The organism is Tenacibaculum sp. SDUM215027, assembly GCF_050566205.1.
Taxonomy (GTDB): domain Bacteria; phylum Bacteroidota; class Bacteroidia; order Flavobacteriales; family Flavobacteriaceae; genus Polaribacter.
Genome location: NZ_JBNXUE010000009.1, coordinates 1 through 57,671 on the forward strand (window position 1 = coordinate 1; position 57,671 = coordinate 57,671).

Here is a 57,671-nt window from a genome sequence, read left to right on the forward strand (position 1 = left end):
AACACTAACATGAATAGATCACCTTATGCGAAATACATTATATATATATTGTATGAAAAATGCTTTTACAATATCTTTGCGATTCAAAATTTCCACTTGTAAGGAAATTATTTATAACAACTATATTATACAATGATAAAAATTACATTACCTGACGGGAGCGTCAAAGAGTTTGAAATGAATAGTACAGCAATGGATGTTGCTAAAAGTATTAGTGAGGGGTTAGCTAGAAATGTTATTTCTGCAAGTTTTAATGGAGCTACCGTTGAAACCTCTACTCCTTTAACCACAGATGGCTCGTTAGTATTATATACATTTAACAATCCTGAAGGAAAAAAAGCTTTCTGGCATTCTTCGGCTCACGTATTAGCTCAAGCTATTTTAGATTTTTATCCTAATGCCAAATTAACTATTGGTCCTGCTATTGAAAACGGGTTTTATTACGATGTTGATTTTGGAGATGAGTCTATTTCAGAAAAAGACTTTGACAAAATAGAAAAGAAGTTTTTAGAACGTGCTCGTGAAAAAGCAGAATTTAAACTACGTTCTATTTCTAAAGCTGATGCTTTAGCTTATTACAAAGCCCAAGACAATCAATATAAGGTAGAGCTTATTGAAGGGTTAGAAGATGGTGACATTACTTTTTGTGACCATAGTGACTTTACTGATTTATGTCGTGGTGGGCACATTCCTAATACAGGAATTATTAAGGCTGTAAAGATTATGAATGTTGCTGGTGCTTATTGGCGTGGTGACGAAAAGAACAATCAGTTAACTCGTGTGTATGGAATCTCTTTTCCTAAACAAAAAGAATTAAAACAATATTTAGAACTACTTGAAGAAGCTAAAAAGCGTGACCATAGAAAACTTGGTAAAGAATTAGAGTTATTTACGTTCTCTCAAAAAGTAGGACAAGGGTTACCTTTATGGTTACCTAAAGGTGCTGCTTTACGTGGACGTTTAGAAGATTTCTTAAAAGCTGCTCAAAAAAAAGCTGGTTACGAAATGGTAATGACACCACATATTGGACAGAAAGAACTATATGTTACTTCTGGACACTATGCTAAGTATGGTGAAGATAGTTTTCAGCCGATTACTACACCAAAAGCTGACGAAGAGTTTTTATTAAAACCGATGAACTGTCCTCATCACTGTGAGGTATATAATCACAAACCTTATTCATACAAAGATTTACCAAAACGTTTTGCTGAATTTGGTACTGTATATAGATATGAGCAAAGTGGTGAACTACACGGTTTAACTCGTGTACGTGGTTTTACTCAAGATGATGCTCATATTTTTTGTACTCCTGGACAATTAGATGAAGAGTTTAAAAATGTAATTGATTTAGTACTATATGTATTTGGATCTTTAGGTTTTGAAAATTTCACTGCACAAGTATCTATTAGAGATATGGATAACCTTGATAAGTATATAGGTTCAGTTGAAAATTGGGAAAAAGCAGAACAAGCAATTATCAATGCAGCAGAAGATAAAGGTTTAGATTATGTGATTGAAGAAGGTGAAGCTGCCTTTTATGGTCCTAAATTAGACTTTATGGTTAAAGATGCTTTAGGTAGAAGTTGGCAATTAGGAACAATTCAAGTAGATTATAACCTACCTGAACGTTTTGAATTACAATACAAAGGTGCTGACAACCAATTACACAGACCAGTAATGATTCACCGTGCACCATTTGGTTCTATGGAGCGTTTTATTGCTGTTTTACTAGAGCACACAGGAGGTAATTTCCCGCTTTGGTTAACCCCTGAGCAAGTTATTGTACTGCCAATCAGTGAGAAATATCAAAAATATACGGAAAAAGTTTTAACTTTGTTAGAAAATTCCGAAATTCGCGCCCTCGTTGATAACCGTAACGAGAAGACAGGAAGAAAGATACGTGATGCCGAAGTTAGCAAAATACCTTTTATGGTTATTGTTGGTGAACAAGAAGAAAAAGATGGCACAGTATCTGTGAGAAAACATGGTGAAGGTGATTTAGGAACATTTACTATTGAAGAGTTCATTTCTCTAATACAGAAAGAAGTTAGTAAAACATTAGTTCCTTTTGGAAGTTAAAAAAAATAGATAGTAATTTAAAATTTATAAGTCATAGCAATTAGAAGAAAAGGCGGTAGAAGACCCGCGAGAGTAATTAAAGAAGATCAACATAGAATTAATGAAAAAATTAGACATGTTGATGAAGTTCGTCTTGTAGGCGATAACCTTGAAGTTGGTGTATATCCATTAGCTAAAGCTAGAGAGATTGCACGAGAGTTAGAATTAGATTTAGTTGAAATTTCACCTAAAGCTGTTCCTCCTGTATGTAAAGTTATTGATTACAAAAAGTTCTTATATGAGCAAAAGAAACGTGAAAAAGCCTTAAAGTCTAAAGCGACTAAAGTTACTGTTAAGGAAATTCGTTTTGGGCCTCAGACTGACGAACATGATTACGAATTTAAAAAGAAGCACGCTATTAAGTTCTTGAAAGACGGAGCTAAATTAAAGGCTTTTGTATTCTTCAAAGGGCGTTCGATTGTATTTAAAGAACAAGGACAGATTTTACTATTAAAATTAGCTCAAGAATTAGAAGAATATGGTAAGGTAGAACAAATGCCTAAACTGGAAGGAAAACGTATGATTATGTTTATTGCCCCTAAAAAGGTTAAATAAACAAATACAACGATAATATAAGCAAGATAAAACTAAGAACAAAGATGCCTAAAATTAAAACAAAGTCTAGTGCCAAAAAACGTTTCAAGTTAACTGGTTCTGGGAAAATCAAAAGAAAGCACGCGTTTAAAAGTCACATTTTAACAAAGAAGTCTAAAAAACGTAAGCTTGCATTAACTCATTCGACTTTAGTACACAAGTCAGATGAAGCTAACATTAAGCAACAATTAGTTTTAAAATAATTGTTAGCACAGGGAATTTAATTATTAACCATGGAGTTAGGCACATGAAGAACTTTTAAATAAGTCGCCTACTACAAAAACACATTTGAATTATGCCAAGATCAGTAAATTCAGTAGCTTCAAGAAATAGAAGAAAAAAAATCTTGAAGCAAGCAAAAGGTTACTTTGGACGTCGTAAAAACGTTTACACAGTAGCAAAGAATGCGGTTGAAAAAGGAATGCTATATGCATACCGTGACCGTAAAAACAATAAGAGAAACTTCCGTTCATTATGGATCCAACGTATTAACGCTGGAGCTCGTCAATTCGGAATGTCTTACTCACAGTTTATGGGAAAAGTTAAAGCTAATAACATTGAGTTAAACCGTAAGGTTTTAGCTGATTTAGCTATGAACAACCCAGAAGCTTTTAAGGCCATTGTAGAAAAAGTAAAATAAGTTTCATAACCTTGCTTATACTAAAAACCCAAACCTTAACGTTTGGGTTTTTTTAAACCACCTATATTCATCAATTGAACTAAAATATCAATCCTATGAAATTTTTAAAAATAGTATTCATCTTTATCTTTACTCAAAGTATTATTGCTCAAGACAGCCCTATTGAACAACCCAATACTGTTGAAAACCAATTTAAAGAGCTTTATAAAAAATCTAACAACTATCAAATTTATAAGGTTGTAAAAAAGAATGAATACTTAAAACTACAGAATAGTATTTTAGATAGTATAAAAGTTATTAAAACAGATGCTGCTGCTAAACAAGTAAAAATAAACGAGCAACAAAAAAGTGTTACAGAACTACAAACTAAAATAGACACATTAAATAAAGACTTGGCCACTTCTATTGACAAAGAAGATGCTATTTCTTTTGTTGGTATTCCGCTAAACAAATCTACCTATAACTCTATTGTATGGGGTATAATCTTCATTTTACTTGCGGGGTTAACTTTCTTTATTTACAGATTTAAGAATAGTAATGTGGTTACTAAAGAAACCCAAAGTCTTTTAGCTGAAACCGAAGAAGAGTTTGAACAGTACAAGAGAAAATCAATTGAAAAAGAGCAAAAATTACGCAGGCAGTTACAAGACGAAATCAATAAACAACGTGGTGTAAGTTAATTCTTTCTTGTTTTACATATAAAAAAAGCAACCTTATTTGGCTACATTTAGTAACAAATAAAGTTGCTTTTTCATTTACACTTAATTGAGTTAATCTTCACTTCTACTTAAATGTTATTTATAAACAACTAATTAAAGGGTTGTTCCTCCATCAACGATGATTTTCTCATTTCTCAATACTAGTGATTTATCTGAAAGTAAAAATTCAACAATAGGCGCAATATCTTTAGGTACTAAAATCCTACCTATTGGAGATGTTGACGAAAAATGTTCGACTAAATTATTAATTGCTTCATCTGTCATTCCTGATTTTTTTTGGATTGGGCTTTCTGTAACTCCTGGACTAACTATATTTACTCTTATTCCTTTATCTTTAAGTTCTATATTTAAAACTTTTGATAAACTTTCTAATGCTGCTTTACTTGCTGTGTAAACACTTGTATTTGTAAATGCTTTAAAAACCACAATCGAAGTATTTAAAACAATACTTGATGGATTTTTTAGGATCGGAACAAATTTTTGAACCGCAAAAAAAGCTCCTTTAAAATTGATATTCATTGTTTCTTCAAATAATTCTTCTGAAGTTTCTTCAAAACTAGACGCTTTAAAAACACCTGCGTTAACAAACAATCCATCAATCTTCCCAAACTGTTTCTTTATTTTCATAACTAAATCATCAATATCACTTAAAGATGAAGTATCAGATAACATCCCAAAAGAATTATTTCCTAGTCTTGAAGTCGCTTCCTCTAAATTTTCTTTAGTTCTGCTAGTTATTATTACTTGATAGTTTAAGCTTACAAGATATTCTGCACAGGCAAAACCAATTCCTGTTGTCCCTCCTGTTATTACTATTATTTTAGTATTCATTTAATTATTTTTTTACAAATTTGACAAATAACTTTACATTTGACAAGTACTTACTTTTTAGTAAGTAACTAACTTATTTGTTGGAAAAATCTATTTTAAAATGAAAGAAGGAGATAAAATAATTGAAAAAAAATATCAACAGGCTAAAGAATGTCCGATAACAATTTTCATGGAACAAATTGGAGGAAAATGGAAACCCGTAATAGTTTGGCTTTTGCTTTTAAACGAAGTAATGCGGTTTAACGAACTAGACAAAGCTATTGATGGGATTAGCCAAAAAATGCTATCACAGCAATTAAAAGATTTGGAGAAATTGAAAATAGTGGATAGGAAATCTTATCCTGTTATTCCGCCCAAGGTTGAATATAGATTAACGGAGAAAGGTAAGTCGTTAAAAAAAGTTCTAACTAAAATAATGGAATGGAGTAATCAAGAATTAAAGTGATTTACTTAGATTGATTACCTAAAAACATACTGCTAAATCAATGAGTGAATTTCATAAAAAATCCCGAGTGATGTTCTCGGGATTTTATTTATGCTATGATTTTCTATGAGGTTACTATGACAATCCTGAAATCACACCGTTGTTATCTATCGTCATATTTTCAGATGCTGGTGTTGCAGGTAACCCAGGCATACGCATCATTTTTCCTAAAATTGGAATGATAAACTGTGCCCCTGCCGCAATCTCTATTTCTCGAACAGTGATCGTAAACCCCTCTGGTCTTCCAATTAATCTATCATCATCGGAAAATGATTTTTGTGTTTTAGCCATACAAATAGCAAAGTCGTTAAACCCTAAACGGTCAATTCTACGCAGGTTCAATTCTGCCTTTTTATCATATGTTACACCATCTGCTCCATAAATTTCTTTAGCAATGGTTTCTATCTTTTCTTTTACAGAACTCTTCCAATCATACAGTGGTTTGTACTGCGTTGCTTTATTTTCAACTACGTCAACTACTGCTTTTGCTAAATCTTTAGTTCCTTTTCCTCCTTTCGCCCATCCTTCTGAAACAACGGCTTGTACTCTTAACTTTTCACAAGCATCAATTACGAACTGTACTTCTTCATCTGAATCAGAAATAAAAGAATTAATCGCTACTACAGGCTCTATATTGAACTTTCTAATATTTTCAATATGCTTTTCTAAGTTTTTAAATCCGTTTTGTACACGCTCTAAACTTGGCGTATTATATTCTTCTTTTGGAGAACCTCCATGGTGACGCAATGCTCTAATAGTAGCAACTAATACCACACATTTTGGATTTAATCCCGCATATTGTGATTTAATATTTAAGAATTTTTCTGCTCCTAAATCTGCTCCGAACCCTGCTTCAGTCACTACATAATTTGATAATGACAACCCCATTTTAGTAGCAATAATTGTATTCGTTCCTTGTGCTATGTTTGCAAAAGGTCCACCATGAATAATCGCAGGATTCTCTTCTAACGTTTGTACCAAGTTTGGTTTTATCGCATCTTTCAGCAAAATAGCCATTGCATCTTGTGCTTTTAAATCACGAGCAAAAACTGGTTTTTTATCAAAAGTAAACCCGATAAAAATATTTCCTAAACGTTCTTTTAAATCGTCAAAACTAGTGGCCATACAAAGAATTGCCATTACTTCAGATGCTGGCGTAATATTAAACCCATCTTCACGAGGTATCCCATTTGCTGTACCTCCTAAACCAATTGTGATTTGACGTAATGCACGATCGTTCATATCAATTACACGTTTCCATAAAATAGTTCGTGGATCAATATTTAAATTATTCGTTTTACTTTGTAAGTTATTGTCTATTAAAGCTGATAATAAATTGTTTGCTTTTTCAATTGCATTAAAGTCTCCTGTAAAATGTAAGTTGATATCTTCCATTGGAACAACTTGTGAATATCCACCTCCAGCAGCTCCTCCTTTGATTCCAAAAACAGGCCCTAACGAAGGTTCTCTTAATACTACAGTAGCTTGCTTTCCTACTTTATTCAATCCTTCTGTTAATCCTATAGAAACAGTAGTTTTACCTTCTCCAGCAGGCGTTGGTGTTAATGCCGTAACCAACACCAAGTTATTTTCTTTTATTTTCTCTTCATCTATTAAGTTTAGAGGTAATTTAGCTTTGTATTTTCCATACATTTCTAAATCATTCTCTCCTATCTGTAACTTACTTGCTATATGCTTAATATGTTGTAATTCTTTTGCTTGAGCAATCTCGATATCGGTTAAATGCGCCATGGCAAATTGTTTAAAATTTTAAGTTATTTGTTTTACTAAAAAAGCAGGTAAATATACGTAATATAATTCCTATAAAAACTGACATTTGTTAGCAAATATTCCCTAATTATTATCTAATCACACAAATATGGTAAAAGAATTGGCTTTTCATTTAATGAAACGCTATATTTGCACGTTTTTAAAATAAAGTCGATTTAAATTATTTACAATGCAAAACAAAGGATTAATTAAATTATTTGCTATACTTTTTGGTTTAGTAAGTATTTATCAAATTTCGTTTACGTTCTTTGCCAATAAGGTAGAAGATAGTGCGAAACAGTATGCTAAGGCTAATGTTAGTGACAACAATGGTAGGGCTTTGGCTAGATATGAAAGAAAATACTTAGATAGCGTAGCTAACAAAGAGGTAGTAAACTTAGGATTTGCAAAGTACTCTTACAATGACATCAGAAACAAGGAAATGAACCTTGGTCTTGATTTAAAAGGAGGTATTAATGCAATTTTACAGGTATCGGTTAAAGATATCTTAATCGGATTATCTAACGATTCTCAAAACACAACTTTTAAGCAAGCGTTAAAAAATGCTGATGAAGCTCAAAAGAACAGTCAAGCGAATTACTTAGATTTATTCTACAACGAGTTCGAAAAATTAAGTAATGGTAGCCTTAAATTAAGCGACCCAAGTATTTTTGGAACAAAAGCCTTACGTGATAAAATAGACTTCAACAAAACAAACGAGCAGGTTAAATCGACTTTACAAGAAGAAATCAACACTTCTATCAACACTGCTTTTGAAGTATTACGTAGCCGTATTGATAAATTCGGGGTTGTTCAACCAAACATTCAACGAATCGGAAACTCTGGTAGAATTCAAGTAGAATTACCAGGAGCAAAAGATATTGATCGTGCTCAAAAATTATTACAAAGTACTGCTGAACTAGAGTTTTGGGAAGTACATACCAATGCAGACGTTCAAAACTTTTTCTTTACTGCAAACGCTAAAGTTGCTGAATTATTAAAAGATGATTCTGCTACTGAACAAGTTAAAGACACCACTAAAACCAACAATGATATTGATGATTTATTAGGTGAGTCTGCTGATTCAACAAACGTTGAAACTCAAAAAAACTTGTTTACTTATTTATACCCTAATGTAGCTCAAAGTCCTCAACAAGTGAGTCCTTTAGTAGCGCAAGCTAGAGTTCAAGATACAGCAAAAGTAAATAGTTTCTTACACAACAAAGAAGTAAGAACTTTGTTACCTAACAACTTAAAATATACTAAGTTTTTATGGGATTATAAAGCACAACCAGGTGCTGATGGCAGCGAAATTATAAATTTATATGCTATCAAGTCTAATAGAAAAGACCAAGCTCCTATTGATGGTGATGTGATTGCAGATGCTAAGCAAGAATATGACCAAATGAGTAAGCCTGTAGTATCTATGCTAATGAATGCTTCAGGAACAAAGCAATGGGCTAAAATGACAAGTGAAAACGTTGGTAAGTTTGTTGCTGTTGTTTTAGATAATTATGTATATACTGCACCTTCTGTAAATCAAGTAATTTCTGGAGGAAGCACTCAAATTTCTGGAGGTTCTATGACCGTTACAGAAGCACAAGATATTGCTACTGTATTAAAAGCTGGTAAATTACCTGCGCCTGCTAGGGCTATTCAAATGGAAGTTGTTGGACCATCATTAGGTAAAGAATCTATTGATGCGAGTATGTGGTCATTCGGATTAGCTATTATTTTAGTATTAGTTTGGATGTTCTTATACTACGGTAGAGCTGGTTTATATGCTAATGTTGCTTTAGTTGTAAATATTTTATTCATTTTCGGAATTTTAGCATCTTTCAGTTCTGTATTAACCTTACCAGGTATCGCAGGTATTATCTTAACCATTGGTATGTCGGTTGATGCAAACGTAATTATTTTCGAAAGAATCAAAGAGGCTTTAAACGGAGGGAAAAACTTGGCTGACTCTGTAGATGAAGGGTTTAGTATCAAAGGTGCATTATCTGCAATTATTGATGCCAACATTACTACCTTATTAACAGGTGTTATCTTATATACTTTTGGTACAGGACCAATTAAAGGTTTCGCTTTAACATTAATGATTGGTATTGCTACTTCTTTATTTACAGCAGTATTTATTACTCGTTTATTTATTGACGGTGCAGTTGCTAAAGGAGCTAGTTTACCTTTCAATACAGGGTTCTCTAAAAACTGGTTTAAAAATATTTCTATCGAGTTTTTACAAAAACGTAAAATCGCTTACATCATTTCAGGATTTTTTATTGTTGTTGGTTTAGTTTCTATATTTACTTTAGGATTAAAACAAGGAGTTGACTTTAAAGGAGGTCGTTCTTACGTAGTTCGTTTTGACGAAGCTATGAAAGGTAACGAAGTTGCTGAACAATTAAAAGACGTATTTGGTACAGCTCCAGAAGTAAAAACTTATGGTTCTGATCACCAATTAAAAATTACTACTGCATTCAAAATTGACGAAGACGGTACTGAAGTTGATGAAGAAGTACAAACAGCTTTATATAACGGGTTAAAACCTCATTTAGGTAATACTTCATACGAAAATTTTAAACCTGGTTTTGAAAAAGCTGGAAACGGAATTATGAGTTATATGAAAGTAGAACCTACAATTGCTGATGATATTAAACAATCAGCATTATGGGCGGTTTTAGGTTCATTAATTGTGGTATTCTTATACATCTTATTACGTTTTAGAAAAATGGCGTATTCTATCGGTGCGGTAATAGCTGTTTTCCATGATGTATTAGTTGTATTAGGTGTGTTCTCTTTATTATACAAATTCATGCCATTTGATATGGAAATTGGTCAATCGTTCATTGCTGCTATCTTAACAGTTGTAGGGTACTCATTAAATGATACCGTGGTAATTTTTGATAGAATTAGAGAATTTACAGAAGGTAAAAATACAGTTACTGCTAGCTTAGTTAATAAAGCATTAAACAGTACATTAGGAAGAACCATCAACACCTCTTTAACAACATTATTAGTAATGTTAGCTATCTTCTTCTTTGGAGGAGACAGTATTAAAGGATTTATGTTCGCATTAATCATAGGTGTAGTAGTAGGTACTTACTCTTCTTTATTTGTTGCAACGCCAATTATGTTTGACGTTTCTAAAAAAGAGGAAAACAAGTAACTCATATAAAAACATGCATAAAACCGTTTTGAATAAACTTCAAAACGGTTTTTTCATTTAATATCAAGCAACTATCTTTGCAATCTGATGAAAATTACAAAACTCCACGATTTATACTTTAAAGAATTTATTTCAGCTGATGAAATTTCTACTACTGTAAGCTCTTTGGCTGAACAGTTAAAAAACGATTTACCTCCGAATGAAGTTCCTATCTTTATAGGTATTTTAAATGGATGCTTTGTTTTTACTGCTGATTTTTTACGTCAGTATAAAGGTAACTGTGAAATTAGTTTTGTTAAGCTGTCTTCTTACCAAGGCACATCTTCAACAGAAAATGTAAAGAGTTTAATTGGTCTTAATGAAGATTTATCTGGTCGTACCGTTGTAATTTTAGAAGATATTATTGATACTGGTACAACCCTTCAAGAGATTTACGAAATCTTTAAAACAAAAAATATAAAAGAATTAAAAATAGTAACACTTTTTTACAAACCTGATGTTTACCGTAAAGAGTTACATATAGACTATATCGGAAAAAGTATTGACGATAAATTTATTGTAGGTTACGGGCTAGATTACAAAGGGTATGGTAGAAATTTACCTGCTATTTATCAATTAACAACACAACCCAATATGAAAAACGTCGTATTATTCGGCCCTCCTGGTGCAGGAAAAGGTACTCAAGCAGAAGTTTTAAAAGAAAAATATAATTTAGTACATATTTCAACTGGAGAGGTTTTCCGATTTAATATCAAAAATGAAACTGAGCTAGGTGTATTAGCAAAAAAATATATTGATGCTGGAGATTTAGTTCCTGATGAAGTTACCATTAACATGTTAAAAGAGGAGGTAAATAAGAATGCTGATGCTGCTGGGTTTATTTTCGACGGATTCCCTCGTACAGAATCACAAGCAAAAGCGTTAGATACTTTTTTAGCTGAAAAAAATGAACGTATTAACGGAATGGTTGCTTTAGAAGTACCAGAAGATTTATTAGTTGAACGTTTGTTAGAAAGAGGAAAAACTAGTGGTCGTTCTGACGATATGGATGAAAGTAAAATTCGTAACCGTTTTAACGAATATAACACTAAAACAGCTATTTTAAAAGAGTATTACAACACACAAGGTAATTACTATGGTGTAAACGGTGTTGGTTCTATTGAAGAGATTACACAGCGTTTATCTGACGTATTTGATACGTTATAAATTACAATACATTATAATTTCCTGTAAAACAAGAAAATCACTGTATTAAAGAATATAATTTTAACAAAATTCCTGCTTTCGTAGGAATAACATTATAGAAAAAATGACTGAAGGAAATTTTGTCGACTATATTAAAATCTACGCATCATCGGGTAAAGGTGGTCGTGGATCTGCACACTTACATCGCGAAAAGTACATCACGAAAGGTGGTCCCGATGGCGGTGATGGTGGTCGTGGTGGTCACATTATATTACGTGGCGATAAAAATATGTGGACGCTTTTCCATTTAAAATTTAAACGTCATTTTAGAGCAGAACACGGTGGCGATGGTAGTAGCAGTAGAAGTACCGGACAAGATGGTTCTGATGTTGTTGTTCCTGTTCCTTTAGGAACTATTATCCGTAATGCAGATACCGATGAAGTTTTACACGAAGTTGTTGAAGACGGACAAGAAATTATCTTATTAGAAGGTGGTAAAGGTGGTCGTGGTAACTGGCACTTTAAGTCGTCAACTAATCAAACACCTCGTTATGCGCAACCAGGTATTGACGGCCAAGAAGGTTGGTATCGTATCGAATTGAAAGTTTTAGCTGACGTTGGTTTAGTAGGTTTCCCGAATGCAGGAAAGTCGACTTTATTATCGGTAATAACTGCTGCAAAACCAAAAATTGCTGATTACGCTTTTACAACCTTAAAACCTAACTTAGGAATTGTAGAATACCGTAACCATCAAAGTTTTGTAATGGCAGATATTCCTGGAATTATTGAAGGTGCTGCAGAAGGAAAAGGATTAGGTCATCACTTTTTACGTCATATCGAACGTAACTCTACCCTACTCTTTTTAATTCCTGCTGATAGCGAGGATATAAAAAAGGAGTATGAAATCTTACTGAATGAACTTCGTAAACACAATCCTGAATTATTGGATAAAGATCGTTTGTTAGCCATTTCAAAATCGGATATGCTTGATGATGAATTAAAAGAAGAAATTAAACAAGATTTACCTGAAGGTATCGAAGTTTTATTCATTTCTTCAGTAGCTCAACAAGGATTAATGGAACTTAAAGATAAGTTGTGGCAAATGTTAAATTAATTCATTTTAACAAGATAAGCTTTATAAAAAAACACCTCATAGAGGTGTTTTTTGTTTTAATCCATATTCCAAATATTTTTAAATATTTCTTGAAAGGATTTATTAGCGCTTTCTTCGTTACTTTTTTCTATATACTCTCTCATTAATCCCACTCTTTCAACTGCACCTGGGTGTGTGAAAATTTCAGGCCCTAAAAGGTTTTGTAACCTTTCAAAATTTGTAGCTAACTTATTTCCTAATTCTACTTCTTGTCTAGTTATTAAATGTACCGCTATTAAATCCGCTAAGCATTCCGCCTTTTTATAAGCGTTTGTTTGAGTTCCAGAAGGTATTTCTGTTCCTAAATTAAACTGTTCTGCCTGTTTTAATGTTACAAGGTGTCCTAACTCATGAGCTAATACAAAAACCTTTATATACTCTTCATCATAATCGACCAATCCTTGGCTTATTTCAATATAGCTCTCTGCAGCTCCAGCATTAATAGAGTTATCTTCTTTGTCTATCCTAAACTCATTAGGTATTTGTATATCAATGTACGAGCTAAACAAATCGTTTTATCTTCTAATTAAGTCTTTTGTTTACAGTAACTTGTTTCATTTAAAAAAATTAAAATAAAAAAAACATTTCTACTGGTTACAATCTTAACCATTGTATCATGTTCTAAAAATGATGAAATAGAACAAGACACTTTAACAAAAAAAGCTATTCATGAATTAATTCTATCTCAGGGATCAAATTACTCTATTAAAAAATCAGAGGCACAAAAAGAAAGTAGCCCGATGATATTCGAGACAATAGATGAATTTAAATCTTTTTTAAAAAAGAAAAAGAAAAAATCTAATAATTATGAGTTCCTAAAAAAGAAATTGAATTCACTCGATTCAAAAGACAAGTCGAACTTAAACAAAAAAATAAGTGAAAGATTTGGTCAACAACTTGTCGTAATAGAATACCCTCAAGCAACTATTAACTTACAAATAGTAAGTAGATGTACAGTTAATTCTGGTGGATCTCAAGGACCTGTTGTTTGAGGTAATCAAACTTCTTATTTTACAGGCTTTACTTTAGGGGTTTCTTACGATCATTTAAACATCAGAGGTTATGCTAGAAATTCTAGAGAAATAGAATTATTTACCAGAGGGTTAATCCACTACAACATTGTAGTTGAAGGAATTGGCACTGTTTACACAGAAGAACATCTCGAATGGAGTGTATATAATTATGAACAACATAGACTTACACATGAAGGTTCAGGAGGGACCTTATTAAATTAAATAAGTTTTTAAACACTTACTTATTATCAATAACTAAAAAAAACTAAAATGAAAAAATTATTTATTACACTGCTTTTTTTAACTATTTCTTTCAATGCTTTCTCAATGCGGATTTTCGTAAAAACTTTGACTGGCAAAACTATCACCCTAGAAGTTACAAGTGCTGACACTATTAAAAATGTTAAACTTAAACTAGAAGACCTAGAAGGAATTCCATCAGATTGTGTTAGACTTATATTTGCAGGAAAGCAACTTGAGAATGGAAGAACCTTGAGTGATTATAATATCGGCAAAGAATCTACATTGCATTTGATTTACCCGCTGGGTTGTTAAAACTCTAAATTATCGCTCTGTACTGCTCTAGTATAGAGCTTTTTTTATTATAAAATTATCTGTTTTCAGAGTTTTCTATTATTTTTATAATTTAAATTCTATATATTCTTCTACTGTTTATTATATAATATTTAACTCTAATCCTATAGACAACTCTTCTAAATGTTTTCCAAAATAAAGTTCACTTAATTTTAGAATTTTATTCCACTAATGAAACTTACTTGAATTTATACCATTGCTTTTTTTTATTACATAATTCATTACTTGTAAGCATATCCTATTTGTTCATTAATATTGATTTAACCAACTAACCCAACATATTTTTCTCTTTGCTAATTTACACAAGCAAATTTTATTGTTTCCTTATTCTTCAGACTTTAATATCTAGTAGCAATCTTTGGTTAAGTATCCCAAACTAAGTCACAACAATTCCTCTAACTTATAGGCATAGCCTTTGTTTCTTTCATGTTTATGTATTTTCCTATCGCTTTATTAAGTAACTCTTCATTATATGGTTTCAACAAGTAGTCTATAGCAAAAAACTGAAAAGACTTGATGGCATACTCATCAAAAGCTGTTGTAAAAATAATAGGAATTGAAATTTTCAACCTTTCAAAAATTTCAAAACTATAACCATCTCCAAGGTGAATATCGCTTAAAATTAAATCGCAAGTGTTTTCTTGAAGCCAAAGAATCGAATCTTCTACACTCTCCAATCACTTTTTTACAGAAATTGGATAAGGACTTTTCTGCAATAAGTTTTCTAAAGAAGTTACTGTTAAATCTTCATCTTCAACAGTAACTATATTCAATGTCTTCATTCAGTTTATAGAGAGGTACTTAATGAATGCTCTAAAAGCATTAAAATACTTTATCTTTAACTAAAGGTTATGTTGGTTTGTAAATTTTAATCAAATATAGACAATAATATATTTAAACTTTATTTCAGGAATAAAAACAGTTCTTCAAAAAATTATAAACAGAAAGCTAAAACCATTACTATTTTGTATATTTCGAATTGGATTTAAAATTTAAAAAAATGAAAAAACTATTTACCACACTACTTTTCTTAACTATTTCTTTTAATGCTTTCTCGATGCAAATTTTCGTCAAAACTTTAACAGGTAAAACTTACACTATAGAAGTTGAACCTAGTGATTCAATTGAGAATGTTAAGTTAAAACTGCAAGACAAAAGTGGAGTCCCTCCTGAATGCATGAGAATTATTTATGCAGGAAAACAACTTGAAGATGGAAGAATGTTAATTGACTATAACATTGTAAAAGAGAGCACTTTACACATGATTCTTAGGAGTGATGACTGTTAAATAGCAGTGATTCCTTTTTAAACAAAAAAGGTTGTTTTTGAAAACAGCCTTTTCCTATTTCTTTGATATGAGTATATAAAACCGTTGTCTTAAATATACTTATTACATCTTTTTCTATAGTAAGATAGAGTTAAAAATATTATAAGTAATTTTCAATTATTGTTACACTACAACACCCTCTTTGCTTTAATAAAAGCTCGTTTCCAATAATTTTCATGTAGTGAAGTTACAATAACCCCCCGTGATGTAGTTGAATGTATAAAACGGATATCTCCATTATCTACAGAAGTTACTAACCCAACATGATTTACTCTACCTCTTTTTCTTGAAGTTTTAAAAAATAGTAAATCTCCTCTTTGAACCTCTCGTAACGAAATGTTTTCTCCTTGTACGTACATTTGGTGTGATGTTCTTGCTATGGGTACATTTCGTTGTTTAAACGATGTAAAAATTAACCCAGAACAATCCATTCCTCTTTTAGTCATTCCACCAAAACGATATGGCGCACCTTTATAAGTTACTGCAGTCCATACAATTTTATCAGCAACGGTTACATCTTCTTTTTTTGTTAATGTTTCACTGGTTTTAATATCCGTAACTTCTACTTTTTTAGGAGTAACTGTTGAAACTCTTTTTTGATAAGTCGTACTAACATTTTTTGATGATCCACAAGAAATCATTAAAAATGACACCAAACATATAAAGAAGACTTTTTTTATCATGCTAATTTTTATTTTTTTAACCCAGCAACAATCAACTTTGCTGTTTTTGCAGAGGCTCCTTTTCCTCCTAATTTTTGTTCCAAATCAAAGTATGACAAAAACAATTGCTGACGATGTTCTGATTCTAAAATACGAGTTAATTCATATTGTAATTTTTCTTTAGTAAAATCGTTTTGTATTAACTCTTTTACCACCTCTCTATCCATTATTAAATTAACTAACGATATATATTTTAATGTTATTATTCGTTTGGCTATTTGATATGAAATGTTGCTTCCTTTATAGCACACTACCTGAGGTACTTTAAACAATGCTGTTTCTAAAGTTGCTGTTCCTGACGCTACCAAAGCAGCATGTGAAATACTCAATAAATCATAAGTTTTATTATTGATGAATTTCACATTTGAATCTCCAATTATTTCTTGATAAAACTCGTAAGATTGACTTGGTGCTCCTGCCACTACAAACTGATATTGTGGAAAATCCTGTACTAATGAGAGCATTACCGATAACATTTTTGTTATTTCTTGTTTTCTACTTCCAGGTAACAGTGCTATAACTTCTTTATGACCTAAATCATGTTCCTTTCTAAACTTTTCGATAGAAACTTGTTCTCTTCCTGCAATTCCATCAATTAAAGGGTGCCCTACAAAATGAACATTATAATCATACTTTTTGTAAAATTCTTTTTCAAATGGAAGAATTACAAACATTTGGTCAATATCTCGTTTAATATCCTTTACCCTACCTGCTCTACTTGCCCAAACTTGTGGTGAAATATAATAATTGGTTCTAAAATCTTGTTTTTTTGCCCATTTAGCAATACGAAGATTAAAACCTGAATTATCAATGAAAATTATTACATCAGGATTGAATTGAGCAATATCTTTTTTACAAAAAGAAATCATTCCTAAAATCTTGCGTAAATTCATCAATACCTCAACAAACCCCATAAAAGCACGCTCTTTATAATGCTTAACAAGTGTACCTCCAACTTCTTGCATTAGGTCTCCTCCCCAAAAACGAATATCTGCTTTCGGATCTTCCTTCAATAAGGCCTTCATTAAATTGGCTCCGTGTAAATCACCCGAAGCTTCACCAACAAGAATGTAATATTTCATGTATTCGAATTAGAAAAACTTTAAAAATGCTGTTAATAAAGCTACTGCAATTGTAGTTATTAACACTCCTCTTGCTCTGTAATCTTGTTTTTTCTTTAAAAACACCCAAAAAACAAATAAGTTAGGTATCGCTGCTAAAGCTATTACTGAACCTAATACCCCACCTTCTCTTATTGTAGTAATAGTTTCTGAAATACTAAGTTCTGAAATATACTGTAAATAGATAAAAAAACCACAAGTCGTTGCTAACAATGAGACTAAAATCCCAATCAATATTTCTTTTTTTATATGTCCCATGTATGTAATTTTTGGATTGCGTGATGCGCTGTCATATCAAACTGAACAGGTACCACAGATATAAATCCATTTTCTAGCGCCCAAATATCAGTGTCTTGCCCTTTATCTCTATTAACAAACTCTCCAGAAAGCCAATAATACTCTTTACCAAATGGACTTTTACGTTTATCAAACGTTTCTTTCCAATAACCATTTGCTTGTCGACATATACGAACCCCTTTAATTTCGTCTTCTTTCAACTTTGGAATGTTTACATTTAAAATTACACCATCTGGTAATCCATTTAATAAAACATTTAACGCTATTTTTTCTATAAACTTACGTGCAGCTCTAAAATCAGCGTGCCAATCAAAATCTAATAGAGAGAAACCTATTGCAGGAATTCCTTCAATACCAGCTTCAACTGCAGCACTCATTGTTCCTGAATAAATTACATTAATCGATGAATTTGCTCCATGGTTTATTCCTGAAACACATAAATCGGGTGTACGATTTAGGATTTCATTCTTCGCCATTTTAACGCAATCTGCCGGTGTACCAGAACAACTATACTCAATTTGTGGACCTTCATCAATAGTAATAGGATTACAATGTAATACATTATTAACCGTAATAGCATGCCCCATACCACTTTGCGGACTATCAGGAGCTACCACTACTACATCCCCTATTTTATTCATAATTTCAATCAACATACGAATTCCTGGAGCGGTAATTCCATCATCATTCGTAACTAAAATCAAAGGTCTATCTTGCATAGTAAGTAAGTTTTACAACAAATGTAACATAAAAAAAGGATTCTATTTTTAACATTTTGTAAAGACAAATTGGCTCTTTTTATCCGTAAAATTGTGGTAATCAAACCCAAGCATTATGGTCCGGATTATTGTTTATGTTACAGTTTTTATTATTTCTTCTTTTTTTTCGATTATTTCTGCACAAAATACCCCCACAATACCATGCAATGAAATAAGCTATACCCAATTTGATTTTTGGGTCGGAAATTGGGATGTTTATAATACACAAGGAAAATTAATTGGTCATAATAACGTTATAAAAATGCCTAATGCTTGTGCTATTCAAGAAAATTGGAGTTCAAAAACGTCTACTAGCAAAGGAACTAGTTATAATTATTACAATAAAAAAGACAATACTTGGAATCAACTTTGGATTAACAACACTGGTTTTTCATTAGTTTTAAAAGGCAGTTTTAAAGGCAATACCATGACTTTAAAAAGTGATTTTGTAGAAAATGACAAAGGTAATTTCTACAACCAAATCACATGGACAAAGAACAAAGATGGTTCTGTAACTCAGGTATGGAATTTTCTTGACGAAAATCACAAAAAAATTAAAGAAGTTTTTAGAGGTACTTATAAAAAACAATAAAATTAAAAAATTGGCATTATTTTAGTAGCTTAGCAACACAACGACTCAACACAAATTAAAAAAGACAGAAGGTTTTATGAAGACGAAGTTTATCATACCATTTTTAGCAATCACTCTCTTATTTTCTAACTCTGTTAGTTCGAATACACTTCCTAATAACGATCCAGAAAAAGACCGTGTAATTATTTACGTTTTAAAAAATATTTTAAGTAGATACCATTATGTTCAAAAAAATTTAAACGACGATTTTTCTGAGCATGTATACACAACTTTTATTGACGGACTTGACCCTAGTAAACGTTATTTTACCCAAGAAGATTTAAAAGAATTTTCTCAATACAAATATCAAATCGACAATCAACTAAAAGAATCTAACATTGATTTTTACAAATTGGTGTATAAGCGCTTTTTAGAAAAAATGGAGTCGGGCAAAAAAAACTATCGCTCTTTATTAAAACAACCTTTTAATTACAAAAAGAAAGAAGTTATTGATATTGATTATGATAAGGTTTCGTATGCTAAAAATGAAACCGAATTGATTAATTATTGGAGAAAACAATTAAAGTTGTCGATTTTAAGCAATATTGAAGATGCCGAGAATCAACAGAACGAGAAAGCCAAAAAGGATAAAGCCTTTAAAAAGAAAAGCTTTAAGGAGTTAGAATCTGAAGCAAGAAAAAAGGTCTTAAAAAATATGGATGACTTGTATATGCGTATTGGTGAGCTTGAAAACTCTGACTGGTATTCTACTTTTTTAAATAGTGTTGTTAGTGGTTTTGACCCACACACAACCTACATGTCTCCTCGTATTAAAACACGTTTCGATCAAGAGATGTCTGGTAAATTAGAAGGTATTGGAGCTCGTTTACAGAAAAAAGGAATTTACACACACATTATTGAGTTAATTTCTGGAGGTCCTGCTTGGAAACAAGGTGAGTTAGAAGCTGACGATATTATTTTAAAAGTTGCACAAGGAAACGAAGAACCTTTAGATATTGTTGGAATGCGTTTAGATGATGCAATTAAATTCATCAAAGGAAAAAAGGGAACAGAAGTTCGTTTAACTGTAAAGAAAAAAATTGACGGATCTATTAAAGTTATTCCAATTATTAGAGATGTAGTTGAGCTTGAAGAAACTTTTGTAAAGTCTAGTATTGTTGAAAAAAACGGAAAAAAATACGGAGTTATCAACCTTCCCAGATTCTATATAGATTTTAATGACTTGAGCCGTAGAGATGCAGCTAAAGACATGGAAAAAGAAATTGAGCGATTAAAAGAAGAAAATGTTCAAGGTTTAATTGTTGATTTACGCGACAATGGTGGTGGATCATTAAAAACAGCTATTGAAATTGGTGGTTTATTCATTAACAAAGGACCAATTGTTCAAGTAAAATATCGTGGTGAAGATCCTTTAGTAAAAGTTGATACCGATCCTAAAATTCAATGGGATGGACCTTTAGTAGTTATGGTTAATGAATTTTCTGCTTCAGCTTCTGAAATTTTTGCTGCTGCAATGCAAGACTATAAACGTGGGGTTATTATTGGTGGTAAACAAACATACGGTAAAGGAACTGTACAAAATGTGTTACCTATAAACCGCTTTTACGAACAGTATCCTAACGATTTGGGGGCTTTAAAAATGACGATTCAAAAGTTTTATAGAATTAATGGTGGTTCTACTCAAATTGAAGGTGTTTATTCTGATGTTTCTTTACCAACTCGATATAGTTATATGGATTTTGGAGAACGTGATTTAGATGGTGCTTTACCTTGGGACAAGGTACAACAGGCAAAATATACTGCTACTAATTCTTATAGTAACTTTGCTGATGTAGTTTACAACAGTAAGCAACGTGTAATGAATAATGAAAAGTTTAACAAAATAAACGACTATGCTAAGTGGTTAAAGAAAAACCAAGATGAAAGAGTATATTCTTTAAACTACGACACCTTTAAAAAAGAAAGTGAAACAAAGACTAAAGAAGGAAAACAATTTAAAGATATTTTTAAATTTGACTCTAACTTAACGTTTGCATCTCCTAAATACGAATTAAACTTGTTTAAAAAGGATACAGTTTTAGAAGAAAAACGAGTTGCATGGCATAAAAATCTTCAGAAAGACATTTACATAAATGAAGCGCTAAACGTACTAAGCGAATTAAAAATGAACAACAATCATGTTGCTGTAAAACATTAAAAAAAGGGTTCTTTCGAACCCTTTTTTCTTTTTTACTACTTTTATGTTAAAAAACACTTTTTTAAACCTGTTAGCTACCTACTCAAACGATAACAGTCTCAACATCTTGTTATGGCAAGAAATAGAGAAAAATCATTCCGGAAAGAAAAGATATTACCACACATTAAAACACCTTGAGAGTTTACTTTTTCAATTAACACCAATAAAAGAAAAAATAAACCATTGGGAAACTATTTTATTTACACTCTTTTATCATGATGTTATCTATAATTCTTTAAAGAATAATAACGAAGAAAAAAGTGCTGAATTAGCCATTGAAAGAATGGAACAACTCTCAGTACCAAAAGAAATTATAGAAAATTGTTATTCTCAAATTTTAGCTACAAAATCTCATAAAATAGCTGAAGATTCAGACACCAACTACTTTACTGATGCTGATTTATCTATCTTAGGTCAAGACTGGGAAATATATGCTCAATATTATAAAAATGTACGAAAAGAATATGCAATTTATCCTAATTTAGTTTATAACTCAGGACGAAAAAAAGCATTACAGCATTTTTTAACAATGGAAAATATATTCAAAACCGAGTATTTTTATCAAAAGCTCGAAGAAACTGCTCGCAAAAATATTCAACGAGAAATTGAGTTATTATAATAATTCGATTTTAACCACCAATCCTTCATTAGAACGGACATTAAACACTGTTTCGTCCTCAAAAATTAAGTATTGCCCCTTAACACCTACCAATTTCCCTGTATATGTTTCTTCTTTTTCTAAATTTAAACTTTTAGGTTTTTTAGGAAATTTTTCAACAGGAAATTGAATATTGGTTTCAGTATTATTGGCTATATAATATTCTTTAGCTTCATCAGGAATAAACTCTTGTAATTTTTCTCGCCACTCAACTAAGTTTTCATCCTTAATATCATTCTTCAGCATGGTTCTCCAATTCGTTTTATCAGCTACATGTTCTTTTAAAGCCACCTCGGTAATTCCTGCTAAATAACGATTAGGTACCTCAACAATTTCAATAGCTTCGTGTGCTCCTTGGTCTATCCAACGAGTCGGTACTTGTTGCTTTCTCGTCACTCCTACCTTCACATTACTAGAGTTTGCTAAATACACAATATGTGGCTGTAGCTGTACCTTTTTTTCATATTCTAAATCTCTATCTTCCTCCCCTAAATGCGCTTTACTTAATTCAGGGCGCATTATCCAATCGCCTGCTGTTGGAATTTCAAAAAAACATTTTTTACAAAAACCTTGGCGATATATTTTTTTTTCTAAATGGCAGTTTAAACACTCATAGGTAACAAAACTTAAGGTTAATTCCTTATTCAATAACTGATTCATATTCAAAAAATCGCCCCCCATATTTAAATAATATTGAACTGTGCTTAAATTTTCAGTGGGCATTTTTTTTAAAACTCCTTGGTATTGCATGTCTTAAATTTTGTTACATTTAGCTTCACAAAATTACAGTAAAAAAATTGAATTAAGAGTTAATCTATGACGTTTCCATTTATAAATTCAATCATTTCTTGGTTCTTAAAAAAGCGTAAACATCAAGTGGAGCTATTTTTAAAATATCCTATCGATGTTCAAAATGAGCTATTGCTAAAACTTGTAAGTGCTGCTAAAAATACTGAGTTTGGGAAACAACAAGATTTTTCCTCAATCAAAAACTATACTGACTTTGCTAGTAATGTTCCCATTCAACGTTATGAAAGCATTGAACCACTTATTGAACGTTGTAGAAAAGGAGAGCAAAACTTATTTTGGCCTACACCTATTCGTTGGTTTGCCAAATCAAGTGGTACTACTAACGCTAAGAGTAAATTTATTCCTGTAAGTGATGAAGCTATTGAGTATTGTCATTTCAAAGCGGGAAAAGATATGTTATGCTTATACATTAACAACAACGAAAACGCGAAGCTTTTCACGGGTAAAGGACTTCGTTTAGGAGGAAGTTCTGCGGTATACGAAGACAACAATACTTACTTTGGAGATTTATCTGCTATAATTATTGAAAATATGCCTTTTTGGGCTGATTTTAGCTCTGCTCCAAGACAAGAAACTGCTTTAATGAGTGAATGGGAAACAAAAATGGAAGCTATTATTAACGAAACCATTCACGAAAACATTACAAGCTTAGTTGGAGTTCCTTCGTGGATGCTGGTTTTATTGAATAGAGTATTAGAAAAAACTGGTAAGGATAATATTTTGGAAGTATGGCCTAATTTGGAAGTCTATTTTCATGGTGGCATCAACTTCAATCCCTATAGAGAACAGTATAAAAAACTCATTCCGAAAGATGATTTTAAATACTATGAAACCTACAATGCTTCAGAAGGTTTTTTTGCTATTCAAGATAGAAACAATTCCGATGAAATGTTACTCATGCTAGACTATGGAATTTTTTATGAGTTTATTCCAATGAGTGAATACAATGGAGAAAACTCTGTAGCGATTCCCCTTTCAGAAGTAAAAAAAGATGTTAATTACGCCATTATTATTACCACTAATGGTGGTTTATGGCGTTATTTAATTGGTGATACTGTTAAATTTACCTCAACCACTCCATATCGTTTAAAAATTACTGGACGTACTAAACATCATATCAATGTTTTTGGTGAAGAATTGATTATTGAAAACGCTGAAGATGCTTTAAAAGCGGCTAGCGATAAAACCAACTGCGAAATTAAAGAATATACTGTTGGTCCTGTTTTCATGAACGGTAAAGAAAATGGAGCACATGAGTGGATTATTGAGTTTAAAAAGCCTCCTAGAAATCTTGCCTATTTTACTGAAATGTTAGATAATGCCTTAAAGAATTGTAATTCTGATTACGAAGCTAAACGCTATAATAACATGACCTTGGCAATGCCTAAAATACATCAAGCTCGTGAAAACTTATTTTATGATTGGATGAAAGAAAAAGGAAAACTTGGCGGACAACATAAAATTCCTCGTTTATCAAATAATCGTGATTTTGTTGAAGAACTTTTAAAGTTATAACCGTACTATTCTGTTTTAATTTTAATAGGTAACTGATATTTTGTCACTACAGGAATCCCTCTTTTTTTAGCTGGGCTTATAATTGGTAGTTTTTCTATTACCAACTTTATTATGCTATCTAATTCTGGTAATTGATTTATAACAACATCAGAAGTAGTGACCTTTCCTAAAACAAACTTTCCTTCTTTATTAATTAAAACGTCAATTAAAACTTCTTCATTTATACTATTTTTAGTGACAAAGTTACGTTGCTTTAAACTCGTTGTTACTCTTTTATGAATTTCGTCCCTAAAACAACTAACTCTATCTTCTTTAAATAATTTTTTGCATTTACTAAAAGAAGGAGACTCATCTACTTTTGTAAAATCAACTACTGTATCTACAACTTGAGCGCTATCCTTTTTTGAGTATGAAAAAAAGTCGCAAGAAGAACATAGCAAAGCACAAGCTAAAAAAGTCACATAGCGAAAACTCATCTTATTGATTTTAAGATGAATATACAAAATTAAATACTATTGTAAAATCTCTCCTTGTAAGAAATAATACTTTTTAATTTCTTTTAGTCGTGTTTTTGCATGTTTTGTTAAAACTGAATCTTTTCTTTCAAAACGATTTATATAATTTTTATAGTGTTTATAAGCTATTCTTTTATCTTTATAATAATCCTCGCTAGTTTTAGCTAATTGATATAAAGCCTTATAATTTTTCCTATTTTCCTCAAAAGCTTTTTTATAAGATTTTAATTCTTCTTTAGGGTTTCCTAATTCTTCATAAACTCTTGCTAATTGATAATATTCAACATCTCTAGGCTCTTTACCAACAAAAGTTGCCACCATATAATCTAACTGAGCTTTGTAAAACTTTTTCTTTTCGAAATTAATGTCGCCTAAATAGGTATATGCTTTAAAATCTGATTTGTCAATTCTTATAGCTTTATTAAAATGCTTTTTTGCTTCGTCGTATTTCTTTAGATTAAAGTAACTACGCCCTAACATTTTTTGTGTGTAATGTTCGTTAGGCTCTAGGGTATCTATTCTTTGTAAATATTGAATGGCTTCTGTAAACTTCTCTTCTCTATATAAATCATTAATTTTCAACTTATTTAAATTGATATGATTAGGGTTCACTACCAAGCCTCTATTTATAAATATGTTTGCTGAATCTTTATCATGTAATAAAGTATAAGCTAATGCTAAATGGTGAATAGATTTAATGTGGGTTGTATCATTTTTATATGCCTCTAAAAAACTGTTTATTTTTAGATTTCGCTTTTTCAACATTCCATAAGCAATTCCCAATCGGTAATGATAATTTGCATTCGTACTATCTTGTTTAATGATATTTTTAAAAGTATCGATAGCTTTTGCTGGTTGCTTGGTTTGTGCATACAATTTTCCTAACTGATACTTAATAAATAAGTTTTCAGCATCCTCACTTATAATACCTTCATAAACATCAATAGCTTTTTGTAGCTTTTTTTCTTTTTTATATGCTTTTGCCAACCTTACTTTTACTGAATAATCATCTTTTAACTCCAATGCCTTTTCATAGTATAAAGAAGCCTTTTTATAATCATCAATTGAAGCGTAAATAGATGCTACTTTTGAAGTTGACTGAAAAGTAGGATCCAACTCATGTAACTTTGTTAATGCTGTTTGGTAGCGCCCTATATTCACTAAACTATCAATAGTTTTAAAAGTCGAAACTTGTGCCTCGACTTTTAGAAATGCTATTACAAAAACAATAAGTAAAATTTTATTTCTCACGTTTCTATTTTTGGTGTTGTTCATTGGTTATTTGTGACCAATATAATTAATTTATTCTACGTTAAATGTGATGGGTAAAGTATAGCCTACTCTTACCTTTTTGCCATTATGTTCACCTGGTTGCATTTGTGGCAATTTTTGTACCAATTCTTCTGCATGCTGTTTTAATGTAGGGTGCGGTGCTCTTGCATTTACATCAGTTACTTTACCATTCTTATCTACTCTAAACTGGATATAAATCTTTTTCTTTCCTCTTTTTAAATCTAAGTTTTTAGCTATGGATACGTCGAAATTTTCTTGCACAAACTTCATCATACTCTTATTAAAACAATCCTTATCACCTTCTGAACAACCTGGAAAAGTAGGCACTTTTTCAACAAGTGCGAAAGGCGCATTTTCTTCATCTATTGACTTATTCTTAATTTTCGAAAAATCTATAATATTTGCTATTACTTTTCTCCCATTCGGTTTTTTATACAATTTAAACTCTACAGTTTTGGAGTATGCATCGTCTTTTCCTTTAACATTACTAAAGTCCTCATCATATTCTAGCTTTTCTTCTGCTAATAAATCATTATATGATATCTCTTCCCATCCAGGAATTTCTGTTCCTTGATAAAAATCTAAATAAGTCTCTTTCTTTCCTACCATTTCTTTTTGGTACTCTTTTCCCATTTGTATATATATGGTGGTTAGTTCTTTTTTTGCTACTTCTTCATTACTTTCAGAACTCTCACTACATGCCGTATACAAAAGCATAGTTCCTAAGAGGGGAATTAGTAACAAATATTTTAGTTGTTTAATTTTTTTTGATTGTGTTTTTGTCATCATAATAATTCGTTTTTTGATTAATGAATGTTTGTAAAATTGATTAATGAATGAAATATGCTCGACCTGAAAAATATCAGCGAGTAAATGGTTTATATAGTTTTCTTTTTTATCTGATTTGCTGGCTACAGCATCTGAAATATATTCGTGAACTAGAGAGATACGGTTTTGATATACATATACCATTGGGTTAAACCACATAACTATTTTCAAGAACTCAAAAAACAACAGGTCTAATGTGTGTTTCTGTTCGCTATGTACCAATTCGTGCTGAATAATTTTTTCTTTTTTAGGAGAAGGAATTTCATTTCCCAAAAAAATATAATTGAAGAATGAAAACGCCTTAGTTTCTTTTGGAAGTAAAACCAACTTATAATTTTCTTTTTTAGCAACCCCATACTGTAAGACCAATCGTACGATTCGTTCTAACTTTATTAAAAACACTACAAAAAACAATAAACATCCAATCCAAAACAATACATCTAAATAATTAACAGATTGATACCAAGCAGCTTTTTCGATTACTTTTTGAGGTGATAACACTACCTCTGGTAATAAAGTGTAATATTCTTGAGGAACAGCTTTTTGAACTGTCGGAATTTTAAATAAAGGCAACATAAAAGAAAGTAATGCAGTGCTTAACAAGTACCATCTATTTTTATTGAAAAAAGTTTCTTTACTTAAAAAGAAATCATACACCGCTACAAAAAGAACTTGAAATAATACAACTTGAATAATGTAGTTTATCATGACTTCTTATTTTTATTCACCTCTTTTAAAATACTTTCTAGCTCTTGAATGTCCATTTTGTTTTCTTTCATAAAAAATGACACCATGCTTTTAAATGAACCTCCAAAATAACCGTTCATTAACTTGTGTAAACTCTCATTACTATACTCTGACTTTTCTACTAACGGATAATACACATACCCCCTACCTTTTGGCTCATGCCCTACAAACTCTTTTGTCTCCAAAATTCTAATAATAGTTGAAACTGTATTGTATGCTGGTTTTGGTTCTGGTAATTCGGTTATGACTTCTTTTACTGAAGCTTTATTCAACCTCCATAATACCTGCATTATTTGCTCTTCTGCCTTCGTTAATTGTTTACTCATTTTATTTATTTAAATATTTCACATTACCGCATTGGGCAAATTTTTCCTTCCTTGTTAAGTCTATTTTTAACTTTGTGATATTTTCAGTCAGCAATTGTTCATATTCTCTCTTTTTACTACTAGTAACATTTTCATTCATTACTTTAAACATCATATAATTCACTTCTCCATCTTTATTAAAATAAATTTTATTGAGTATTTTCACAGAACTGTCTTTTACTCCCCAATCAAAGTCATTCTCTTTTAAAACCTTCCCTACTTGTTTATGAAAATCACCCCATGATTTCGTTACTTCCTTATATTCTTCATCTGTTGTAAATTCTGGATTTAATAAATTTTTATACTTAGTATCTAGATCTAGCTTTTTTATTTCATTAATTGCTACTTCATTTTGAAGATTTACAACTACTTCTTCATTTTCTTTACTACATGAAAACAATACAATAAGTAAACAAACCAATAATAACTTTCTCATATTTGATGCTTTATATTTTTAAACTACAATAACAAATATAACTAAAAAATTAGTTTAAACTAATTTTTTAGTTAATAAATATGTAACAAAGCTTTCATATCTTCGTCTTATCTATAAAAAAGTTAATGGATATATTTTTAGTTATACTCGGATTTGTATTTGCTTGTTTAGGAATTATTGGTTCATTTCTACCAGTATTACCAGGGCCTATTACTAGCTGGGTAGGTTTGTTATTATTACACTTAACAAAAGCTGTTCCTCAAAATTGGACATTTTTAGGAATCACTTTAGCTATTGCTGTCATTATATTTTTTCTTGATTACTTTATCCCTGCAATGGGAACTAAACGATTTGGAGGTACGAAATATGGAGTATACGGTACTACTATCGGTTTAATTATTGGATTACTCTCTCCTATTCCTTTCGGAATTTTAATTGGCGCTTTCGTAGGTGCTTTGGTTGGTGAATTAATTTATGATAGTAAAGATACTAATAGAGCAATCAAAGCATCATTTGGTGCTTTTTTAGGGTTTTTAGCCTCGGCTACAATTAAGTTTTCAATATCTATGGTATTCTTAGTACTGTTTTTTGTTAAGTTCTGGGAGTATAAAGCCGCTTTTTTTTAGGAAAAAGTTTCTTTTACATTTCAATTCTAACTATAAAGCTCTTCTTCATTCGGCTAATACTTTTTATCTTTTTTGAACTAGGGAGTAAAGAAATTGAGAAATCTCATGTAAGGGAGTAACTCATAACCTTAAGATTTCTCTCTTCGGTCGAAATGACGATTAATTATTTAGCCCCGATTGAAGCATTTGTTTGAGCTCCTCGTAGAGAGCGAGTGCTGAAAGCGGGAAATAGCTTCATAATAAACGTAACTAAACTGCAAAAAAAAAGCAACCCATCTAAGGGAAGCTTTCCATTGGTTAACAAAACCATGATACTATTTAAAGTATCTAACAACACAACTAAATGCTGTCCTTTTAAAATTAGACAGCCTGCAAATATACATCCTTTTTTAAAACCTACAAATAAAAATTACTTTTTTTATAAAATCTATATGATACTACCGTTGTCTAATTTTGTAATAGATTGTATCTTTACACCTTTAAACAAAAATTACTTAAAAATTAAGTCAATGCAATTATCAGAACAAGAAGTTGTACGTAGAGAAAAACTATCAAAATTACGTGAATTGGGTATCAATCCATATCCAGCAGATTTATTTCCATTAGATTCTAATTCCAAACAGATTAAACAGGAGTTTAAAGAAGGAAAGAAGGTCGTAATTGCTGGTAGATTAATGTCTCGTCGTATTCAAGGAAAGGCTTCTTTTGCTGAATTGCAAGATAGTGAAGGACGTATTCAGATATACTTTAACAGAGATGAAATTTGTACAGGTGAAGACAAAACTTTGTACAACGAAGTATATAAGAAATTACTAGATATTGGTGATTTTGTAGGTATTGAAGGAGAGTTATTTAAAACTCAAGTTGGAGAAATTACTGTAATGGTAAAAGATTTTAAATTATTAAGTAAGTCTTTAAAGCCTTTGCCGTTACCAAAAGTAGATGCTGAAGGAAATACTTTTGATGGATTTACCGACCCCGAAATGCGTTACCGTCAGCGTTATGCTGATTTGGTTGTGAACCCGCAAGTAAAGGACGTGTTTGTAAAACGTACAAAGTTATTCAACGCCATGCGTCAGTTTTTCAACGATGCAGGATATTTTGAAGTAGAAACACCTATTCTACAACCAATTCCTGGTGGTGCAGCAGCAAGACCATTTATTACACATCATAATGCATTAGATATTCCATTATACATGCGTATAGCTAATGAATTATACTTAAAGCGTTTGATTGTTGGTGGTTTTGATGGTGTATATGAGTTTTCTAAAAACTTCCGTAACGAGGGAATGGACAGAACACATAATCCAGAATTTACCGCAATGGAAATTTATGTAGCTTACAAAGACTACAACTGGATGATGGAATTCACTGAAAAATTATTAGAGCACTGTGCTTTAGCTGTAAACGGAACTACTGAAGCTACTTTTGGAGAGCATAAAGTTGACTTTAAAGCTCCATATGCACGTGTTACTATGACAGATTCTATCAAACACTTTACTGGTTTTGATATCAACGGAAAATCGGAAGATGAAATCCGTAAAGCTGCTCAAGACATGGGTATCGAAGTGGATGAAACGATGGGTAAAGGAAAGTTAATTGATGAGATTTTTGGTGAGAAATGTGAAGGAAACTACATTCAACCAACATTTATTACCGATTATCCTAAGGAAATGTCTCCATTGTGTAAAGAGCACCGTGACAATCCTGAATTAACAGAGCGTTTTGAACTAATGGTTTGTGGTAAAGAAATTGCCAATGCATATTCTGAATTGAACGACCCAATCGACCAACGTGAGCGTTTTGAAGCTCAGTTAAAGTTAGCTGCTCGTGGTGATGATGAAGCTGGTGAGTTTATCGATCAAGATTTCTTACGTGCGTTAGAATATGGTATGCCTCCTACTTCTGGATTAGGAATTGGAATGGATCGTTTAATTATGTATTTAACGAACAATCCGTCTATTCAAGAAGTATTATTCTTCCCTCAAATGAAGCCAGAAAAACAAGCTCCTTCAGTTGAATTGAACGACGATGAAAAAGCTGTGTTAGCACTATTAGAAAAAGCTGAAAAAATAGGTTTAAACGAATTAAAAACACAAAGTGGTTTGTCTAACAAAAAATGGGATAAAACCATTAAAGGATTAACCAAAAACAGTCTTGCTAAAGTTGAAAAAACTGAGGAAGGTTTGTTTGTAGAAATCGTATAACGCATTTCAAAAAACTATATAAAATTAAAAAGCAATCTCATTTGAGGTTGCTTTTTTGTTTGGTTTTTATGCTTATTTAGATAACTTAGCTATAAACAGATATAAGTCAATAAAAAGAACTCATATCTCCAATAACGAAATGTAATTTGAAAAAATGAGCGAATCAAAAGAGACAAACAAGATATTACAAAGAATTTTAGAATTACTTGCCAAAAACGAAGCTCGTATTAACACGAATGAAATGACTGCTGAAGGTGATGAATTAATTAAGAAGGCTGAAAAAGAAGCAGAAGATGCTTCTAAAAAAATACAGTCAACTTTTGATCGGATTCACGACAAACTTTTCAATTTTAATAATATGCTCATAGCTGCATTTCTTGGGTTAAGTAAATTTCCAACTGATAACACAATCTTGAGTCTTTGGATGGCAATCCTGCCTATTGCAAATTTGATTTATTTAATGTTTTTGGAATATTGGCAAATGGAAATTTATAGACACGTTGCGAAGCGAATGGAATGGGAATTAGACTTAAATAAAGATGTTAAAAAATATGGAAGCATGATTAAACGACAAAATTTAAGGTCATTATTATCAATTTTTACAACATTTGGACTTTTTATCTTTTTGGTAATTAAAATTTTGACTTATTAAAACTAACAATCTATAACGGTGAGTTCTACTATATCCAAATTCAGTTAGAATTGATATTACTCGGGCTAAACCCCAAATTAATGCATAAAAACCTGTAACTAACAGTTATTCAACATCATAATAAACTAAATTTTTCATATTCGCAGTTTTTTCATAACTTTAAAGAGCTATGAAAAAATTGTTAGAATACCCTCCTTTTCACTTTTTGGTGTGCCTTATTGTTGGTATAACTCTTCAGTTTTATATACAGATTTGGCTGTATGGTTTTATATATTTGCTTTCTTCTTTAATAGGTTTTTTAATTATTCTTTATTTTTTAAAAAGAACTCAAACACGAAAAACATTTAGTGCTGCCGCACTACTATTCTTTGTTTTTATCGGAATTAGCGCTACTTATATTCACAATCCGAAGAATTATGCGAGTTATTATGAACATCAATTAACTGAAAATTTCACTGCTGTACTTACCATACAAAAAGTATTAAAACCTGGGAATTACTATACAAAGTATGTTGCCAAAGTTTCACAAGTTGATTCTACTAAAACCACTGGATATATTCTTCTAAACATTCAAAAGGATAGTTTATCATCCCCTTTAAAAGTTGGTCATCGAATTTTTATAAAAACTCCTTTTAAAGAATTAATTCCTCCTTTAAATCCGCATCAGTTTGATTATAAACAGTATTTAGCCAAACAATACATTTACCATCAAGTATTTTTAAACAAGCAGCAGTTCAAACAATTAGAAAATACTAGCTTTTCTTTAGTTGGTTTATCAGCTAACCTCAGAGAGAAAATACAGGCTTCTTTAAAAAAGTATCATTTTTCAAATAACGAGTTTGCAGTAATTAATGCTTTGTTGTTAGGACAACGACAAGAAATTTCAAAAGATTTGTTAGAAAGCTACACAAATGCTGGTGCTATTCATATTCTAGCTATTTCTGGGCTACATATTGGTATTTTACTCTTACTCCTCTCCTATTTGTTTAAGCCTATAGAAAAGCTTCCTTACGGGGTGCTTATAAAAGCCGTTTCTATAGTATTACTACTTTGGTGTTTTGCTTTTATAGCTGGTTTATCCGCGTCAGTAGTTAGAGCCGTAACCATGTTTACTTTTGTGGCTATCGGGCAATCGTTTAAACGTAAAAAAATTATAGAGTACTCCTTAATCAGCTCTATGCTCTTCCTGCTTTTGATAAAGCCAATGTTTTTATTTGATGTCGGATTTCAATTGAGTTATTTAGCCGTTTTTGGCATTGTTTGGGTACAACCTTTACTCTATAATCTTTGGAATCCTAAGTTTTGGTTACTTGATAAAGGTTGGAGCTTGTTTACGGTTTCGATAGCAGCACAAGCAGGAATCTTACCCATTAGTTTGTATTACTTTCATCAATTTCCTGGGTTGTTTATTATATCAAACTTAATTATCATTCCTTTTTTAAGTAGTATTTTACTCCTAGGAATTGTTGTAATTCTTTTAGCTGTCTTAAACAGCTTACCCCAGTTCATCGCTGATGTTTATGGATCTATTATTTCTTTAATGAATCGTTTTGTCGACTGGGTTTCACATCAAGAAGATTTTTTATTGAAAGAAATTCCCATGTCTTTAACAACTATGGTGGTTTGGTATGTTTTAATCGTTCTCTTATATCGAGTTTGGATTCGAAAAACTTCAAAAAGTATCATTTTCTTATTAACTTCAATTATAGTACTACAGGGATTTTATTTTTATGAGAAATATCAAATTAGCAACAAAGTTGAATTCATTGTATTTCATAAAAGCCGACAGTCTGTTTTAGGAAAAAGAAATGGTAAAGAATTATCAATTTTTAGTTCTTTAAATGACTCTGTTCTTCATCAGCAAAAACTATTACTATCTTATAGAGTTGGTGAACATATTTCCTCAAAAAGTATTGATTCGGTTTTTAACATCATCTCATACAAAAACAAACAAATTTTGATTGTAGATAGTTTAGGCGTGTATCAAATAAATGGCATTCAAAATCCGACAGTTATTCTACAAAATAGTCCCAAAATAAATTTAAACAGACTTATTACTTCGCTAAAACCTCAACAAATTATTGCTGATGGTAGTAACTATAAATCGTACATCAATAGATGGAAAGAAACCTGTTGTAAACAAAAAACACCATTTTGGCATACTGGTCAAAATGGTGCTTTTATCTTTGAAGAATAATTTTTACATGGCGCTTTTAAAGTTTTTTTCAAACTCTGGCCAAGGTGTGTTTTTGTAGTTATCTTTATTAAAATACGCTAGTATTTTTTCAAATCTTTTTTCTTCTAAATATCCAGGAACATTCTGTAACAATTGCCTTTCTGTATTAAAAAAAGCTGTTGATGGATAACTTAGCTGCCCTTTCATAATCGCTGCTGCTAATTGATGATATCCTCTTCTTCCCTGAGCTTCATACTTAAAAGTTTTACCTTGAAAAGTAATATCGTGTTTTGCTTCCCCGTTTAATTTTACTGGGTAATAATGCGTATTGATATACGCAACAATTGTTTTATTTTTATAAGTGGTTTTATCCATTTTTTTACACCAGCCACACCAATCGGTATAAATATCTACTAAAATTGGTTTTGGATCTTTCTCACTCATTTCCATTGCCTTTTCAAAGCTTAACCAATTTACTTTATCTTGTGCTTTTACCCCTAATGAAATAACGGTTAAAACTACTACTATTATTATTTTTTTCATACTCCTTAAGTCTCAATAAGTGTTCCAAATTTACAAAAAAACCTGCCAATATTTAAAATTGACAGGTTGTAAAATATTGTTTTAACGTTTATTTAGAGTTATTTAACTCCATGCATTAATTTTTTCAGAAGTGGGTGTAGTAATAATGAAACTATACCTAATACAAACGGTACAATAGCAAATATCAAGAAAAAACCTGATAAACTATACTCCTGTGTAATTTTTTCTATATCACCTCCAATGTAATGAGCTAATTTATTACCTATTGCAATTGCCAAATAGTAAACTCCAAACATAAACGCAATCATACGAGTTGGAATTAACTTACTTAAATACGATAATCCCATTGGAGATAAACAAAGCTCACCTAAAGTATGGAATAAATACGCTAATACTAACCAAACCATACTTAAACTTGCTCCTTCTGCTCCTGCAGCAACATTTCTTGCACCAAACGCAAGAAAACCAAAACCTAAAGCTAATAGTGCTAATCCTAAGAAATATTTTACAGATGCTGGAGGATTATAGCTACTATCCCACCATTTAGTAAATAACGGAGCAAAAATAATAATGAATAACGAATTTAATATCGCAAACCAAGTTACTGGCACCTCTGTATTAGGATCATTGAACTCTACATAAAGCTTGTACAAAACAATAGCCCAAACGATTAAGAAGCTTGTTCCTAATATAATATTGGCTAAACCTATTTTTTTAAACGTCTTTTTAAATAAACTAATTAATACATAGGTAATTATACCTAATGGTACAACTGTCACCAATAAATCTACTACTTTAAATACTGTTCCAGCAGTACCTTCCAAAATTCTATTTGTAAAATCTCTGGTATAAATTGGAAGTGATCCAGCTGCTTGTTCAAATGCAGCCCAGAAAAATATGGTAAATAGAGAGAAAATAGAAAAAGCTATCATTCTGTCTCTTTCTATTTTTGTGTACCTAGGAATTCTAACAATTAACAACACAATAAAACTAATTGCAGCTAACAGAGCAAAAAACAAAGAGTCACTCAATCCTGCAACTGTAAAGTTTAATGTTTGTATGTTCCCTATTTTACTTAACGGATCGTTGAAAATAAATATTAATGCAGAAACAGTAAAAACTGCTATTAATGCATAGTCTACTATTGAAAAAGGGTTTCTTTTTTCAGTATCAACATCAACTGTTTGCGTAGAGTCTTCTACATTTTTCTTTACAGGTTTATCCCCTAAGCTTCCAAAAAGAGGTTGTGCAAAATAAAACTGTAGCATCCCTAACAGCATAAAAATACCTGCTAAACCGAATCCCCATGACCAACCTATTTTCTCACCAACCCAACCACAAAGCATTATTCCAATAAAAGCTCCAGCATTAACTCCCATATAAAAAATGTTGTAAGCACCATCTTTCTTGGCATCCTTACCTGCATACATTTTTGAGATAATTGAAGTCATATTAGGTTTAAAAAAACCATTTCCTACAATTAATAAAGCAATTCCTATATAAAGAAAAGTAGGCGTTTCAACTGCCATTGCTGCATGTCCAAGTGTCATTAATAATGCACCAATAACTACTGCCATTCTATAGCCTATTTTATTATCTGCTAACCATCCTCCTAACAAAGGTGTCAGGTAAACAAACAAGGCGTATGTTCCTAAAAGCGATAATGCTGCTGATGTGCTCCATCCCCATCCTGGGTTATTACCTGTTATAGCTCCGGTTAAAAAAATAACTAAAATAGCTCGCATTCCGTAATACGAAAAACGCTCCCACATTTCAGTAAAAAACAAAACGAACAAACCTGCTGGGTGTCCTAAAACTTTGTCTTTAAATAAATTTTCAATATCTGTACTCATTCTTCTTAATATATAGTTTATAATAGAAAAACCTTAATAGTATATACTACCAAGGTTTGTTTGTTTTTTAGTTATTATCTGCTAATTCGAATCCTTCTGCTTCTTCGTTTGTCAAGTCTCTCTCTTTCTCTTCAGCTCCATGTGTAAGTCGTTTCAACGGTTTTAACATTAAAATGAATAACCCTCCTATTACTACAGTAAATATTAAAATTCCTGAAAAAATAGTTAGTTCTCCAAACTCCGAAGCAGACTCACCTACAATTCCAGCTACTTTATTCCCTAAACCTGTAGCTGCAAAATATACTCCCATCATTAAGGCTGCATATTTTACAGGGGCCAGCTTAGTGATAAACGATAATGCTACTGGAGAAATACATAACTCCCCTATAGTATGAAATAAATATGCTAACACTAACCATAACATACTTGATGAACCTGATTTATCAAATTCCATTGCTGCAAAAACCATAAATAAGAAACCAAATCCCATTATTATTATCCCTAAAGCCATTTTAAATAAAGAAGAAGCCTCTTTTCCTTTAAGTTTTCTTTTAGCCCAAAAGCTTGCTACTCCAGTGGCAAATAAAATTATAAACCCTGCATTTAAGCTTTGAAACATAACTGTAGGTACTTGCCAACCAAACAGATTTCTATCTGTATTTGTTTCTGTATACAAATTCATTAAACCTCCAGCTTGTTCAAATGCTCCCCAAAATATTATAACCATTATAAATGATAATAAAAGCACTAAGAAACGATCTTTAAAAACCTGTGTTTCTAATTCTTTATATATCATCATTAACAAAGCTGTTATTCCTGTTAAAAATAAAAACAACAAACCATAACCCCAACCTAGTTTATACCATCCTAGAGCAGATCCACATAACAATATAACTACAAAAATCAATTGTTTTGGTGAATTAAATAGTTTTGAATACAACTTTCCATAAGAAATTGAATTATTATCCTTATTACTTGGCACAAAATTACCAACCTCCTTTAAATATTTTTGACCATATAAGTAATTAATTAAACCTAAAACCATAACAACTCCTGCTAACCCAAAACCAGCATGCCAGCCCCATTCTGCAACAACCAAACCTACAATCATAGTTGCTAATAAAGATCCTAAGTTTATTCCTATATAAAAAATAGAAAAACCTTTATCTCTTCGGATATCTCCCTCCTTATATAAACCTCCAACCATCGTTGAAATATTTGGTTTCAATAAACCAACTCCTAAAATCACCAAACCTAATCCTGTATAAAAAGCCCAAATGTCAGTTAATATTAATACACCATGCCCCAAACATAAAATAATAGCTCCCCATAAAACGGATTTCTTCTGTCCTAATAACTTATCTGCTATCATTCCTCCAGGAATAGACATTACATAAACAAGCATTGTATACCATCCATAAAGAGCCAGTGCTTCTTTACTAGTCCACCCTAAACCAGCTCCTCTTGGATCATCTCCCATAGCCGATGTAGTCATATATAAAACTAATAAAGCTCTCATCCCATAATAAGAAAAACGCTCCCACATTTCTGTTAAAAATAAAATATACAGACCTACTGGTTGCCCAAATAGCTCTTTTTCATGTGCCTGTTTAACTGTACTCATAGTTTGTCGAATTTTATAGGTTGTTTTTAATAAAGTTAGTCATTTTAGTATACAGGTGTAAACGTGTGTTTCCTCCGTAAATACCATGATTCTTATCTGGATACATTCCCCATTCAAACTGCTTGTTTGCTTGAATTAACGCTTCTGCCATTCTATAAGCATTTTGCACATGTACATTATCATCACCTGTTCCGTGAATTAATAAGTATTTTCCTTTTAATAACTCTGGATAATTTAATGGAGAGTTATCATCATATCCTGTTGGATTTTCCTCAGGCGTACGCATGTAACGTTCCGTATAAACAGTATCATAGAATCGCCAAGTAGTAACTGGTGCTACTGCTATTGCTGCAGCAAACACATCATTACCTTTTAACAAACAGTTTGTACTCATATGTCCTCCAAAAGACCATCCCCAAATACCGATTCTATTAGCATCTACATACGATAATTTTGCTAACTCTTTAGCTACTGAAATTTGATCTTCTGTTTCATACTTCACTAAATTCATATAAGTAACTTTCTTAAAGTCACGTCCTTTAAAACCTGTTCCTCTTCCATCTACACAAACTACGATGTAACCATTTTGCACTAACATTTGGTGCCAATAATCGTTAGAACCATTCCAGCTGTTTTTTACATTTTGAGAACCTGGTCCTGAGTATTGATACATTAATACAGGATACTTTTTATTTGCATCAAAATTTGCAGGTTTGATAGTGTACATATTTAAGTCGTTTCCATTTACATTAATTGTAGAAAACTCTTTTTTACTTAAATTATATCCTGCAATAGTTTCTTTTAAAGCTGCATTATCTTTTATAGTTTTTAACACCTTCCCTTCATCATTTCTTAACGTATACACTGGTGGTGTATTTACGTCAGAAAAGGTATTAATAAAATAGTGCATATTTTTACTAAAGGCAGCATTGTTTGTTCCTGAAGAGTTGCTTAACAACTTTTTGTTTTTTCCTTCTAAAGAAACACTATATACTCCTCTATTGATAGAACCATTTTCTACTGATTGATAATAAATAGTTTTCTTATCTGCATTATATCCGTAGTATGAAGTAACCTCCCAGTTTCCTTTAGTTACTTGATTTAATAATTTTCCGTCCTTATCATAGTGATAAATATGGTTGTACCCATCTTTTTCACTTGTCCAAATAAAACTATTATCATCTAAAAAAGTTAAATCATCTGTAACATCCACATAGGCTTTATCAGTTTCGTTTAAAACTACAGAACTATTAAAAGTAGTTGCATCAACAAAATACATTTTTAAATCATTTTGGTGACGATTTAATGTTCTAACAGCTAATATATTTGGGTTGTTTGTCCAGTTAATTCTTGGAATATACTCGTAATCTCCAACTCTAATTTCTGCAGTCTTATTAGTTTCTAATGAAAATATACGTAATACCACTTTAGCATTTTCCTCTCCTGCTTTTGGGTATTTGAACACATGCTGTGTTGGATATTTTTCTTTTCCATATACGTCCATTGAAAAAGTTTTAACTTTACTTTCATCAAAACGTAAATATGCTAAATTTTTACTGTCTTTACTCCATTCAAATGCTTTTACGAAACCAAATTCCTCTTCATAAACCCAATCAGTAATACCGTTAATGATTTCATTCTTTTTACCACTATTGGTAATTTGAATTACAATATTGGCATCTGAATAATCTTTAATAAATAAATTGTTGTCTTTAGCGTACGCTATTTTTTTACTGTCAGGAGAAAAAGTTGGTTCCTGAATATCTTCTCCTATTAAGTCTAATGATTTTGTAGCTATATCATACACATAGAATGTACCTAAATATGAATGACGAAAAATTTGTTTGAAGTTTGTTCCTAAAATTAATTTAGTCTCATCGTTGTTAAAGCTATATGATTGAAAATATTCTAATCCAGCTAAATCTTTACTATCAACTATAGTTGCTACTTTTTCTAAAGTTTCGTAGCTGTATTTATCTACAGTAGAACTGCCTTCTCCATAATTCAATAGCGAATAAAAATCTCCATTCATAGAATTTAAAGAGTTCATATAATCGGCTCTAAACGTGCCTTTTCGCCATATATCCTCTAAAGAAATATCTTTTTTTTGAGCTTGTACTAGCGAAGATATCCCTATAAACAATAGTAATAATTTCTTCATGTTAAGTTGTTGTTTATCTAAAAAGTTTGCCAAGTTTACGGAAAAATAGCCAAAAATCCCCTCAAAAAAATCATAAAAACCAAATAACACAACCATTTTAACATGATTCACGTATCTTTGAGCCATCAAAAAAGAATTGAGAATGTCTAAAACGATCTCTGGTTTTTCTAAACTTACCAAAGAAGAAAAAATAGACTGGTTGGCAAAAACTTACTTTAACAATCAACCAGAAATTATACAAACTATTACGCAATATTGGAATGTAGATGATAAGCTACAACAATTGCATGATGATTTTATTGAAAATACAATTTCTAACTTTTATATGCCTTACGGTATTGCTCCTAATTTTATTATTAACGGACGCAGTTACGTAATACCAATGGTAGTTGAAGAAAGCTCTGTAGTTGCTGCTGCTTCTTTAGTTGCTAAATTCTGGAGTACTCGTGGTGGGTTTAAAACCGAAGTGATTTCTACTACCAAAATTGGTCAAGTGCACTTTATGTATGCTGGTGACAAGAACGAGCTAACAAACTATTTCAATCAACAAAAAACTGAATTATATGCAGCTACGGCATCCATTACTAAAAACATGGAAAAACGTGGTGGTGGAATTTTAGATATTCAATTAGTTGACAAAACTGATAAGCTTGCAAACTACTATCAATTACATGTTACTTTTGAAACTAAAGATAGTATGGGAGCCAATTTCATCAATTCTTGTTTAGAAGCTATTGCAAGAACTTTTAGAAAAGATGATATTGAAATTGTAATGAGTATTCTTTCTAATTACGTTCCTGAGTGTTTAGTAAAGGCTGAAGTGAGCTGTAAAATAGAAGAATTAGGCGGGAAAAATCCTGAAAAATTTGCTCAAAAATTTGAACAAGCTGTTAAGATTGCTGAGATAGAACCATATCGTGCAGTAACACACAACAAAGGAATTATGAACGGAATCGATGCTGTTGTATTAGCAACAGGTAACGATTTTAGAGCAATTGAGGCTGGTGCACATGCGTACGCTTCAAAAGACGGACAATATAAAAGCCTAACCCACTGTGAAGTAAAAAACGGAGTTTTTAGGTTTTGGATTGAAATTCCACTAGCACTTGGAACTGTAGGAGGTTTGACCGCTTTACACCCTATGGCTAAACTATCTTTAGACATGATGCAAAAACCAAGCGCACGCATCTTAATGCAAATTATTGCTGCTGCTGGTTTAGCTCAGAATTTTGCTGCTTTACGTGCCTTAACTACTAAAGGAATTCAACATGGGCATATGAAAATGCACTTGATGAATATTTTAAATCAACACAAAGCTACTAATGAAGAAAAAGAAGTTGTAGCTGCCTATTTTGAAGACAGAACAGCCTCACATAGTGCTGTGGTTGAAAAGCTCAACGAATTACGTAAGCCCAAAGTACAATGGGTAGATTTTTTAAATGAGGAAGGAGTACGTAGTACACTTGCTAATTTAAAAACTGATGCAAAACCTTTATTTGGAAAAATGAACGGACAACAAATGGTTGAGCACTTAAGTATAGTTACTAAAATAGCTAACGGGAATTGGAATGTTGACATTTATGTTTCTAGTGAAAAAACAACTCGTAGAAAACCATTCTTAAATTCTGATAGTGAATTACAAATCGGGTTTAAAGCTCCATTTTTATCAGAAGACCCAACTCCTTTGAAATTTAATTCAATAGAAGAAGCTATTGATGATTTAATTAAACAAGTCCAATTCTTCGAAACTGTTTTTACTGAAAATCCAAACCGAACAGTCGTACATCCTTTCTTTGGAGAACTAGACTATGAATACTGGAAAAAATTTCAAGTAAAACACTTTACACATCATTTTAAACAATTTGGATTAGTATAATGCGACACTATTCTAACGGAAAATTATTACTCACTGGAGAATATGTTGTTTTGGATGGTGCAACTTCTTTAGCTGTTCCTACTAAGTTTGGGCAAGATTTAATTGTTGAACCCATCAAGGAATCTCAACTTATCTGGGGAAGTTTTACACATACTGGAGAATGTTGGTTCGAGGCTTCTTTTGATTTACCCAAACTAAGATTAACTTCAGCTACGTTTAATTCAGACAAAGAAGGAAGTGCTGAATTTATTGCTGAGACTTTACGAGATATTTTACAAGAAGCAAAACGTTTAAATCAAGAATTTTTAAATACTGAGCACGGTTTTATTGTAAAAACCAATTTAACTTTTCCACAAAACTGGGGATTAGGAAGTTCATCAACCTTAATTAACAATATTGCTACTTGGGCAAATGTGAATCCGTTTACCTTACTTTGGAATGCTTTTTCTGGTAGTGGTTACGATATTGCTTGTGCAAAACACAATACACCAATTCTATATAAACTAAAAGAAAAACTGCCTCTTGTTGAAGAAGTTAATTTTAAACCTAGTTTTTCTGAAGAGTTATTTTTTATTCATTTGAATCAAAAACAAAATAGTAGAGAAGGAATTGCTCATTATAAAAAACACAAAGAAGAAGCACAACAATTAATTCCAGAACTCAATAATTTAACTCAAGAGTTTTTAAAAGCTAAAACTTCCAAAGATCTGGGTAAAATTATCATTGAACATGAGCAAATCATTAGCTCAATTACAAAGCAAGTCACTGTAAAAGAGAGATTGTTTTCTGATTATTTTGGTGAAGTAAAAAGTTTAGGAGCTTGGGGTGGTGATTTTGTTTTAGCTACTGGAAACGAAGACACAATAAGTTACTTTAAACAAAAAGGATTCGACACTGTTCTTTCGTATAAAGAAATGATTTTATAATGAAAAAAGTAATTATTATAGGTGGTGGAGCTGCAGGTTATTTTACTGCAATTAATGCAAAAGAACTCAATCCTGAATTGGACATTACTATTCTTGAGAAAGGAAAAGAGGTTTTACAAAAAGTAAAAATTTCTGGTGGAGGTCGTTGCAATGTTACGCATGCTTGTTTTGAACCTAAAGAACTAACAAAATTCTACCCAAGAGGTGAAAAAGAGTTATTAGGACCTTTTCATCAATTTATGACTGGAGACACCTTTGAATGGTTTGAAAACCGTGGTGTACCTTTAAAAATTGAAGCAGACAGTCGTGTTTTTCCCGAAGCAAATACTTCTCAAGCAATTATAGATTGTTTTCAAAACGCTGTTGATAACCTCGGAATTACTGTCTTGAAAAACCATGGTGTAAATGCCATTTATCAACAAGGTAAGAAATGGGTTATCAACACAAAAAACCAATATTTTGAAGCTGATTTCGTAGTTATTGCTGCTGGAAGCAGTAAAAAAGTTTGGGAATTATGCGAAACTCTAGACCATACTATTATTGAACCTGTTCCTTCTTTATTTACTTTCAACATAAAAGACAAACGAATTATTGATTTGGGCGGGATTTCTGTACCTAATGCAGAAGTTACACTTGTTGGAACTAATTTAGAAAACTCTGGCCCGTTATTGATTACGCACTGGGGATTAAGCGGTCCTGCAATCTTAAAACTATCAGCTTTTGGTGCTCGTCTTTTAGCTGATAAAAACTATCAATACAATGTACTGGTAAATTGGTTAGGACAAGACACAAACTCTGTTCTCGAAGAATTACAAGGACTAAAGAAATCACAGGCTAAAAAACAGATAATTTTAAAATCACCTTTTAGTGATATTCCACGCCGATTATGGGAACGTTTGGTTGTTGCTTCAGATATAAAAAGCAGTCAAAATTGGGCTGATATAAGTAATAAACAACTTCAAAACTTAGCAAATCAATTAACCAAAGGTTTGTTCAATGCCAATGGTCGTACTACTTTTAAAGAGGAGTTTGTTACTGCTGGTGGTGTGGATTTAAAAGAAATTAACTTTAAGCGTTTTGAAAGTAAAAAACATCAAAATTTATTTTTTGTTGGCGAAGTATTAAATATTGATGCCGTTACTGGTGGATTCAACTTTCAAAATGCTTGGACTGGTGGGTTTATTTGTGCCAATGCTATTGCTGAATAAAAAATCATTTCGAACAAAGCTTTAAAAGTTCTTCATTCGAAATGACTTTACTTTTTTAGTCTTCGTCTTCCCCTTCTTCTTCGTAGCAGTTAAAAATGATAGAATATCCGTACTCTACAGCTTCTTCATATAATTCTTTTTGCTCATCATCTTCTACGTCTTCAACTGAATCTAACGTAAAATATTCGTCTTCTATTTCAACTACTTTCCAGTCTTCATTTTTGATGTAAAATTTCGCTAATCGCATAGCTCCTTCAATATCTTTATAATCGATATATAAGCTTACGTAAGCTCCGATAACTTCATCGTAATGTTCAGAAGATTTTTTAGGTTTTGCTAAGGCATTAATTAAAAACATAGGTCTATTTTTTTTTACTGTTAATTAAGCTAATTCTCCTCTGTGAGGTTTTAATGCATCTCTAAAGATTTTCATGTTTTCTTCATTAACCACTATAAAGGCAATGGTGTGCATTTCGTTTAAAGATACAAAATTTACTTCATGGTAAGGCAAACTATCTATCTGAGCAAATTCTTTAAGGTGGATGCAGTGATGTTTTGCAGTTTCCAATCCGTCAGGACCTTTAAAATCCCAAATCAGTTTAATTTTTCTCATAAAACAAAAATACCCATTTCTAAACAGAAATGGGTATTTTAATTAGTAACTAATTAAACCTATACCATCATTTCTTTATAATTACAGCAAGTAACCCCAGTCTTGCTATTAAAAAAACTAACATTCCAAAAGACGGGGCTAACAAACCTATTTTTAAACCTGCTGCTAAAACAGGAGTTGCTATATCTCCTTGCATTGAACTAATATTATCAAACGCACCAATTAACCCAAAAAACAACCCTAAAAACCCATAAACCAAAGCAAACAAACTTATATGTTTAAGTAAATCACTTGTTTTTCCATTACTGTCCTCTTTAAACAATAATTTCACTATTAATACAATACAGATTATTAGCATTAATAATGTTGGGTACATAAACATTGCCCCTCCTTCATTTAAAAGATTTGAGAATAAGAATTTCATAATTTTAATTTTTAAAGTTATTTACGACACAAACCTATACTTATAGTTCATTTGAGTTTTATAATATCGATAAGATTCCTTTTCTCTTCCCTAAACTACACATTAAACTCCTTAATTAGTCAAATAACATAAACCCGTTATTTGTCTACAGTTTCAGGGATTTTACCGCAAAAACCTATCTCTTTCTTAAAAAAATAAGATATTGCAACTTAATGAAAAGCTATACACCAATAGCTAAACGCTTTATATTCTTCTTATTCAATATTTTATTTTGGGTAGGTGTTTATTTCTTTTACACATACTTCTTAGGCTATGGAACCTCTAATACTGCTTACGTAAATACTTTTTCGGCATACTTAATGCCTGTAACTATATTCTTAAGTTATTTCATTATTTTATATTTAATCCCTAAATACTTTTTCAAGAAAAAGTACTTTCTTTTTATTCTATATAGTTGCTATACTTTCATCATATCATTTACAGCTATTTTGCTCTCTATTTTCTTTGGTTTAGTATTTTCTTCTTTTTTAGAAGGAACCGATACAAAAGCCATAACTAAATCTTTAACTCTAGTTGTAATTGGTGTATACTTTATTGTTGTTATAGCAGTATCTTTAAGTTTAATTATTTACAATTATCTATCTAGCATAAAAAACGAAAACTTAAAAAACAAATTCTTACAAACTCAATTACAACTAAAAGAACAGGAACTAAAATTCTTAAAAATGCAGATTCATCCGCATTTTTTGTTCAACACATTAAACACGTTGTACGGATTTGCACTTAAAAAATCGGAGGAAGCACCTGATATGATTTTAAAACTATCTAGTTTATTAGATTATATATTATATCAAGTTGATAAACCTTATGTTCTTTTAAAGAATGAAATACAACATATTGATGATTATATTTCTTTAGAAAAAATACGCTTTCAGGAAAGTTTGAGTGTTAGTTTTTCTGAAAAATTACACGATGAAACCATTCAAATTCCTCCAATGTTATTATTACCTTTTGTTGAAAATGCTTTTAAACATGGAAAACAAATCAACGGGATATTGAATATTAATATCAACCTAAAAACAACTAAAGACTTCTTGTTTTTCCACATTGAAAACACCTCTAAAGACGACAAAACAAACAAAAACGGAATTGGACTAGAAAACATTCAAAAAAGATTAGAAATACTTTACAATAATCAATTTAGACTTACTATGGCATCTGAAGAAAACCAATTTATTGTAGACTTAAAAATTCCTTTAAAAAATGGCTAAGAAAATAAACTGTGTAATTGTTGATGACGAACCAATAGCAAGGGAAATCCTAGAGTCGTTTGTAGAAAAAACACCTAATCTAAAATTAATTTCTAGTTGTAAAAATGCTATGGAAGCATTACAAGTTTCACAAATGGAAGCTATTGATTTGTTTTTTCTCGATATTAATATGCCTGAAATTACTGGATTAAGTTTAGCTAAAATTATCAATAACAAATAACAAATCACAAATAATTTTCACTACTGCTTACAGAGATTATGCAGTAGATGGTTTTAACCTAAATGTACTAGACTACTTATTAAAACCTATTGCTTTTGATCGGTTTTTACAAGCAATCCAAAAAGTTACTGAGCCTACTAATGGTAATATGAAAGTTTCTCCAGAAAATGAAAACAAAAAGGATTTTATGTTTGTAAGAGCTGATAGAAAAATGGTTAAGATTAACTTTAAAGATATTTTATATATTGAAAGTTTAGGTGATTATGTTAAAGTTTTCACCAATAACAACACTATAATAACCAGAGAAACTATTAGTAACTTTGAAGCCACATTACCAAGTGATTATTTTATAAGAGTACATCGTTCTTACATTGTTTCAATATCTAAAATTTCTTCATATACTAACGAATATATTGAAGTTGATAAAAAAGCAGTATCAATAAGTAGAACCTATAAAGAAAGCGTTTTACAAAAATTAGCACAAGTGTAAGCGAAATTCTATCTTTACAGCAAAATTTTTATACGTTGAATACATCAGATTTCTTATTTCTTTCTCAAGATGAAAAAGTAGATAACTTAACAGTTACATGGCAAACACCTAGTAATATTGCTTTGGTAAAATACTGGGGAAAAAGCGAACCTCAAATCCCTAAAAATGCTTCGATAAGTTTTACATTAAACAATTGCCTCACAACTACAAAAATTGAGTTTACAAAGACATTACCAAAAAATCAAGCAGAATTTGAGTTGTTTTTTGAAGGAAAAAAGAAAGATGATTTTAAACCTAAAATAGCCAAGTTCTTTGAAAGAATTCAAAAATACTGTACGTATATTTTAGAGTATAACATGGTTATTTCTTCTGAAAACTCATTTCCTCACAGTAGTGGTATTGCCTCTTCTGCAAGTGGAATGAGTGCTATTGCCATGTGTTTAATGAATTTAGAAAAAGAGTTAAACCCGAATTTAACTGAGGAATATATTAACAAAAAAGCTTCCTTTTTAGCTCGTTTAGGATCAGGAAGTGCTAGTAGAAGTATTGAAGGACCATTAGTTGTTTGGGGAAGTCATCCTGAAATTAAAGGAAGTTCAGATTTATTTGGTGTAAAATTCCCTTATAACGTTCATCCTATTTTTGAAGATTATCAGGACTCTATTTTATTAGTAGACAAAGGAGAAAAACAAGTTTCTAGTACTGTTGGTCACAATTTAATGCACAATCATCCGTATGCAGAAAATCGTTTTACCCAAGCTAATGAAAACCTAGGGGAAATTTCAAAAATTCTTCAAAATGGAGATATCAAAGCATTTATTAACCTTGTTGAAAGCGAAGCTTTAACATTACATGCAATGATGTTAACTAGTAATCCATATTTTATTTTAATGAAACCTAACACACTAGAAATCATCAATAAAATATGGGAATACAGACAAGAAAACGATAGTAATGTTTGTTTTACCTTAGATGCAGGTGCAAACGTACACGTATTATATCCTAGTTCAGAAAAGACTGAAATTGAAGCATTTATTAAGAATGATTTAGCTGCATACTGCCAAAAAAATCATTATATTTGTGATAGTGTGGGTTTTGGCGCGAGACCTATTTAACCTAAATTCCCAACTATTATGAGAACTTCAACATTAATAATAGCCCTTTTTATTGGCTTTATAACCAATTCAGTTACCGCACAAGACACTATTTGGTTCGATAAAAACTGGCACGAAACAACAAAAGGGGAGCATGAGTTTTATAGACCAGCTCCTAAAAGAATGAACGATGGATTTTGGATTGTAGATTACTACAAAGATGGACAAATTCAAATGGAAGGTTTTAGTACTGTGAACACTCCTAACGAAGAAGTCTTTGATGGTTTAGTAATGTATTATCACGCAAATGGAAAGCCTTTTCACAGAGCTAATTACAAAAAAGGAAAACTTCACGGAATTCGAAAGGTATATTACGAATCTGGTGAATTAAAAGAAGAAGGAAAGTATGAAGAAGGTGAAAGAGAAGGTATATGGAAAACTTTTTACAAAAACGGGAAGATCGAGACAAAAGGTAAGTACCGCGATAATGAAAAAGTTGGTGTATGGAAAACTTTTTACAAAAACGTATACTAGTTTGTAAACTAGTACTTTTACTCGTATGTTTGCATCGTAATTAAAACACCTATGAAAGGACCCTTATTTTACGCAAAAATATTACTCTTTGGTGAGTACGGAATTATTAAAGATTCTAAAGGATTAGCAATTCCCTTTAGTTCTTATAAAGGAGCGTTAAAATCTGCAAAAAACTTAACAGGAGGAGCTAAAAAATCAAATGAAAGTTTGGCTAACTTCTACACATATTTAGCTAACTTAAACTCTGATACTGTTTCTTTTGATTTAGATTCTTTGAAAAATGATATTGATGAAGGTATGTATTTCGACTCTTCAATACCTCAAGGATACGGTGTAGGGAGTTCGGGTGCTTTAGTAGCTTCTATTTACGATAAGTACGCTAATAATAAAATCACGATTTTAGAAAACTTAACAAGAGATAAGCTTTTAACTTTAAAGCAAATTTTTTCGCTAATGGAATCATTTTTCCACGGAAAAAGCTCTGGGTTAGATCCTTTAAACTCATATTTAAGTTTACCTATTTTAATCAATTCAAAAGAGCATATTGAGCCTGCTGGGATTCCATCTCAAAAAGAAGGAAAAGGTGCTGTTTTCTTATTAGATTCTGAACAAATTGGTGAAACTGAACCTATGGTTAACATCTTTATGAACAAGATGAAAAATGAAGGTTTCCGTAAAATGGTTAGTGAAGAATTCGCAACACATACTGACGCTTGTATCGAAGATTTTTTACAAGGGAATGTTAAGTCGTTATTTGGTAACGTAAAGAAATTATCAAAAGTAGTTTTAGCCAACTTTAAACCTATGATTCCAACAGCTTTTCATAAAGTTTGGGAACAAGGTATACAAACCAACGACTATTACTTAAAGCTTTGTGGTTCAGGCGGTGGAGGTTACATCTTGGGTTTTACTGAAGATTATGAAAAAGCAAAAAACAGTTTAAAAGATTACAAATTAGAATTGGTGTATCGCTTTTAAAATGCTACTATGAGTACATTTAAAAATAATACATTTTTCTTAAAAATATTTAGCCTTTTATCTGTTATAAGAGGTTACAACATTTTAGTATTAATAGCAGCCCAATATTTGGCTGCTATTTTTATTTTCTCTGATACGAAATCAGTTAAACCTGTAGTTTTTGACTGGCATTTACTCTATTTAGTTATTGCTACTGTTTGCGTAGTTGCTTCTGGATACATTATCAATAATTTTTACGATAAAAAGGCCGACATTATTAACAGACCTATAAAAACAGGATTAGATTCTTACGTAAAACAAGAAACTAAGCTGACTTTATATTTCACACTAAACTTTATTGGGTTTTTCTTCGGATGGTTGGTATCATGGCGCGCAGCCTTGTTTTTTTCAATATATATTTTTGGAATTTGGTTCTACTCTCATAAGCTAAAAAAACATCCGTTAATAGGCTTAATAACTGCAACAATACTAACTATACTTCCTTTTTTTGTGATCTTTGTACACTATAAAAACTTTTCTAAAGTAATTTTTGTGCATGCTATCTTTCTTTTTTTAGTCATTATGATTCGTGAACTCATGAAGGATTTAGAAAATATTAAAGGAGCTATTGTTAATAATTACACTACTTTTCCTGTAAAGTATGGAGAACAGAACACCAAAAAACTAATCATTTTACTAATGGTATTGACTCTAGTTCCAATTGGGGTTTTATTTAATTACCCTGCTATTGAGTATATGAAATACTATTTTTATTTAGCTGCTATTACCTTAATATTTGTTGGTTTCTATACATGGAAGTCAACAAAAAACAATCAATATCGATTGGCTCATAACATTTTAAAAGTATTATTATTAATAGGTGTTTTTAGCTTATTATTTATTGATAAATCTTTAATCGTAGATAAAGTCGTTCAGGTTTTAGATTAAAAACCAAATAATTACTGTAACTTTGCCCACTTTTTAAAATTTAATTATGAATTCAAAAAACTCGTCGAGAGGACGACAAGCTGGACGCAACAGCAATCCTCAAGAAAAAAATCAATTCAAAAAAGATTTCAGAAAACCTAAAAGTAATAAACCTGCTCAGAAAAAAACTGAGAGTACTGGTATTCGCTTAAACAAATTCATCTCTAACTCTGGAATTTGCTCTCGTAGAGAAGCAGATACTTACATTGAGCACGGAAGTGTTTCTGTTAACGGGAAATTAGTTACCGAAATGGGTTATAAAGTACAGCCTGGTGATGAAGTTCGTTTTGACGGAACTTTAATTTCTATGGAGCAGAAGCGTTACGTTTTATTAAACAAACCTAAAAATTACATTACTACCATGGAAGATGATCGTGGTCGTAAAACTGTAATGGAACTAGTAGGAAACGCTACAAAAGAACGTATATATCCTGTTGGAAGACTAGATAGAAACACTACTGGATTATTATTATTTACTAACGATGGTGAGTTGGCAAAAAAATTAACGCACCCTAAACATAATGTTCGTAAATTATACCATGCTTCTTTAGATAAGAAATTAAGCATTGCTGATTTAGAAAAATTACGTGGTGATGTAATTATAGAAGGCAGAAAAGTATTTATTGATGCTGTTTCTTATGTAGAAGGAGAACGTAAAACAGAAGTTGGTATTGAAATTCACTCTGGTAGAAACCGTATTGTTCGTAAGATTTTTGAGCATTTTGGATATACCGTTACAAAACTAGACAGAGTTATCTTTGCTGGTTTAACCAAAAAGAATTTACCTCGTGGTAGATGGCGTGAATTAACACAACAAGAAATTAACACATTGCAAATGTTGTAAAATAAAAATCCCGAGTTTAACACTCGGGATTTCTTTTTGATTATTTCTTTGGTTTTTTATGCTCTTCCTGTACCTCTTCATCTCTATATTTACAGCATTCATGTAAATTATCATAGGCTTCTTTAGTTGCTTTAAACTCTTTCGTATCATGCCCTACCCCTGCAACACTTTTCTTAACCGTTTCTGCAGTTGTTTTACGTTCATCTATAATCAAGCTTAATTCATGGGTATTTACATCCCATTTTGCATACTTTACACCTTTAGTTTTTAGTGCTGCTTTTTCAATACGTTGTTTACACATCATACAAACGCCATCTACTTCAAAAGAGGCTTTAGCATTTTTTTCCTGAGCAAATGCTGATGTACTTAATAGTAAAACAACTGCTAATAAAAATATATTTTTCATCTATTCTTTATTTTTTTATTTTATTTATTAATCTATTTTAAATCGTAATCCTGCATAGAAGTTACTCCCAAAAACTGGTGCGTATATAATTGTAGTATCAAAATTTGCTCCAAAAGGATTGTTACTTCCTAATATAGGATTTTTTTGTTTATAATTTGTGATATTTTCAGCCCCAGCATACACTTCAAACTTTTTTGAAAACACTTTTGTTATTTGAGTATTTAACAAGTTATAGCTATCCGAATGCGTCGGTAACTGGTTATTTGTATTGGGTAAACGTTGTTCTCCAATCCAATTATAAGTTACATCAAACTTCCAGTTACTCTCAATTCCTTCTTTAGTTGTTGCATAAGACACGTTTGCAAAAAAGCGATGTTTGGCCTGCAAAGCTTTTGCTAAATTTCCTGATTTATAATCAGTAGAAACATCATAAAACTTATACGAAAATCGAGTGTTGAAATATGGTATAATGTTTTGATTCATCTCTATCTGGAAACTATTAGCAATACTCTTTCCTTCTAAATTATAAAAAGATATTTCTTGTGGATTTTCCCAATCTACCACTACTTGATTTGAGAAATTTGTTTGATAAAAATCAAATATTACATCCCCTTTTCTTCCAAATAATTTATATCCTTGTAAAAACGACACTCCATAATTCCAAGCTACTTCTGGATCTAACCCATAAATATTTCCGCCTGTATTTTCAATAGTAATTGCTCGTGATGAAGCAAAAAGTTGTTGATTCTCTGCAAAAATATTCGCGCTTCGTTTTCCTCTTCCTACAGAGGCTCTTAACACTGCTCTTTCCCAAGGAACATAACGCATGTGCAATCTTGGTGTTACAAAAGTTCCTAATAGGTTATGATGATCTAATCGAACGCCAGCTGTAACGCTAAGATTATCTGCGTTATCATAAGCATATTCAAAAAACGCACCTACAGAGTTTTCTTTTCTATCAAAATTCGGATTCATTGTTGTACTAACAAATTCATCGTATTTGTCATACGTAAAACTAGCACCTGTTTTAAACTTATTACGAGTATCTCCTATAATGGAGCTAAATATAAAGTTGCTATAAAAACTTTGATGCTGAATATTATAGTCTCTCAATCCAAAATACGAATCTTGTTTATGGTTACTGTAAGCTGCTTGAAAACCCATATTTTGAAATGGCATATCTGGAAATACGTAGCCTACTTTTACAGAAGTATCAAAACGTTTGGTTTTAATTTCGCTTCCCCAAACAGTAGTTGATCCTTTATCTACTTCTGGGTTAAAACCAACTTCTCCTACTTGTTTTGAATCGTCTAAATACCTAAAATTGATAAAACTTACCCAACCTTTTTCGGCATCGGTATATTGCCAACGATTCATCACATTAATTTGTTCTGCTAATGGATTATCTAAAAAGTTATCCTTGTTTTTATCAAATTTTTCTCCTCTATAATTACCATGTACATATAAACCTGTTTGCCATTTTTTACTTACTTTTTGATTGAAATGCGTATTGAACTCTAACCTACCTCCTACTGCTCCGTACGTATTAAGATAAAACTTATGATTGGTTGATGGTTTTACTAACTCGGTATTTATTTGACCTGAAATACTTTCAAAACCATTAACAACACTTCCAGCCCCTTTAGTTATTTGAATGCTCTCTACCCAGGTTCCAGGCGTAAATGTTAATCCGAATGCTTGTGCTGCTCCTCTAATAGATGGAATATTTTCTTGGGTAATTAACAAATATGGACTTGTTAATCCTAACATTTGAATTTGTTTCGTCCCTGTTAACGCATCAGAAAAATTAACGTCTATTGACGGATTGGTTTCGAAACTTTCTGACAGATTACAGCAAGCCGCTTTTAACAATTCATCACTATTTATAGTTACTAAGTTTTGTGTTTGCAAATACGACCGTTGGGTAGAGTTTCTTTTCGCAGAAACCGCGACCTCTTCTAACGTGTTACTTTCTGTTAAATAATGACGAACAGGCGTTAAGCTATTAACTATTATTGTATCTGTTTTATAACCAACAAAGCTTACAACTAGTTTTCTATACTCTTTTTTATATGGAATGCTAAACATTCCTTTTTGGTTAGTAGTAGTACCAATATTCGTATTTAACCAATGAATATTAGCTCCGAAAACACCTAAATTTTCTTTCGGTTCATTCTTATCTTTTATCACTCCTTTTAACTCATTTTGAGCAAAGAATGATGAAGATATCAGTAAAAAAATACTGATAATAAAAAAATTTTTCATTTTTAATTTATCATACTATGTTATACAATTCTTAATTTCTGTAAAAAAGAATTATATGAATCATATGATAAAGACTTCGTGAAGTACCTGTATATTAAAAAACAGTTTGGGTGGTATATAAAATTTATGTGGAACAAACTGTTTCTCTAAGTCTTGAAATAACAGACTGTTAAAAACATATGAAGTAACCGCTGTAGCAACCTTTATAAAAGTTATTTTTTCTACAGAAGATTTTTGAATTTGAGTTTGCCCTTTTATAAGCTCTGCATCATCTTTACAACATGATGCTTCTATTGCTTTACTCTCACAGCTATCTTCCTCTACATCATCACAGCTAGCCACGCTCCCTACATAAGAAACAGCTACTAAAAAATCACCACAAAAATGTTTTTCTACATTAAATGAAAATGTAGATAGTAACACTGTTAATGCTAAGAATGTAGCTATTATTTTAGAAAAATATTTTCTCATGTCCAGCAAAGGTACAAAAAATTGAAAATCTGTATTTTACTATACTTAAGCTTATTTTTATTTATTCACTGATTATATTATTCGAATCCTTCTTCCTAAAGAAAAGAAGGCTAATTCCTGTCCAAACTACCCAAATACTGATTAATCCAATAAAGAACAAGTTTTCTCCTCTATTTAAAGAATGGTTTAATACCTTAAACACAATAATAGCCCAAATAGTGAATAGTATAATTTGTCCTATGAAGTAAAATATTTTTCCTTTTTTACTTAAATATTTTAAAAATAATTGCTCTAACATGTTTTACTTAATTTAATCTCTCTCTAATAGTTACTGAATACTTAACACTTGTTCTATTTCTCCATTTTTTTTAAAAAAAGATCCTCGTACAATACCTTACTTATATTTCTTCATCATGATAAATGTGAATACTTTTCACTTCATTTGTTTCTTCTAGTTTCCAATCTCCACTTATATATAAGTGACCTCCACCTTTTCTATGATATGAAACGGGTGAATCTAAAAAATAAAGAAGCTCTTTATCACATGAATATTTGAAGGTATAACCACTACTTTTGATGCCTATTTCATCAAATGTTGCATTTGCACGTTTAATATATTCATGCATTTTGTCAGTTTGATTAAGCAATGTACCATTCAACATAACAGTAGCATTTCCTATCATATCTATATTTGGGTATTCTAAATAAGTGTTCTGAATATAAATATATATATCTCTAACTTTATTTTTCTCTATAACAATTTCCACTCCTTTTTGTTTATTATGAGCAAAGTAAGGCTCATTTTTATTTTCAGAAGCTCTTTTTTCTTTAACCCAATTTTCTCCAAAAACTTGTTCAAACTGTTGTAGTGACATTCCTAATCCAAAAGGCTTATCATTGTATTTTAAATTACATCCATTTAGCTCAAAACGATGTTCTTGTTTCATAAATTTTTTGTACTCAGGGGTATCATTCATAATTTGCGTTTTTTTTACTGTTGGTTGGCATCCAAGCATTGATAAATTTATAGTTAAAAAAAGATATGTATAATTTAAAAGGGTCATAGTTTATATATATTAGCAACTACTAGGTTTATAATATTGTTTGTTATAATTATTTTTCAAGTTTTTAGCTTGATCTAATAATTTTTGTCCATCAAGTAAAAGGTTTTTAAAATTTTCACGTAAACTACCATCTGTATCAAATTCAGAAATAATTGCATCCATAGTTGTAAAACCTTTCCCTGTCCCATTTATTTTTCCATCTGCCATATTAATAAGCTGTTTGTTGAAATCATTTATTTCCTCTATACCGTGTATTAAGCTATCTATAACTACACTTGGTGTACTTGCCTTACATACTTTATCATTATTTTTTGTAGCCCATTCTAACACTATCTTGTCTTGCCAGCTAGAAACAACTGGGTGTTGAATAATAGTATCAACTTCTTTTAACACATCACTTAATGGGGCGTTTAATTTCCATACTTTTAACATTTTTTTACCTACTTTCTTAACTGCTTCAACTGCTAATATAGCTGATAATTCATGCATAGGTTTATCAGGATCATCTTTTGCTATTTGTGTATGGGAAGGATTTGTACCTATAGCAATACCGTTTTTTTGTATTTGAGTAATTTGTTCTTGCATAAGTAATTGCGCATCAGAAATACGTTTTCCACAAATTTTCAATAAATTATAAAATCCAAAATTAATTAGGGCTCCTATGCGTTCCATAATATCATGAGCATATTCTCGCATAAATTTTGGTAACTTATTTTTTGCCCCTACAATACCATCGCGTATTTCTAGCAAATCATTAAAGCGTTTTTCATAGGAACCGTCATTTACCCCTGAACCATCAGCATTTTGTATTTGATCTAAATCTTTACATATTTCTAGAATTAACACATCATTAACTGTTCGTTCTTTAGGTTTAGATTCTTCATAAGGAGTGATTTCAATAGAAAACAATTTCTCTTCTAAAATAGGCAATACACTTGCTAGCATATCTAGCTCACCAAAAGTACCTGTAACCACAGGTATAAAACGAGCTATTTGATTAGGCTCTGTAATTACAGTTTTATCATATTTCATTTTTGTAACGCCTATTACAGATGGAGTAGCCTTTAATCTCAAGTATCTTTCTGCTTCTTTAGGTGGTAGCTTAGCAAAAGTATCATAGTTAAAGTTTTCAGCACCTGGATATGGGGTATGATTAGGTACCACATCTACCCATGGAAAAACTCGATCATTTTTATACACTTTAGCCACAGCAATTTCTACATAATTTGTGTGTGCAAAATAATCCTCTATAACATGTAAAGCAGCTCCAAAATTCACCATAGATGTTATGTTAGAGAAATTTAAGTTATTTTCAGCACTTTTTATTTGTTGTACAACATATTCGTAAGCGGTACGTGTAGTTGAGAAATCACTACTATTAGCATCTGATGCATGAGTACGAATATAGTTTTTCATACCATAAGTTTTACCTATAGCCAATTCTATATAAGTTGGTTTCCCTACAAAACCATATTTTTCTCCTTTAGCATTTAGCTTTGGGTTATGTTCATTTTTATTAATAGGAATGGTTAGAGGGTTGTCGATATGCTCGTCTGGACGATATACACCTAATACTTCTTTTGTAATATCTAAATATTGCTTTTTAAAATCAGCCAGTCGTTTATCATAGTTGTTCTTATTTAAATCAGCCTTATTCTCTGGTTTCATAAACTCCATTACGGCTAAAAT

Annotated in this window: 58 protein-coding genes (1 of these 58 running past the window's edge); 31 read left to right on the plus strand and 27 right to left on the minus strand. The window is 31.3% G+C overall.

Translation table 11 applies throughout. The annotated features are described in order from the left end of the window. Nucleotides 1-132: 132 nt before the first annotated feature. From thrS to ACQYZ7_RS15830, 5 genes are all read left to right on the plus strand, one after another. Nucleotides 133-2,079: a threonine--tRNA ligase gene (thrS, locus tag ACQYZ7_RS15810; protein WP_430730683.1), complete on the plus strand. Its 1,947-nt coding sequence runs from the start codon at nucleotides 133-135 to the stop codon at nucleotides 2,077-2,079. Nucleotides 2,080-2,154: 75 nt separating this feature from the next. Beyond that, a complete protein-coding gene (infC, locus tag ACQYZ7_RS15815; protein WP_320244219.1) occupies nucleotides 2,155-2,673 on the plus strand; it encodes a translation initiation factor IF-3 in 519 nt (172 codons plus the stop codon). 44 nt (nucleotides 2,674-2,717) lie between these two features. Further along, a complete protein-coding gene (gene rpmI / locus ACQYZ7_RS15820) occupies nucleotides 2,718-2,915 on the plus strand; it encodes a 50S ribosomal protein L35 (RefSeq protein ID WP_099215431.1) in 198 nt (65 codons plus the stop codon). 92 nt (nucleotides 2,916-3,007) lie between these two features. Beyond that, entirely contained in the window at nucleotides 3,008-3,352 is a 345-nt protein-coding gene (gene rplT, locus ACQYZ7_RS15825) for a 50S ribosomal protein L20 (RefSeq protein ID WP_028891166.1), read from the plus strand. A 95-nt stretch (nucleotides 3,353-3,447) separates the two neighbouring features. Next, complete coding sequence (locus ACQYZ7_RS15830) at nucleotides 3,448-4,032, plus strand: tRNA (guanine-N1)-methyltransferase (protein WP_430730684.1); 585 nt, start codon at nucleotides 3,448-3,450, stop codon at nucleotides 4,030-4,032. Between the two features lie 132 nt (nucleotides 4,033-4,164). Here the strand turns inward: ACQYZ7_RS15830 and ACQYZ7_RS15835 are convergent, their stop codons facing one another. Further along, complete coding sequence (locus ACQYZ7_RS15835) at nucleotides 4,165-4,902, minus strand: SDR family oxidoreductase (protein ID WP_430730685.1); 738 nt, start codon at nucleotides 4,900-4,902, stop codon at nucleotides 4,165-4,167. Between the two features lie 100 nt (nucleotides 4,903-5,002). Between ACQYZ7_RS15835 and ACQYZ7_RS15840 the strand changes: the two genes are divergently transcribed. Then, entirely contained in the window at nucleotides 5,003-5,347 is a 345-nt protein-coding gene (locus ACQYZ7_RS15840) for a winged helix-turn-helix transcriptional regulator (RefSeq protein ID WP_430730686.1), read from the plus strand. 114 nt (nucleotides 5,348-5,461) lie between these two features. Here the strand turns inward: ACQYZ7_RS15840 and ACQYZ7_RS15845 are convergent, their stop codons facing one another. Beyond that, nucleotides 5,462-7,138, minus strand: coding sequence for a formate--tetrahydrofolate ligase (locus ACQYZ7_RS15845; RefSeq protein WP_430730687.1), 1,677 nt, complete (start codon nucleotides 7,136-7,138; stop codon nucleotides 5,462-5,464). A 208-nt stretch (nucleotides 7,139-7,346) separates the two neighbouring features. Between ACQYZ7_RS15845 and secDF the strand changes: the two genes are divergently transcribed. The 3 genes from secDF (at nucleotide 7,347) to obgE (ending at nucleotide 12,624) form a co-directional block, all read left to right on the plus strand. Continuing rightward, on the plus strand, nucleotides 7,347-10,325 hold the full coding sequence (secDF, locus tag ACQYZ7_RS15850; protein ID WP_430730688.1) for a protein translocase subunit SecDF: 2,979 nt from the start codon (nucleotides 7,347-7,349) through the stop codon (nucleotides 10,323-10,325). An 87-nt stretch (nucleotides 10,326-10,412) separates the two neighbouring features. Then, complete coding sequence (locus ACQYZ7_RS15855; RefSeq protein WP_430730689.1) at nucleotides 10,413-11,531, plus strand: adenylate kinase; 1,119 nt, start codon at nucleotides 10,413-10,415, stop codon at nucleotides 11,529-11,531. Between the two features lie 103 nt (nucleotides 11,532-11,634). Then, nucleotides 11,635-12,624, plus strand: a complete 990-nt coding sequence (gene obgE / locus ACQYZ7_RS15860) for a GTPase ObgE (RefSeq protein ID WP_430730690.1) — start codon at nucleotides 11,635-11,637, stop codon at nucleotides 12,622-12,624. 56 nt (nucleotides 12,625-12,680) lie between these two features. Here the strand turns inward: obgE and ACQYZ7_RS15865 are convergent, their stop codons facing one another. Next, nucleotides 12,681-13,172 carry a hypothetical protein gene (locus ACQYZ7_RS15865; RefSeq protein ID WP_430730691.1) on the minus strand — a complete coding sequence of 164 codons (492 nt, stop codon included), beginning with the start codon at nucleotides 13,170-13,172 and terminating at the stop codon, nucleotides 12,681-12,683. Between the two features lie 231 nt (nucleotides 13,173-13,403). Here ACQYZ7_RS15865 and ACQYZ7_RS15870 point away from each other — a divergent pair, with 231 nt between their 5' ends. Next, a complete protein-coding gene (locus ACQYZ7_RS15870) occupies nucleotides 13,404-13,655 on the plus strand; it encodes a hypothetical protein (protein ID WP_430730692.1) in 252 nt (83 codons plus the stop codon). Between the two features lie 291 nt (nucleotides 13,656-13,946). Further along, nucleotides 13,947-14,231, plus strand: coding sequence for a ubiquitin-like protein (locus ACQYZ7_RS15875; RefSeq protein WP_430730693.1), 285 nt, complete (start codon nucleotides 13,947-13,949; stop codon nucleotides 14,229-14,231). Nucleotides 14,232-14,665: 434 nt separating this feature from the next. Here the strand turns inward: ACQYZ7_RS15875 and ACQYZ7_RS15880 are convergent, their stop codons facing one another. Then, nucleotides 14,666-14,947 (minus strand): LytR/AlgR family response regulator transcription factor, encoded by a 282-nt coding sequence (locus ACQYZ7_RS15880; RefSeq protein WP_430730694.1) that lies wholly within the window; start codon nucleotides 14,945-14,947, stop codon nucleotides 14,666-14,668. A 323-nt stretch (nucleotides 14,948-15,270) separates the two neighbouring features. Here ACQYZ7_RS15880 and ACQYZ7_RS15885 point away from each other — a divergent pair, with 323 nt between their 5' ends. Further along, on the plus strand, nucleotides 15,271-15,558 hold the full coding sequence (locus ACQYZ7_RS15885) for a ubiquitin-like protein (RefSeq protein WP_274639706.1): 288 nt from the start codon (nucleotides 15,271-15,273) through the stop codon (nucleotides 15,556-15,558). Between the two features lie 167 nt (nucleotides 15,559-15,725). On the opposite strand, the gene ACQYZ7_RS15890 is transcribed toward ACQYZ7_RS15885, so the two are convergent. From ACQYZ7_RS15890 to surE, 4 genes are read right to left on the minus strand one after another with little or no spacing between them, the layout of a single operon-like run. Then, entirely contained in the window at nucleotides 15,726-16,280 is a 555-nt protein-coding gene (locus ACQYZ7_RS15890) for a C40 family peptidase (RefSeq protein ID WP_430730695.1), read from the minus strand. An 8-nt stretch (nucleotides 16,281-16,288) separates the two neighbouring features. Then, nucleotides 16,289-17,401, minus strand: a complete 1,113-nt coding sequence (gene lpxB, locus ACQYZ7_RS15895; RefSeq protein ID WP_430730696.1) for a lipid-A-disaccharide synthase — start codon at nucleotides 17,399-17,401, stop codon at nucleotides 16,289-16,291. A 9-nt stretch (nucleotides 17,402-17,410) separates the two neighbouring features. Further along, on the minus strand, nucleotides 17,411-17,698 hold the full coding sequence (locus ACQYZ7_RS15900; protein ID WP_430730697.1) for a hypothetical protein: 288 nt from the start codon (nucleotides 17,696-17,698) through the stop codon (nucleotides 17,411-17,413). Beyond that, complete coding sequence (surE, locus tag ACQYZ7_RS15905; protein WP_330488342.1) at nucleotides 17,686-18,456, minus strand: 5'/3'-nucleotidase SurE; 771 nt, start codon at nucleotides 18,454-18,456, stop codon at nucleotides 17,686-17,688. Before surE ends, ACQYZ7_RS15900 begins: the two co-directional genes overlap by 13 nt. A 115-nt stretch (nucleotides 18,457-18,571) precedes the next feature. Here surE and ACQYZ7_RS15910 point away from each other — a divergent pair, with 115 nt between their 5' ends. The 3 genes from ACQYZ7_RS15910 (at nucleotide 18,572) to ACQYZ7_RS15920 (ending at nucleotide 21,942) form a co-directional block, all read left to right on the plus strand. Then, nucleotides 18,572-19,087 (plus strand): hypothetical protein, encoded by a 516-nt coding sequence (locus ACQYZ7_RS15910; RefSeq protein WP_430730698.1) that lies wholly within the window; start codon nucleotides 18,572-18,574, stop codon nucleotides 19,085-19,087. A 76-nt stretch (nucleotides 19,088-19,163) separates the two neighbouring features. Further along, nucleotides 19,164-21,284, plus strand: coding sequence for a carboxy terminal-processing peptidase (locus ACQYZ7_RS15915; protein WP_430730699.1), 2,121 nt, complete (start codon nucleotides 19,164-19,166; stop codon nucleotides 21,282-21,284). 43 nt (nucleotides 21,285-21,327) lie between these two features. Further along, nucleotides 21,328-21,942 (plus strand): HD domain-containing protein, encoded by a 615-nt coding sequence (locus ACQYZ7_RS15920; RefSeq protein WP_430730700.1) that lies wholly within the window; start codon nucleotides 21,328-21,330, stop codon nucleotides 21,940-21,942. On the opposite strand, the gene ACQYZ7_RS15925 is transcribed toward ACQYZ7_RS15920, so the two are convergent. Continuing rightward, a complete protein-coding gene (locus ACQYZ7_RS15925) occupies nucleotides 21,937-22,731 on the minus strand; it encodes a DUF2797 domain-containing protein (protein WP_430730701.1) in 795 nt (264 codons plus the stop codon). The genes ACQYZ7_RS15920 and ACQYZ7_RS15925 overlap by 6 nt on opposite strands. Before the next feature lie 66 nt (nucleotides 22,732-22,797). Here ACQYZ7_RS15925 and ACQYZ7_RS15930 point away from each other — a divergent pair, with 66 nt between their 5' ends. Next, nucleotides 22,798-24,306, plus strand: a complete 1,509-nt coding sequence (locus ACQYZ7_RS15930; RefSeq protein ID WP_430730702.1) for a GH3 auxin-responsive promoter family protein — start codon at nucleotides 22,798-22,800, stop codon at nucleotides 24,304-24,306. A gap of 5 nt (nucleotides 24,307-24,311) precedes the next feature. On the opposite strand, the gene ACQYZ7_RS15935 is transcribed toward ACQYZ7_RS15930, so the two are convergent. The 5 genes from ACQYZ7_RS15935 to ACQYZ7_RS15955 are packed head-to-tail and all read right to left on the minus strand — an operon-like array spanning nucleotide 24,312 to nucleotide 28,490. Next, on the minus strand, nucleotides 24,312-24,782 hold the full coding sequence (locus ACQYZ7_RS15935; RefSeq protein WP_430730703.1) for a hypothetical protein: 471 nt from the start codon (nucleotides 24,780-24,782) through the stop codon (nucleotides 24,312-24,314). 36 nt (nucleotides 24,783-24,818) lie between these two features. Further along, entirely contained in the window at nucleotides 24,819-26,072 is a 1,254-nt protein-coding gene (locus ACQYZ7_RS15940; protein ID WP_430730704.1) for a tetratricopeptide repeat protein, read from the minus strand. Between the two features lie 51 nt (nucleotides 26,073-26,123). Beyond that, nucleotides 26,124-27,650 (minus strand): M56 family metallopeptidase, encoded by a 1,527-nt coding sequence (locus tag ACQYZ7_RS15945; protein ID WP_430730705.1) that lies wholly within the window; start codon nucleotides 27,648-27,650, stop codon nucleotides 26,124-26,126. Continuing rightward, nucleotides 27,647-28,015: a BlaI/MecI/CopY family transcriptional regulator gene (locus ACQYZ7_RS15950; protein ID WP_430730706.1), complete on the minus strand. Its 369-nt coding sequence runs from the start codon at nucleotides 28,013-28,015 to the stop codon at nucleotides 27,647-27,649. The genes ACQYZ7_RS15945 and ACQYZ7_RS15950 overlap by 4 nt, the downstream gene beginning before the upstream one ends. 1 nt (nucleotide 28,016) lies before the next feature. Continuing rightward, on the minus strand, nucleotides 28,017-28,490 hold the full coding sequence (locus ACQYZ7_RS15955) for a hypothetical protein (protein ID WP_430730707.1): 474 nt from the start codon (nucleotides 28,488-28,490) through the stop codon (nucleotides 28,017-28,019). 125 nt (nucleotides 28,491-28,615) lie between these two features. Here ACQYZ7_RS15955 and ACQYZ7_RS15960 point away from each other — a divergent pair, with 125 nt between their 5' ends. The 4 genes from ACQYZ7_RS15960 (at nucleotide 28,616) to ACQYZ7_RS15975 (ending at nucleotide 34,172) form a co-directional block, all read left to right on the plus strand. Beyond that, complete coding sequence (locus ACQYZ7_RS15960) at nucleotides 28,616-29,116, plus strand: DUF456 domain-containing protein (protein WP_099215456.1); 501 nt, start codon at nucleotides 28,616-28,618, stop codon at nucleotides 29,114-29,116. A gap of 509 nt (nucleotides 29,117-29,625) precedes the next feature. Then, entirely contained in the window at nucleotides 29,626-31,323 is a 1,698-nt protein-coding gene (lysS, locus tag ACQYZ7_RS15965; protein ID WP_430730708.1) for a lysine--tRNA ligase, read from the plus strand. 154 nt (nucleotides 31,324-31,477) lie between these two features. Continuing rightward, complete coding sequence (locus tag ACQYZ7_RS15970; protein ID WP_430730709.1) at nucleotides 31,478-31,975, plus strand: hypothetical protein; 498 nt, start codon at nucleotides 31,478-31,480, stop codon at nucleotides 31,973-31,975. A 169-nt stretch (nucleotides 31,976-32,144) separates the two neighbouring features. Next, complete coding sequence (locus ACQYZ7_RS15975) at nucleotides 32,145-34,172, plus strand: ComEC/Rec2 family competence protein (protein ID WP_430730710.1); 2,028 nt, start codon at nucleotides 32,145-32,147, stop codon at nucleotides 34,170-34,172. Between the two features lie 3 nt (nucleotides 34,173-34,175). Here ACQYZ7_RS15975 and ACQYZ7_RS15980 read toward each other — a convergent pair whose 3' ends face one another. The 4 genes from ACQYZ7_RS15980 to ACQYZ7_RS15995 form a co-directional block, all read right to left on the minus strand. Further along, on the minus strand, nucleotides 34,176-34,694 hold the full coding sequence (locus ACQYZ7_RS15980; protein WP_430730711.1) for a thioredoxin family protein: 519 nt from the start codon (nucleotides 34,692-34,694) through the stop codon (nucleotides 34,176-34,178). A 98-nt stretch (nucleotides 34,695-34,792) separates the two neighbouring features. Further along, complete coding sequence (locus ACQYZ7_RS15985; RefSeq protein ID WP_430730712.1) at nucleotides 34,793-36,547, minus strand: peptide MFS transporter; 1,755 nt, start codon at nucleotides 36,545-36,547, stop codon at nucleotides 34,793-34,795. Nucleotides 36,548-36,614: 67 nt separating this feature from the next. After that, on the minus strand, nucleotides 36,615-38,171 hold the full coding sequence (locus tag ACQYZ7_RS15990) for a peptide MFS transporter (protein WP_430730713.1): 1,557 nt from the start codon (nucleotides 38,169-38,171) through the stop codon (nucleotides 36,615-36,617). Between the two features lie 13 nt (nucleotides 38,172-38,184). Then, the gene (locus ACQYZ7_RS15995; protein ID WP_430730714.1) at nucleotides 38,185-40,332 is read right to left on the minus strand and encodes a S9 family peptidase; all 2,148 of its coding nucleotides are present in this window, start codon (nucleotides 40,330-40,332) and stop codon (nucleotides 38,185-38,187) included. 142 nt (nucleotides 40,333-40,474) lie between these two features. Between ACQYZ7_RS15995 and ACQYZ7_RS16000 the strand changes: the two genes are divergently transcribed. Genes ACQYZ7_RS16000 through ACQYZ7_RS16010 form a run of 3 tightly spaced genes read left to right on the plus strand, consistent with a single transcriptional unit; the run spans nucleotide 40,475 to nucleotide 44,342 of the window. Then, complete coding sequence (locus tag ACQYZ7_RS16000; protein WP_430730715.1) at nucleotides 40,475-42,208, plus strand: hydroxymethylglutaryl-CoA reductase, degradative; 1,734 nt, start codon at nucleotides 40,475-40,477, stop codon at nucleotides 42,206-42,208. Further along, nucleotides 42,208-43,134 (plus strand): GYDIA family GHMP kinase, encoded by a 927-nt coding sequence (locus ACQYZ7_RS16005; RefSeq protein ID WP_430730716.1) that lies wholly within the window; start codon nucleotides 42,208-42,210, stop codon nucleotides 43,132-43,134. The genes ACQYZ7_RS16000 and ACQYZ7_RS16005 overlap by 1 nt, the downstream gene beginning before the upstream one ends. Then, on the plus strand, nucleotides 43,134-44,342 hold the full coding sequence (locus ACQYZ7_RS16010) for an NAD(P)/FAD-dependent oxidoreductase (protein ID WP_430730717.1): 1,209 nt from the start codon (nucleotides 43,134-43,136) through the stop codon (nucleotides 44,340-44,342). Before ACQYZ7_RS16005 ends, ACQYZ7_RS16010 begins: the two co-directional genes overlap by 1 nt. Nucleotides 44,343-44,397: 55 nt before the next feature. Here the strand turns inward: ACQYZ7_RS16010 and ACQYZ7_RS16015 are convergent, their stop codons facing one another. The 3 genes from ACQYZ7_RS16015 to ACQYZ7_RS16025 form a co-directional block, all read right to left on the minus strand. Beyond that, nucleotides 44,398-44,700, minus strand: coding sequence for a hypothetical protein (locus tag ACQYZ7_RS16015; protein ID WP_430730718.1), 303 nt, complete (start codon nucleotides 44,698-44,700; stop codon nucleotides 44,398-44,400). A gap of 24 nt (nucleotides 44,701-44,724) precedes the next feature. Further along, nucleotides 44,725-44,955, minus strand: a complete 231-nt coding sequence (locus ACQYZ7_RS16020) for a hypothetical protein (RefSeq protein ID WP_430730719.1) — start codon at nucleotides 44,953-44,955, stop codon at nucleotides 44,725-44,727. Between the two features lie 67 nt (nucleotides 44,956-45,022). Next, nucleotides 45,023-45,379 carry a hypothetical protein gene (locus tag ACQYZ7_RS16025; protein ID WP_430730720.1) on the minus strand — a complete coding sequence of 119 codons (357 nt, stop codon included), beginning with the start codon at nucleotides 45,377-45,379 and terminating at the stop codon, nucleotides 45,023-45,025. A gap of 212 nt (nucleotides 45,380-45,591) precedes the next feature. Between ACQYZ7_RS16025 and ACQYZ7_RS16030 the strand changes: the two genes are divergently transcribed. The 8 genes from ACQYZ7_RS16030 (at nucleotide 45,592) to ACQYZ7_RS16065 (ending at nucleotide 51,776) form a co-directional block, all read left to right on the plus strand. After that, a complete protein-coding gene (locus ACQYZ7_RS16030; RefSeq protein ID WP_430730721.1) occupies nucleotides 45,592-46,650 on the plus strand; it encodes a sensor histidine kinase in 1,059 nt (352 codons plus the stop codon). After that, the gene (locus ACQYZ7_RS16035; protein WP_430730722.1) at nucleotides 46,643-46,870 is read left to right on the plus strand and encodes a LytR/AlgR family response regulator transcription factor; all 228 of its coding nucleotides are present in this window, start codon (nucleotides 46,643-46,645) and stop codon (nucleotides 46,868-46,870) included. Before ACQYZ7_RS16030 ends, ACQYZ7_RS16035 begins: the two co-directional genes overlap by 8 nt. Before the next feature lie 148 nt (nucleotides 46,871-47,018). Next, nucleotides 47,019-47,360 carry a LytR/AlgR family response regulator transcription factor gene (locus tag ACQYZ7_RS16040; protein ID WP_430730723.1) on the plus strand — a complete coding sequence of 114 codons (342 nt, stop codon included), beginning with the start codon at nucleotides 47,019-47,021 and terminating at the stop codon, nucleotides 47,358-47,360. Nucleotides 47,361-47,395: 35 nt separating this feature from the next. After that, nucleotides 47,396-48,475, plus strand: coding sequence for a diphosphomevalonate/mevalonate 3,5-bisphosphate decarboxylase family protein (locus ACQYZ7_RS16045; RefSeq protein WP_430730724.1), 1,080 nt, complete (start codon nucleotides 47,396-47,398; stop codon nucleotides 48,473-48,475). 18 nt (nucleotides 48,476-48,493) lie between these two features. Further along, the gene (locus ACQYZ7_RS16050) at nucleotides 48,494-48,988 is read left to right on the plus strand and encodes a toxin-antitoxin system YwqK family antitoxin (RefSeq protein ID WP_430730725.1); all 495 of its coding nucleotides are present in this window, start codon (nucleotides 48,494-48,496) and stop codon (nucleotides 48,986-48,988) included. A gap of 51 nt (nucleotides 48,989-49,039) precedes the next feature. After that, complete coding sequence (locus ACQYZ7_RS16055; RefSeq protein ID WP_430730726.1) at nucleotides 49,040-49,966, plus strand: mevalonate kinase family protein; 927 nt, start codon at nucleotides 49,040-49,042, stop codon at nucleotides 49,964-49,966. 9 nt (nucleotides 49,967-49,975) lie between these two features. After that, a complete protein-coding gene (locus ACQYZ7_RS16060) occupies nucleotides 49,976-50,893 on the plus strand; it encodes a geranylgeranylglycerol-phosphate geranylgeranyltransferase (RefSeq protein WP_115901721.1) in 918 nt (305 codons plus the stop codon). Between the two features lie 46 nt (nucleotides 50,894-50,939). Continuing rightward, on the plus strand, nucleotides 50,940-51,776 hold the full coding sequence (locus ACQYZ7_RS16065) for a pseudouridine synthase (protein WP_430730727.1): 837 nt from the start codon (nucleotides 50,940-50,942) through the stop codon (nucleotides 51,774-51,776). 40 nt (nucleotides 51,777-51,816) lie between these two features. Here the strand turns inward: ACQYZ7_RS16065 and ACQYZ7_RS16070 are convergent, their stop codons facing one another. The 6 genes from ACQYZ7_RS16070 to ACQYZ7_RS16095 form a co-directional block, all read right to left on the minus strand. Further along, nucleotides 51,817-52,182: a heavy-metal-associated domain-containing protein gene (locus tag ACQYZ7_RS16070; protein WP_430730728.1), complete on the minus strand. Its 366-nt coding sequence runs from the start codon at nucleotides 52,180-52,182 to the stop codon at nucleotides 51,817-51,819. 27 nt (nucleotides 52,183-52,209) lie between these two features. Then, nucleotides 52,210-54,447 carry a TonB-dependent receptor gene (locus ACQYZ7_RS16075; RefSeq protein ID WP_430730729.1) on the minus strand — a complete coding sequence of 746 codons (2,238 nt, stop codon included), beginning with the start codon at nucleotides 54,445-54,447 and terminating at the stop codon, nucleotides 52,210-52,212. A gap of 60 nt (nucleotides 54,448-54,507) precedes the next feature. Continuing rightward, entirely contained in the window at nucleotides 54,508-54,918 is a 411-nt protein-coding gene (locus tag ACQYZ7_RS16080; RefSeq protein WP_430730730.1) for an HYC_CC_PP family protein, read from the minus strand. 61 nt (nucleotides 54,919-54,979) lie between these two features. Further along, nucleotides 54,980-55,216: a hypothetical protein gene (locus ACQYZ7_RS16085; RefSeq protein ID WP_430730731.1), complete on the minus strand. Its 237-nt coding sequence runs from the start codon at nucleotides 55,214-55,216 to the stop codon at nucleotides 54,980-54,982. A 100-nt stretch (nucleotides 55,217-55,316) separates the two neighbouring features. After that, nucleotides 55,317-55,895 (minus strand): hypothetical protein, encoded by a 579-nt coding sequence (locus ACQYZ7_RS16090; RefSeq protein WP_430730732.1) that lies wholly within the window; start codon nucleotides 55,893-55,895, stop codon nucleotides 55,317-55,319. A gap of 99 nt (nucleotides 55,896-55,994) precedes the next feature. Next, on the minus strand, nucleotides 55,995-57,671 hold the 3' portion of the coding sequence (locus ACQYZ7_RS16095; protein WP_430730733.1) for an HET-C-related protein. Its footprint extends 1,509 nt past the window's final position; the window shows 1,677 of its 3,186 coding nt (coding positions 1,510-3,186); the start codon falls outside the window, past its right edge; the stop codon is at nucleotides 55,995-55,997.

Excerpts from the sequence above, each read along its gene's own strand:
- ACQYZ7_RS16050 (WP_430730725.1), top strand. The coding sequence starts at position 48,494 with ATGAGAACTTCAACATTAATAATAGCCCTTTTTATTGGCTTTATAACC.
- ACQYZ7_RS16035 (WP_430730722.1), top strand. The coding sequence starts at position 46,643 with ATGGCTAAGAAAATAAACTGTGTAATTGTTGATGACGAACCAATAGCA.
- lpxB (WP_430730696.1), bottom strand. The coding sequence starts at position 17,401 with ATGAAATATTACATTCTTGTTGGTGAAGCTTCGGGTGATTTACACGGA.
- ACQYZ7_RS15885 (WP_274639706.1), top strand. The coding sequence starts at position 15,271 with ATGAAAAAACTATTTACCACACTACTTTTCTTAACTATTTCTTTTAAT.
- ACQYZ7_RS16090 (WP_430730732.1), bottom strand. The coding sequence starts at position 55,895 with ATGAATGATACCCCTGAGTACAAAAAATTTATGAAACAAGAACATCGT.
- rpmI (WP_099215431.1), top strand. The coding sequence starts at position 2,718 with ATGCCTAAAATTAAAACAAAGTCTAGTGCCAAAAAACGTTTCAAGTTA.
- ACQYZ7_RS15975 (WP_430730710.1), top strand. The coding sequence starts at position 32,145 with ATGAAAAAATTGTTAGAATACCCTCCTTTTCACTTTTTGGTGTGCCTT.
- lysS (WP_430730708.1), top strand. The coding sequence starts at position 29,626 with ATGCAATTATCAGAACAAGAAGTTGTACGTAGAGAAAAACTATCAAAA.
- thrS (WP_430730683.1), top strand. The coding sequence starts at position 133 with ATGATAAAAATTACATTACCTGACGGGAGCGTCAAAGAGTTTGAAATG.
- ACQYZ7_RS16055 (WP_430730726.1), top strand. The coding sequence starts at position 49,040 with ATGAAAGGACCCTTATTTTACGCAAAAATATTACTCTTTGGTGAGTAC.
- ACQYZ7_RS15855 (WP_430730689.1), top strand. The coding sequence starts at position 10,413 with ATGAAAATTACAAAACTCCACGATTTATACTTTAAAGAATTTATTTCA.
- ACQYZ7_RS16005 (WP_430730716.1), top strand. The coding sequence starts at position 42,208 with ATGCGACACTATTCTAACGGAAAATTATTACTCACTGGAGAATATGTT.
- ACQYZ7_RS16030 (WP_430730721.1), top strand. The coding sequence starts at position 45,592 with ATGAAAAGCTATACACCAATAGCTAAACGCTTTATATTCTTCTTATTC.
- ACQYZ7_RS15910 (WP_430730698.1), top strand. The coding sequence starts at position 18,572 with ATGGTCCGGATTATTGTTTATGTTACAGTTTTTATTATTTCTTCTTTT.
- ACQYZ7_RS16070 (WP_430730728.1), bottom strand. The coding sequence starts at position 52,182 with ATGAAAAATATATTTTTATTAGCAGTTGTTTTACTATTAAGTACATCA.
- ACQYZ7_RS16080 (WP_430730730.1), bottom strand. The coding sequence starts at position 54,918 with ATGAGAAAATATTTTTCTAAAATAATAGCTACATTCTTAGCATTAACA.
- ACQYZ7_RS16085 (WP_430730731.1), bottom strand. The coding sequence starts at position 55,216 with ATGTTAGAGCAATTATTTTTAAAATATTTAAGTAAAAAAGGAAAAATA.
- ACQYZ7_RS15945 (WP_430730705.1), bottom strand. The coding sequence starts at position 27,650 with ATGATAAACTACATTATTCAAGTTGTATTATTTCAAGTTCTTTTTGTA.
- secDF (WP_430730688.1), top strand. The coding sequence starts at position 7,347 with ATGCAAAACAAAGGATTAATTAAATTATTTGCTATACTTTTTGGTTTA.
- ACQYZ7_RS16010 (WP_430730717.1), top strand. The coding sequence starts at position 43,134 with ATGAAAAAAGTAATTATTATAGGTGGTGGAGCTGCAGGTTATTTTACT.
- ACQYZ7_RS15960 (WP_099215456.1), top strand. The coding sequence starts at position 28,616 with ATGGATATATTTTTAGTTATACTCGGATTTGTATTTGCTTGTTTAGGA.
- ACQYZ7_RS16040 (WP_430730723.1), top strand. The coding sequence starts at position 47,019 with ATGAAAGTTTCTCCAGAAAATGAAAACAAAAAGGATTTTATGTTTGTA.
- ACQYZ7_RS15830 (WP_430730684.1), top strand. The coding sequence starts at position 3,448 with ATGAAATTTTTAAAAATAGTATTCATCTTTATCTTTACTCAAAGTATT.
- ACQYZ7_RS15875 (WP_430730693.1), top strand. The coding sequence starts at position 13,947 with ATGAAAAAATTATTTATTACACTGCTTTTTTTAACTATTTCTTTCAAT.
- obgE (WP_430730690.1), top strand. The coding sequence starts at position 11,635 with ATGACTGAAGGAAATTTTGTCGACTATATTAAAATCTACGCATCATCG.
- ACQYZ7_RS15890 (WP_430730695.1), bottom strand. The coding sequence starts at position 16,280 with ATGATAAAAAAAGTCTTCTTTATATGTTTGGTGTCATTTTTAATGATT.
- ACQYZ7_RS16020 (WP_430730719.1), bottom strand. The coding sequence starts at position 44,955 with ATGAGAAAAATTAAACTGATTTGGGATTTTAAAGGTCCTGACGGATTG.
- ACQYZ7_RS15985 (WP_430730712.1), bottom strand. The coding sequence starts at position 36,547 with ATGAGTACAGATATTGAAAATTTATTTAAAGACAAAGTTTTAGGACAC.
- ACQYZ7_RS15980 (WP_430730711.1), bottom strand. The coding sequence starts at position 34,694 with ATGAAAAAAATAATAATAGTAGTAGTTTTAACCGTTATTTCATTAGGG.
- ACQYZ7_RS16000 (WP_430730715.1), top strand. The coding sequence starts at position 40,475 with ATGTCTAAAACGATCTCTGGTTTTTCTAAACTTACCAAAGAAGAAAAA.
- ACQYZ7_RS15990 (WP_430730713.1), bottom strand. The coding sequence starts at position 38,171 with ATGAGTACAGTTAAACAGGCACATGAAAAAGAGCTATTTGGGCAACCA.
- ACQYZ7_RS16015 (WP_430730718.1), bottom strand. The coding sequence starts at position 44,700 with ATGTTTTTAATTAATGCCTTAGCAAAACCTAAAAAATCTTCTGAACAT.
- ACQYZ7_RS15900 (WP_430730697.1), bottom strand. The coding sequence starts at position 17,698 with ATGGGACATATAAAAAAAGAAATATTGATTGGGATTTTAGTCTCATTG.
- ACQYZ7_RS15925 (WP_430730701.1), bottom strand. The coding sequence starts at position 22,731 with ATGCAATACCAAGGAGTTTTAAAAAAAATGCCCACTGAAAATTTAAGC.
- rplT (WP_028891166.1), top strand. The coding sequence starts at position 3,008 with ATGCCAAGATCAGTAAATTCAGTAGCTTCAAGAAATAGAAGAAAAAAA.
- ACQYZ7_RS15935 (WP_430730703.1), bottom strand. The coding sequence starts at position 24,782 with ATGAGTTTTCGCTATGTGACTTTTTTAGCTTGTGCTTTGCTATGTTCT.
- ACQYZ7_RS15930 (WP_430730702.1), top strand. The coding sequence starts at position 22,798 with ATGACGTTTCCATTTATAAATTCAATCATTTCTTGGTTCTTAAAAAAG.
- ACQYZ7_RS16060 (WP_115901721.1), top strand. The coding sequence starts at position 49,976 with ATGAGTACATTTAAAAATAATACATTTTTCTTAAAAATATTTAGCCTT.
- ACQYZ7_RS15870 (WP_430730692.1), top strand. The coding sequence starts at position 13,404 with ATGATATTCGAGACAATAGATGAATTTAAATCTTTTTTAAAAAAGAAA.
- ACQYZ7_RS16065 (WP_430730727.1), top strand. The coding sequence starts at position 50,940 with ATGAATTCAAAAAACTCGTCGAGAGGACGACAAGCTGGACGCAACAGC.
- ACQYZ7_RS15915 (WP_430730699.1), top strand. The coding sequence starts at position 19,164 with ATGAAGACGAAGTTTATCATACCATTTTTAGCAATCACTCTCTTATTT.
- ACQYZ7_RS16075 (WP_430730729.1), bottom strand. The coding sequence starts at position 54,447 with ATGAAAAATTTTTTTATTATCAGTATTTTTTTACTGATATCTTCATCA.
- ACQYZ7_RS16025 (WP_430730720.1), bottom strand. The coding sequence starts at position 45,379 with ATGAAATTCTTATTCTCAAATCTTTTAAATGAAGGAGGGGCAATGTTT.
- ACQYZ7_RS15955 (WP_430730707.1), bottom strand. The coding sequence starts at position 28,490 with ATGAGAAAGTTATTATTGGTTTGTTTACTTATTGTATTGTTTTCATGT.
- ACQYZ7_RS15835 (WP_430730685.1), bottom strand. The coding sequence starts at position 4,902 with ATGAATACTAAAATAATAGTAATAACAGGAGGGACAACAGGAATTGGT.
- ACQYZ7_RS15970 (WP_430730709.1), top strand. The coding sequence starts at position 31,478 with ATGAGCGAATCAAAAGAGACAAACAAGATATTACAAAGAATTTTAGAA.
- ACQYZ7_RS15950 (WP_430730706.1), bottom strand. The coding sequence starts at position 28,015 with ATGAGTAAACAATTAACGAAGGCAGAAGAGCAAATAATGCAGGTATTA.
- surE (WP_330488342.1), bottom strand. The coding sequence starts at position 18,456 with ATGCAAGATAGACCTTTGATTTTAGTTACGAATGATGATGGAATTACC.
- ACQYZ7_RS15845 (WP_430730687.1), bottom strand. The coding sequence starts at position 7,138 with ATGGCGCATTTAACCGATATCGAGATTGCTCAAGCAAAAGAATTACAA.
- ACQYZ7_RS15840 (WP_430730686.1), top strand. The coding sequence starts at position 5,003 with ATGAAAGAAGGAGATAAAATAATTGAAAAAAAATATCAACAGGCTAAA.
- ACQYZ7_RS15995 (WP_430730714.1), bottom strand. The coding sequence starts at position 40,332 with ATGAAGAAATTATTACTATTGTTTATAGGGATATCTTCGCTAGTACAA.
- ACQYZ7_RS15920 (WP_430730700.1), top strand. The coding sequence starts at position 21,328 with ATGTTAAAAAACACTTTTTTAAACCTGTTAGCTACCTACTCAAACGAT.